This window comes from Streptomyces caeruleatus (genome assembly GCF_001514235.1).
Classification (GTDB): domain Bacteria; phylum Actinomycetota; class Actinomycetes; order Streptomycetales; family Streptomycetaceae; genus Streptomyces; species Streptomyces caeruleatus.
Window position 1 is genome coordinate 573565 of sequence record NZ_KQ948928.1, and the last position, 57472, is coordinate 631036.

The window sequence follows — 57472 nt, forward strand, 5'->3', positions numbered from 1 at the left end:
GTGTCCTCGTCGTGTACGCGTCGCGATGATGATCACCGCAACAGTACGGCCTTCAGGACCTCACCGGCCTTTGGACCTCAGGGCTTCAGGCGAGCGATCTGCAGCGTCGTCGTGGTCGGGGAGGCCCCGGTGAGCGGCGTCGCGTACGACGGCTTCACGGGCACGGACGCCCACGCCAGGGTGCCGTCCTTCTGGACCGCGATGTCGCCGGTGATCCGGGTGCCGACGACCTTCGTGGCGCTCTTGAACCCGCCGTTCCAGTCGATGAGCCGGAAGCTCGTCCCCGTGAACGTGCCGGTGCAGGTGCCGGCCTTGCACTTGGCGTTCTTCAGCGACTCCCAGGACAGCAGGAGACGGTCCTTGCCGTACGGGGCGAGGCGGACGTTGACGTGTTCCGTGCCCTTGGTGTGGGAGAGGCGGATCGCCTTGCCGGGACCGGAGTTGCGGTCCTTGAGGAAGGCGACCGCCACCTGGTGAGTGCTGCTCTGCGGGGTGACCGTCCAGCCGCGGCCCGACGAGTCGGCGGGGTTCTTCTTCGCGGAGGCGGCGCCACGCGAGGCGAAGGCGGTGGCGTAACGTCCGCCGGAGGACTTCACGAGATCACCGGTCCGGCCGGGATACGTGCCGCCGCAGTAACCCGCCCAGCACTGCTCGCGCTGCACGACCGGGGCGACATCCGGCGCGCCGATCCCCGTCGACACGAACAGCCCCGAACGCCAGTCGTCGAAGCACAGGGACGTGAAGGCCCCGGTCTTCTCGGCGTGCAGCGCGATGCCCTCGTTGTGGCTGCACCCCCAGCTCCAGCCACCGCCGAGCTTGGCACCCTTGGCGCTGACGTACGACAACTTGTCCCCGAAGTGCCCGTCGGCGAAGCCGCCCGCGCCGTGCACGACGAAGTAGGCGCCGTACTTGGTGCCGTTCCAGGTGAGCTGGCCGTCCAGGGTCGGTGACGTGTCGTTCGTGGCGGTGCCGGTCAGCTTGGTGCGGAAGGTCTGCCTGCCGTTGGTGTAGCGCACGATCGCGGCGGCCGTCTCCTTCCACTTGTTGGTGTCGGCGACCCGGGTGAGCAGCGCGAAGCCGTCGTTGTGCGCGACGAGTCCGCCGACCTCCTTGGTGCCCTTGACGACCGTGTCCGTGCCCGACCGCTTGCCGGCCGCGGTCAGCGGGGTGACATGGACGCCGTCCGCCGCGGGCCATGCCACGCGCAGGGTGCCGTTCGGTGCCACCGCGGTCGCCGTGCGCGTCCACTCCCGGGTGTTGTTGTAGCCGGCCGACAGATACGGGAACTTGGCCGACAGGCTCACCGCGGTGGTCGTCGGCGTGAGCTTGGGGGAGGTGCTCGGGGCGGCGCCGGCGGTGGCGTACCAGGCCCCCACCAGGGCGGCCGTGGCGGCGAGACCCGCGATGAGGGGCTTGCGGGCCGCGTGGGACCGGCGATGTCCGGCCGCGGGCGTCGAGCGTCGTGCGGAAGTCATGCCCTGCGGTCGCCGCCGACCGCGGATCAGGTTGCTGAAGATTCAAGAGTGTGGTCCGGATCACTTCGGCCGGCACCGAAACGACGAGCGCCTAGCGTTACGGAACCGGCGCACCCCCACACACCCGCACCCGCGTACGGCGGGAAGGGGACGTGTCGGGGGGTGTCCGCCCGCAGCGGTCGGCGTCCGACACCGCGCACTCTCGACGGGCCGCCGCAGGCGCCAGGGGCGCGGGGAACTGCGCAAAAACGCCCGCCCCCACCGAACCCGCACAGGCATCCCCGCCCGACCCCACAGGAACCCGGTCATGACCACCTTCGCCGCACTCCACCACACGGACACCCCCCTCCTCCTCCCCAACGCCTGGGACCACGCCTCGGCAAGAGCCCTGGCCGACCAGGGCTTCCCTGCGATCGGCACGACGAGCCTGGGAGTCGCCGCGGCAGCCGGCCTGCCCGACGGAACGTCGGACACCCGCGACGAGACCCTCCGGCTGGCCCTGGCCCTCGGCTCCGCCCCCTACCTCCTCTCCGTAGACGCGGAGGACGGCTACAGCGACGACCCGGAGAACGTGGGCGAGTTCGCCCGCGAGCTGGCAACCGTCGGCGCCGTCGGCATCAACCTGGAGGACCGCCTCGGCCCGCCGGCCCTGCACGCCGCGAAGATCGAGGCCGTCAAGGCAGCCGCACCAGGCCTCTTCGTCAACGCCCGCACCGACACGTACTGGCTGGGCGACGGAGCGGGCACACTCGACCGGCTCGACGCCTACCAACAGGCCGGCGCCGACGGCGTGTTCGTACCCGGAGTCACCTGCCCCCAGGAGATCGGCGCGCTGGTGAAGCATCTCGCCGTCCCTCTGAACATCCTCCACACCCCGACCGGCCCCACCCTCCCTCAACTCGCCGACCTCGGTGTGCGCCGGATCAGCCTCGGCTCGCTGCTCTACCGGCGAGCGCTGGGTGCGGCACTGGAGGCGGTCGCGGAGATCCGGGCGGGCCGGACCCCGTCGGGCACCATCCCGTCGTACGACGAGGTGGACGCGTTCAGCCGCCGTTCCTGTTAACGTTGACCGTTTCCCGGGTATCAGACCCTTTGGACTCATCACCGGCGAGGGACCGAGGAACCATGACCATGGACATCCCCGGCGACAAGCGACTGGCGGCCGCCGTCGTGATGGACGACAAGCAGCGCGTGCTCCTGGTGCGCCGCAGCGAGAGAGAACGGTTCCTGCCGCGGGTGTGGGGTGTCCCCTGCGGAAAGCTGGAGCCGGGGGAGAGCCCCGAGGACGGCGCCCTGCGTGAGCTGAAGGAAGAGACCGGACTGCTCGGCGAGATCGTCCGCAAGGTCGGCGAGTCGTCCTTCCTCAGCGACTACCGGGGACACGAGATCAAGAACTGGCAGGAGAACTTCCTGGTCAGGCCGTTGACCGCGGTGATCACCCTGCCCGAGCCCGACCAGGACGCCGCCTGGCTCACCCGGACCGAGCTGACGACGGTCGACATCGACGAGTACAACCTCGACATCGTGCGGCAGGCGTTCACCAGGCCCTGAGCCGCTCCGCCAGGTCCCGCAACGCGTCCAGATAGTCCCCCGCCGCCAGCGGCACCTTCGCCACCGCGCCCGGATGCGGGCCCGCCGCCGTGAACACATCGGTGTGCCGACGCCGTTCGGCACCCGTCTCCAGGAACAGCGTCACCGTCGGCTCGTCCGTGTCGCACCACGCCCGGTGCAGGGTGTGCGCGGGCAGCGCGTACGAACTGCCCGCCGCGTACTGCCCCAGATGCGTCAGCCGCAGCCGCGCCGGACCGGCCGGCCTCAGCGTCCAGTCCGCCGACCGCTCCGCCAGCGACTCCTCGTAACGGGCCGCCGCGAGACCACCCGCCCGGTCGTCGACCTCGTACAGCTCCATGGCCAGCCGCCCCCGCACGACGTAGGACGCCAGCGGGGAACGGTGGTTGTGGATGTCCTCCTTGCCGATCGTGCCCGCGCCCGGATGCCACACATGGGCGCGCAGCATCCGGCGCGGCCCGCCGTCGATCAGCAGCAGCTTGTCGAAGCCCAGGACATGGCGGTACGACAGCCGTGCGCAGCCCTCCGGGTCGCCCTCGCCGGAGACGAGGTCGTCGATCAGCTCCAGCAGACGGTCGGGGGCGCCGAGTTCGCAGACGACGCGGCGGGCCTCGGCCGCGAGTCGGTGCTCGGGCAGTTCACCGTCCAGCGCCCCGGCCAGCAGCCCTCGCGCCGCCAGGACGTGCCGACCGCCCATGCACCCACCCTCCAACGCCCGTTCGTCACCACCGGGTTCAACCACCCGGCTGATACATCCATACGGCATGCCCGCGCAGCGCCGAAAGACCTTGATAGGTCATCCACATGGGCCGCCGCAGCTCGGTGCCGTCGCCCAGCCCCCAGGACCAGATGCCCTCCGTCTGCCCCGCCCACACCGCGGCGACGGCCCCCTCCAGCCGGACCCGCCACTCGTCCTCCAGCCCGTCCGCGCGGGCGATCTCCAGGGCGCCCGGCGCCAGGAGGGCGCGGGCCAGCCAGGAGGCGGTGAAGTGCCGTACGTTCAGCACCTCGTGGCGCGAGGGGTCGTCCGTGCGCGGACGGCGTACCTCCTCGTGCAGGTTGTCCAGGTCCGGGCAGGTGTCGTGGGGTGCGTCCGGGCAGGACAGCAGCCAGCGGACGCCGTCCTCGCGGGCGGTCCGCGCCCGTGCGGCCCGTGCGTCGGAGTCCTCGCCCAGGACCCGGGCGGCCCGGTCGAGGGCGACGACGGCCTGCGCGGTGTGCAGCGGTGACGGTCTGCCGTACGGCGGCTGGAGCCGGTAGCCCCAGCAGCGCAGGTGCTCTCGGCGCGGGTCGCTGATGGCGCCGTCCGCGAGGGCCTCGCGCAGCGCCGGCAGGAGCTCGGAGCGGGGTGCGGCGCGCAGCAGCCCGCGCAGCACGGTCGTCACGACATGCGTCGACTCCAGTCCGGCGCGGTCGAGTTGCCGGGTGAAGCCGCTCGTGCACCGGTCCACCTCCGCCGTCAGCCGCTCGGCCGACGTGCCCGCCCGGGCCAGTGCGCCCAGCACCAGCGCGGTGACCTCCGGCCGGGCCTCGGACCCCTGAGAGCGCGCCGACCAGCCGCCGCCCGGCAGCCGCAGCCGCCACAGCGTGTCCACCAGGTCGCCGGTGCTCAGCCGGCCGTCGGGCACGCCCAGGTCGAGCATGATGTGCAGGCCGTACGCGGTGCCGACGGGGGTGGGCCGGGAGGGCGTGTGCTCGCCGAGGGAGTGCGGCCAGCCGGTGAGCCGCCCGCGCTCCGGGTCCGCCACGACGGACACCTGGTCGACCAGGGCGTCGTAGGCGGAGGCGAACACCCGCGGGAGCGGGCCGGGCGCGCCCGGTGCCATCGCGGCCGGCCCGACGGCGGGGGCCTGCGCGCGCTCCGCGGACGCCGCGGTACGGGCCCGCAGCAGCGCGGCCGCCAGCCACGCCGCGACGAAGGTGCCGAGCCCGCTGATCCCGGAGATCAGATACCGGGCCGCCGCCCCGTCGATCGAGTCGGGCAGCACACTGAACAGGAACTGGAACACGCCGTACCCGGCGGCCGCGGCCCCGAGCCCGCCGAGCCAGCCGACGAAGCGGGCGGGAGGCGAGCCGTCCGAGGGTTCCTCGTCGGGGGCGGGCGGGGTGGTAGCAGGCTGTCGGGGCTGACGGGACCTCAAGGGGCCGCGTCCGAGCTGCTGTTGGGACATGACCCGCTCCCTCCCCCGTTGCGGAGTGTGACCTCCGCGAAGCTTCCAGTCTAAGTGGTCAGCGTGGCACCTGGGGCGGCTGCCGGCCCTGCCCGCCGCGCGGCCAGTTCACGAGCGCCACATGCAGGGCGTCGACAGCGCGCTCCCAGGACTCCTGCACGGCCCGGGGAGCGCCGAAGGCGCCCGTCGACTCCAGCGCGCAGTAGCCGTGGAAGGTGCTGCGCAACAGGCGCACGGCGTCGGTGAGATCGGGTTCGTCCAGGCCGTACGCGCGGAGCACGCCGTACGTGATCTCGGCGGTACGGCGCATGGCGGGGGAGTCGGCGACGAGGGACTGGTCGATCCGGATCTGGGTCGCCGCGTAGCGGCCCGGGTGCCGCAAGGCGTACTCCCGGTAGGCGTCGGCGAATGCCTTCAGCGCGTCCTTGCCCGCCCGTCCCGCGACCGCCATGGCGATCCGGTCGATCATCTCCCCGCCCGCGAGCAACGCCATCCGCGTCCTGAGGTCCTGAAGGTTCCTGACATGCGAGTACAGACTCGCGTCCTTCACGCCGAACTGCCGGGCCAGAGCCGACAGACTGACCTTCTCGAACCCGACCTCGTCGGCCAGGTCCGCGGCGGCCGAGGTGATGCGGTCGGCGGTGAGACCCGCTCGGGGCATGGGGTGACCTCCGTTCCTCTGGTCACTAGCCTATTGCCTAAGCAGCCTAGGAAGCCGGGTGCGGCCCCGGCTTCACCAGGCCCGTCTCGTACGCCAGCACCACCGCCTGGGCCCGGTCGCGCAGGGTCAGCTTCGAGAAGATGCGGGCCACATGGGACTTCACGGTCGCCTCGCTGAGGGTGAGGTGCTCGGCCAGCTCCGTGTTGGACAGGCCCCGGCCCAGCAGGGTCAGGACCTCCAGCTCCCTCGGCGTGAGCGCGGACAGGGAGGTGGGTGGCGGTGGTGCGGGGGCGGCGGCAGCGAAGCGTTCCACCAGGCGGCGGGTGATGGAGGGGGCGAGGAGTGCGTCGCCGGTGGTGACCAGGCGTACCGATGCCGCCAGGTGTTCCGGGGTGACGTCCTTGAGCAGGAAGCCGCTCGCTCCGATCGACAGGGCCGTGTACACGTACTGGTCCAGGTCGAAGGTGGTGAGCATCAGCACCCGGCAGTCGGGGGACTGCCGCAGGATGCGGCGGGTCGCCTCCAGGCCGTCCATCGTCGGCATCCGGATGTCCATCAGCACCACGTCCGGCGCCAGCTCGCGGGCCAGCGACACCGCCTCCGCGCCGTCCGCGGCCTCCCCCACCACGTCGATGCCGCGCGAGGTGAGGATCAGCCGGAAACCGGTCCGGATCAGCGTCTGGTCGTCGACGACCAGTACCCGGGGCGCCGTCACGGGCGGTCCATCGGGATGCGCGCCCGGACCCGGTACCCGCCGCCGAGGCGCCGACGGGCGTCCAGATCACCGCCGTACACCGCGACCCGCTCCCGCAGCCCCAGCAGCCCGCGCCCCGTCCCCTGCCGCGCCACCGGCGGCGGGGCGTCCCCGGTCAGAACGCTCGGCCCGGTGCTGAGGACCTCCACGCGCAGCGCGTGGTCGGCGTAGCGCACGGTGACCTCGGCCCTGCCGCCGTCGCCGTGTCTGAGGGCGTTCGTGAGTGCTTCCTGGACGATGCGGTACGCCGTGACGGCGATGCCCTGCGGCAGCGGGCGGGGTTCGCCGGAGACGCGGACCTCGACGGGCAGGCCCGCGAACGAGACCCGGTCGACGAGTTGGCCGAGCCGGTCGAGGCCGGGCTGCGGCGTCAGGTCGACAGCGGTGTCGTCGTCGCGCGGGCCGTCGTCCACGTCGTCGTACTCACCGCTCGGCGACGGTGCCAGCAGCCCCAGCAGATGCCGCAGGTCCGTCATCGCGCCCCGCCCCGCGTCCTCCACCGCCCGCAGCGCCGCCGCGGCCTCGTCCGGCATCGTGCCGAGCACCTCGCGGGCGGCACTGGCCTGGACGACCATGAGGCTGACGTTGTGGCTGACGATGTCGTGCAACTCGCGGGCGATCCGGTCCCGTTCGGCCGCGACCGCGGCCCGGGACGCGCGCTCCCGCTCCCGTTCCAGCAGCCAGCCGCGCTCCCCGACGGCGTCCCGCCACCGGCGGCGCGTCCGCGACAGCGCGACACCCAGCACGAGTACGGCGGCACACGCCAGCGCGAGCGCCACCGCGAGGCCGTTCGTCTTCCAGTCCTCCCCCATGGGGTTCACCCTGGCAGACGATCACCGGGTCCGCATCGGCCCGGGGATGCACTCCCTGCATCCCCGGGATGAGACGAGCGGCCGGATGCCATCCGGGGAGGGATGCCCGGGCCCCACCCGGCCTCGTAGCGTCCTGTCCATGGTCACTGAGGACAGCAGGGGAGAGGTCGTCGTACGGCTCGACGGCGTGCGCAAGGAGTACGGCGAGACGGCGGCGTTGGCCGGGGTCTCGCTGGAGATCCGGGCCGGGGAGGCGGTCGCGGTGATGGGGCCGTCGGGGTGCGGGAAGTCCACGCTCCTGAACATGATCGCCGGACTGGACCGGCCCACGGGCGGCGAGGTCGTCGTGCACGGCGAGAACGTGGGGGAGTTGAGCGAGAAGGGACTCGCCCTGTACCGGCGCCGCCGGATCGGCATGATCTTCCAGTTCTTCAACCTCATCGACGACCTGTCGGCCCTCGACAACGTCGCCCTGGCCGCGCAGCTCACCGGCACGCCCGCACGGCAGGCCCGGCGACGCGCCCTGGAGCTGTTCGACGAGCTCGGCATCGCCGACCGCCGGGGCGCCTACCCCGCGGTCCTCAGTGGCGGTGAACGCCAACGCGTCGCCGTGGCACGGGCGTTGATGAACCGCCCCGCCCTGCTGCTCGCCGACGAGCCGACCGGCGCCCTGGACAGCCGCTCCGGGGAACAGGTCATGGACCTGCTGCTCGACCTCAACCAGATCGGCCAGACCCTGGTCCTGGTCACCCACGACGAGCATCTCGCCCGCCGCTGCGCCAGCCGCCTGATCGAGTTCGCCGACGGCCGGGTCACCGGCGAACACACCCTGGAGCCGTCCGCATGAGGGCCGTGTGGCGCGCCGCCCGCGCGGCGGTACGGCGGCGCAGACTCCAGACCCTTGTCATCGCGCTGGTCACCCTGACCTCGACGGCGGCCATGGTGGTCGCCCTCGGCCTGGTCGACGCGGCCTCCGCCCCCTTCGACAAGGCCTTCGACCGGCAGCGCGGCCCGCACGTCGTGGCCTCCTTCGACCCCGCCGAGGTCTCCGACGCACAGCTGAGGGAGGCCGCGCGCGAACCCGGCGTGGAGGCCGCCGCCGGTCCCTACGCCCAGGCCACGGTCGAACTCCCGGACGGCAGCATGAGTTTCGGCCTCGGCACCGAGATCACGGTCGTCGGCCGCGCCGACCCCGCAGGACCCGTGGACCGGCTGGACCTGTGGGCGGGCCGCTGGGCCACCCGGCCCGGCGAGGTCGTCCTGAACCGGCAGTCCGACTGGACCCCGGACGACCTCGGCAAACGGCTCCCGATGCCCCCGGGCGGCCCCGCCCTCACCGTCGTCGGGTTCGCCTTCGACCTGAGCCGGACCGCGGACGCCTGGGTCGCGCCCGGGCAGATCGACGCGCTGCACCCGACGGCCACCCAGATGCTGTTCCGCTTCCCCGACGCCCAGACGGACGACCGGCTGCGCGACCGGCTCGCCACGGTGACCGACGCCCTCCCGGCGGACGCGCTCACCGCCTCACGGTCGTATCTCGCCCTGAAGCACCAGGTGAGCAGCTCGGCACGGGCGTACACGCCCTATCTGATGGCCTTCGGCATCCTCGGCGTCGCGGTCGCGGTCCTCATCATCGCCAACGTGGTCAGCGGCGCCGTGATCTCCGGCTTCCGGCACATCGGTGTGCTCAAGGCGCTCGGCTTCACGCCGGGGCAGGTGGTCGCCGTCTACCTCACGATGATCTCCGTGCCCGCCGTGGCCGGCTGTGCGCTCGGCACCGCCGCGGGCAACCTGCTCGCCCGGCCCTTCTTCGGGTTCGTGTTCACGGGCCCCGACGCCGGGGTCCTTCACGACACCGTCTCCCTCGCGCCCTGGATCAACGCCGTCACGCTGCTCGGCATGCCCGCCGTGTGCCTCCTCGCCGCGCTCGCGCCCGCGCTGCGCGCCCACCGGATGTCGGCGGCGCGGGCGATCAGCGCGGGCAGCGCCCCGCGTGCCGGACGCGCCCTGGGCGTCCAGCGCCGGCTGGCCGGCAGCCGGCTGCCCCGCTCGGTGAGCCTGGGCATGGGCCTGCCGTTCGCCCGGCCCGGGCGCAGCGCCCTCACGCTCGCCGCCGTCGTCCTCGGCGTGACCACCGTGACCTTCGCGACCGGGCTCGCCACGACGATGACCCGGTTCGGCGAGGCCGGCCGGGACGCCTACCAGGTCACCGTGTACGCCTCGAACTTCAAGAACGGCAAGGAGATCACGCCGAAGCACGGCGACCGTGAACTCGCCTCGCTGCTGGGCGGGTTGCCCGGGGCGGCCGAGATCACCGCACGGGCCGCCGTCGACGTACGCCTCGTGGGCTCGGCGCACCCGGTGATCCTCGAAGGGCGGCGCGGCGACCGTCCCCGGCTGGACAGCGTGCTCACGGACGGCCGGTGGACGCGGGGCGGCGGCGAGATCGTGGCCGGCTCGGCCTTCCTGCGGCAGAACGGCGTACGGGTCGGTGACCGGGTCGGTCTGGAGAAGGGCGGCCGGGGCGAACGGGTGCTGGTCGTCGGGGAGTTCATGGAGAGCAACGCCCGGGTCGTGGTCGCCGACTGGCCGACGCTGACGGCCCTGGCCCCGGACGAGAAGCCCATCGGCTACCACGTCCGACTCCGCGACGGCACCGACCCGGCCGCCTACGCCCGCGCCGCCCGGGCCGCCGACCCCGGGATCGCCCCGGACGTGCGGGACGCAAACGCGATCACCCAGACCGTCATCGGCTCCGCCACCGCCCTCACCCTGATGCTCGCCGTCGTCGCCGCACTGGGCGTCTTCAACACGGTCGTCCTCAACACCCGTGACCGCCGGCGGGACCTGGGCATGCTGAAGTCGATCGGCATGACGCCCCGACAGGTCACGGTGATGACGGTGACGTCGATGGCGGTCCTCGGCGCGATGGGCTCCCTGCTCGGCATCCCGCTGGGCATGGCCGGCCACCACCTGGTGGTCCCGCGCATGGCGGGCGCCGTCGACCTCACCCTGCCCGCCTACATGACCGACGTCTGGCAGGCCCCGGCCCTGGCCGGACTCGCCCTCGCGGGGTTGGTGATCGCCGTGCTGGGCGCGCTGGTCCCGGCACGGCGGGCGGGGCGGCTGACCGTGGCCGAGGTGCTGCGCAGCGAGTGAGTCGACGGCTCCCGAGTACGGCGGGGATCAGCCGATCGGCGCGTACAGCACCCCCAGCTTGTCGACCTCGTCGCCGGCCCGCCCGGTGAACCCGACGATCTGCCAGCCGGAGGGCGCCGTGAAGGTCCTGGCGTCCGAGGCCGCCGTACCGGAGGACAGCGTGCGGCCCTTGTCGGTCGTGAAGGCGGCCGAGAAGATCCGGGTACGGCCGTCCTTCTGGCCCTGCGTCAGCCGGGCGGAGGCGAGGTGCTCGCCGGAGGCCAGGGTCAGGGACGTGGCCGTGCCGCCCGTACCGCCGTGGGCGAGGGTCGTGCCGCCGTCGTGCGTGAGGGACACCGCGTCCAGGCGGGAGGCGCCGCGCAGCGTGAGGGTGCGGGGCGAGGGGGTGGCCGGCAGGTCGTCGGCGTCGTTGAAGGCCGTGCCGTGCGGGCCGCCGAAGAAGTCGCTCGCCCTCAGGGACGGGTCGAGGGTGTAGGAGAAGTCGACGGTGTGCGGGAAGTGGTCGGACAGGTTGCCGCCCGCGGAGTCCAGGAACGACGCCCACTCGTTGTTGTACCGGGTGGCGTTCAGCGTCAGGAGCTCGCTGCCGCGGTACAGGACCTTGTCGACGACCTCGCAGGCGTTCGGCGGCGCCGACGTCGGGCACAGCAGCGCGTCCGCGCCCTGCGTCGGCCGGACGCCTCCCTTGGCCAGCCGCACCCACGCGTCGGTCAGGCCGTTCTCGTCGGCGAGGGTGCGGATGTTGTCACCGCTGCGGGTGTACCGGGTGTTGGTGTCGCCCATGACGATCACCGCGTTGCCGGACGAGTTCGCCTGGATGAAGTCCGACAGCTGCTCGACGTTGGCGCGGCGGGCGGCGAGCGCGTCGTCCGTGTCGTCGGCGTTGGTGTGGACGTTGTAGAGGTCCACGAAGACGCCCTCGGCGAGACGGACCCGGGCGAGCGAGAAGCCCTTCGGGGTCAGGCAGTTGGTGCCGGTGCACTTGTTCCACTTCACCCGCTCGAAGTCCTCGAACGGATGGTCCGACAGGGTGTTGAGGCCGTCGCCGAAGGGCACGCCGCCGCTGGTCGCGGTGCGGTACGGGTGGTTGTCGCCCGCGTACAGGGCCGCGTGGTAGTTGAAGTCCTCCTGGACGTTCACGATGTCGTACGCCGCCAGCCGCGGCGCGATCAACGGGGTGTTCGCCTCCGGATTGCCGGAACTCAGGCCTTCCGGCAGTCCCGCGACGTTGTACGTCAGGACGTTGAAGGTTCCGCCGGTGGCGGCCGCCGCGGGCGCCGACCCGGTGGCGGCGAGGCCGGTGAGGGCCAGTGCGGTGGCGGCGAGGGTGCCGATCAGTCTTCTCATGGTGGGGGCGTCTCCGATGGGTGACGAAGAAGATGAGCGCTGTTCAGGTTCGACGTCCACCAGAGTGACGTACAAGGGCTGTGGGGGAAACAGTGAGCGCCCCCGCCGTGGCGCGCTGGGTGGCGCGCGGGTGGCGTGCGCTTCAGTGCTTCCGGGAGGGGGAACTTCCGGCTGCTGCGAGGGCCTCCGTCCACGTTCCCCGAGGTGAGTGCGTGTGCGCTCGCCGAGGGACGTGGAGGGGGAACATGGCGCGAAGCTCGCAGCATCTGAGGATCAAGGTGCTGTTGTTCATGGGGTCCGTGGCGATCGGGGTGGTCATCGGGGTCGCCGTGTACATCGGCTTCTCCATGGGAGGCGGGCAGGACCGGAGTCCGGTGGAGGAGCAGGGCGGCGGACGGGGCAATTCGACGTTGGTGAACGTCCTGCCGCTCCTCGCGGCCGTCATCAGCTCGATCATCACGCCCCTCCTCACCCGGCTCCTCGGCACCCCCTCGGAGAACCCGGCGGACCGGGTCCCCCTGGCGGCGGAAGCCCTCGCCCGGAAGGTGCGCGGCGAGCGCAAGGCGGAGGCCAGGCTGCGCCGGCTCCAGGACCCGGCCCCGATGGACATCCGCTGGACGCGCGGCGACGCCTGTCTCTCGGACCACCGGCACAACGTGCCCGACGACGCGACCCTGGCCGGGGCGCCGGAGGGGCACGGCGGCGTCGCGGAACTGGCGGCCGCCTTCGCCGCCCATCCGCACCGCCGCGTGGTCGTCCTCGGACCGGCCGGCTCCGGCAAGAGCGTCCTCGCCAACCGCGTGACGCTCGCCTACCTGGAACGAAGGGAGAGAGGCCGGGCCGTGCCGGTGGTCCTCCCGATCGCCTCGTGGGACGTACGGCGTGACGGTCTGACGGACTGGATCGTGCGCTGCCTGGCCGCCCAGTACGAGGTGCTGGGCACGACCGCCCCCGCCGAGGACGTGGCACGCGAACTGCTGGACCGTGAGCTGATCCTCCCGGTCCTGGACGGCTTCGACCAACTTCCAGAATCAGTACGGCCGTTGGCGATGCGACGGCTGAACGCCGAGTTGGACGCGAGTGTGCCGCTGCTGCTCACCAGCCGACCGGACGCCTACGCGGCCACGGTCGCGTCGACGGACGTACTGACCGCCGCCACCGTGCTCGAACTCCTCCCCGTCCCGCTGGAGACCGCCTGCGCGTATCTGGCGTCCGGCGCGCCTCCGCTGCGCAACGCCGACGGACAGCTGGAGACCACCTGGGCGCCGGTGCTCCACCGGCTGCGGCACGACCCCGAACGGACACCCGCCGCCGCGCTGCGCACCGTCCTGGGCTCCCCGCTCATGATCGCCATGGCCCGGCAGGTCTGCGACGGCTCGCGCGAGGACCCCGACCGGAACCCGGCCGTACTGCTGGAGGATCGCTTCAGCACCCCGGAACGCATCGAGCGCCACCTCCTCGACGCATACGTACCGGCCGTCTACGGCCCCTCCTCGGGCGCCCCCTGGACGGCCCGGAAGGCGCGGCGCCAGCTCTGGTTGCTGGCCCGGCACGCCCAGGACCACGGCGGCGGCACCATCGCCTGGTGGCGGCTGGAGGCCGAACTCCCGTGGCCAGTACGGTGGTTCGCTCCTCCGCTGCTCGCCTCGGTCTGCTCCGGGACGCTGCTGGCCCTGCTGGCGCTGGCCCTGCCCGGGCACGCCTTCAAGACGTACTTCGGCCTCACGCCGGCGGCACTGCTCTTCCCGCCGGCCGTGGCCGCCTGGACCGTCGGGTTCGGCCTGACCCTCGCGATCCTCTCCTACGACCGTCCGAGCTGGACGGAGAGCGAGCGGCGACGCCGGTCCGCGAGCCGCCGGGCGCTGCTGGTGACGGCCCTCGTCGCGCTCGAACTCCTCCACACGTGGCTGTCCGCCGAGCAGGTGTCGGAGCGGGTGTGCCAGGAGACCCGGCAGCTGAGCCTGGGTGTGACCGCGGCACTGCTCGTCGCCTTCTTCGACGCCCGCCGCACCGCGCAGCCCCTCGCACTGCCCGGACGCGACAACGTCACGGTGATCGTGCAATGGCTCGGCCGGGGGCTGCTGTTGGGCACGGTGCTGGGGGCACCGACCGGAGCGCTGACCTGTTTCCTCAACACCTGCCTGGACCAGGGCCGGGACCCGGGGTGGTCCGCCGGGCTGGCACTCGGCTCGGGCGCGCTCATCGGCGGCTTCGTCGGCTGCGTGGCGGTGCTCGCGATGTCCGTCTTCCACGCCGGCGCACGCGCGGTCGACGTCCAGGCGGTGCCCTCCCCGGAGCGGAGCCTGACCCAGGACCGCAGGACGGCCCTCGTACGGGCCGCCCTGGTCGCCCTCCTCTCCTCACTGCTCCTGCTCGCCGCCCGTCTGCCGAGGGCCGGCGAGGCGGGCGGCATCGAGCAGATCTGCGGCTGTCTGTGGCTGTCCCTGGCCCCGGCCACCCTGGTCCTGAGCGCCTGGGGCCGGTTCCTCACCGCACGGGTGTGGTTCGGGCTCACCGGACGCCTGCCCTGGCGACTGCTGGCCTTCCTCAAGGACGCGCACGCCCGCGGTGTGCTGCGTCAGACGGGCGCGCTGTACCAGTTCCGCCATCTGCGGCTCCAGGAGCGCCTGTCCGCACGGCCTCCGGGGCGGGGGTGAGCACATGGCGTCATCCGTTCACCCCCGAGTAGTGCCCCAACCCCCACCGCCACAGCCACCGCGCCCCCAGGTACGCCACCAGCCCCAGCAGGGGCGAGGACGCCGCCAGCCAGTACGGGACGGAGGTGTCGTGGCCCGTGAGGACCGCGGCCGGGAAGTACGCGACGAACGCGAGGGGGAGGGCGAAGGTGAGGAATCCGCCGACCGCCTTCGGAAGGACGTTCAGCGGGTAGCTGCCGAAGGTGCCGAGGAGCTCCTCCAGCCAGCGGCCCCAGTAGTCGGCGGCGGGGAAGCGCAGACAGGCCGAGGCGACCACCGTGAACAGGGCCGCCTCCAGGAGCATCCCGCCGATCACCGCGGCGATCAGATAGGAGACCCGGCCCGCCGACCAGTCCAGGGTGCTGCGGCTGAGCGCGCCCGCCATCAGGCCCGCCGCGACCGTCAGGTCGCCGATCGCGTTGGTCGGGAAGTAGGCGAGCTGGACCTGGCGGTGCACCGGCATCGGACGCAGGAGGTAGATGTCGATCAGCCCCTCCTGCACCTGGCGGCCGATGAAGTGCATCCGGCCCAGCAGCAGCACGAACAGACCGTGCGCGAGCATCCGGATCGCCGGGATGAGCAGCACGTCCGAGCTCTCCCAGCCGCCCATCCCGGTGAACCGGGCCAGCAGCACCGTCGCGAACACGATCACCGACATCTGCCAGATCGCGCCGATCGCGATGTTCAGCAGGAACTCGGTGCGGTACTCCATCGAGGAGCGGATGTTGAGCAGAGAGATGCGCCAGACGAGACGCAGGGACTTCACGGCTTTCGACGACATCTCAGCCTCCCTGCGAGATCACGCGTCGCGCGGCCCGCCGCCACACCCACCGGGTGAACAGCGCCAGCACCACCACCCAGGCGGCCTGGACGGCCAACTGGGCTCCCGCGTCGGACAGTTCGATCCGCCCCACATAGATCGACAGCGGCACGCTCAGCGTCGCCTGGAAGGGGAGGAAGCCGCTCAGCGTGATGAACCAGTCGGGGAAGAACCACAGCGGCGCGTACACGCCCGACAGCAGGTTCTGCGCGAAGATCAGGATCAGCATCGCGGAGTTGTTGCGGATGGTGAAGAAACACATCTGGTCCAGCAGCAGCATGACGTAGTACAGGACCCACTGGCCCAGCAGCATGCTCACGGCGAACATCCCCGCCACGGCCGCCGACCCGGGTGGTTCCACCACCCCCGCGGCCAGGCAGACCACATACCCGAACAGGGCCCACGCCAGCCCGTACAACTGCTCGCCGAGGGCGCGCACGGCGTAGTACCGCTGGGGCGGCAGCGGACGCAGGTACCAGTAGACGATCGTGCCGAAGTGCATGTGCTGCAGCACGGTGTCCCGGCCCGCGTACTGGTCCAGCTCCCGCAGCCGGGAGGCCAGTACGGCCAGGACGGCGTACGTGACCGCCTGGTCCCGGGTCAGTCCGGCGGTGCTGCCGGTGTGGGAGTAGAGGCCGCGCCACAGCGACGCCACCAGGACCACCTGGACGGTCAGCCGGAGCAGGACGGCCGTCATCCGGGGCGGCGTGTGCAGTTCGCCGAGCGGCGTGACGCGGGCGGCGCGCCAGCCGTGCAGTACGGACGCCATCTCAGGCTCCTTCTGCCACGGTCTCGGCATGCACGTACGCGGCCCGCATCACGTCCTCCAGGTCCGCCTCGTCGAGCGCGAGGTCCGTCACCTCGTACCGCTCGATGACCTGCTTCAGCGCCTGGTGCACGGTCGGCGCGTCGGGGCCGTCCGGACCGAAGACGGCCTGCGGGCCGTCGCGGCGCAGCAGTGCGATCCCGGGCAGGGGACCGACCTCGGTGTGCGGGTCGGCGAGCGTCACCCGCACCTGCCAGGTCGAGCCGAACTCGCGGCGGATCTCGTCGAGCGTGCCGTCCAGGACGAGCCGGCCGTGGTTGATCAGCACGACCCGCTCGGCGAGCCGCTCGACCTCCGTCATGTCATGGGTGGTGAGCAGCACCGTACGGCCGCGCTCCTCCACCTGGTGCCGCAGGAACTCCCGCACCTGCTCCTTCACCACCACGTCCATGCCGATGGTGGGTTCGTCGAGGAAGACGACCGGCGGGTCGTGCAGCAGGGCGGCCGCCAGGTCGGAGCGGACGCGCTGGCCGAGCGAGAGGTGGCGGACCCGGGTGTCCCAGAAGGAGGACAGGTCGAGGAGGTCGTCGAACTCCCGCAGCCGTGCCGCGTGTTCGGCCCTCGGCACCTCGTAGATGTCCCGCAGGATCGCGAACGACTCGCGTACCGGGAGGTCCCACCACAGCTGGGTGCGCTGCCCGAACACGGTGCCGATGTTGCGGGCGTTGCGCTCCCGTTCCTCGTACGGCACGACCCCGGCGACCCGGGCCTCGCCCTCGGTCGGGGTGAGGATGCCGGTGAGCATCTTGATGGTGGTGGACTTGCCGGCGCCGTTCGGGCCGAGGAGGGCGAGGAGTTCGCCGGGGGCGACGGAGAAGGTCACGTCACAGACGGCGTGTTCGGCGACGCGCTCAGGGTTGACGAGTGAGCGCAGTGCGCCCGCGAAACCGGGGCGGCGGATCGTGGTGTGGAAGGTTCGGGACAGACCGCGAACCTCGATATTGCCATTCAAGCGACATCAACTCCCTTGTGGTGAACACCAGTTGCGGCCGGTCGGCATTGCTGCCGACCGGCCGCTGGTGGCTCTCCGACCGTGTCGGAAAGTCGATCAATCGGTCAATCGATTTTCGGGTGCTTCACCGAGCCTTTTCGCTGCGCCCGCTCACTCGGCCACGGAGAACACGAACGAGAACTCCGCCGGCTCCGCCTTCAGGAAGTACTGCGGCAGCGGACCCGGACCGCAGGACTGCGAGCCGATGCCGTGCTGGCCGTGGTCGAGGTTGACCCAGACCGTGTCGCCCGGCGTGAGGTCGGTCAGGTGCCGGGCGGCGTCCAGCTGCTCGTTGGTCCAGCGGCGGGCGCTGAACCAGAACTCCGGGGCACCGTCGATCCGCAGCCCGCCGAGCTCCACCCAGCGGACGTCGGCACGTGCGCCGTTCTCCTGCGGGCGGACGTACGGCGTCTGGAGCTCCTCGATGCTCGCGTCCCACTGCAGGTGCCGCGCCGCGGCCCTGGTGTCCGGGTAGGCCTCGCCGCCACTGCCGTACCAGGCCGCGGAGTCGGTGCCCTCGGCCGGCAGCCCGAAGCGGACGCCGAGCCGGGGCAGCGGCACCTTCCAGTCGCCCTCCGGAGTGACCGAGACGGTGAGCCGCACGCGCGTACCGTCGGACGTCCACCGGTACACGGTGCGCAGCCCCACCTCCCGGGCGGCGGGCGCCACCCGGGTCCGGACGACCAGCGCGTCGCCGTCCGACTCCACGCCCTCGATCCGGTGGCGCATGCGGTGCAGGCCCAGCTGCCGCCACAGCACGCCCCACCGGGTGTCGTCCTGCCAGGACGCGCCCTCGTCGTTGTCGGTGGTGGCGCGCCACACGTCCAGGCGCAGCCCGGTGACGTCGACCCCGCCGATGGAGCGCAGGGCACCGCTGCGGGCGTCGAACGTGGCCGGGCCGAGCGTGATCCGGTCGCCGTCGGCCGTGGGCCCGGCACCGGTGGCGGCCGGGAGGGGAGCGCGCGACGCGACCGTCCGCTGCGCCCACGCCACCTCATGGCCCTCGCCCGCCCAGGGGGTGTCCTCGGCGAGCAGCGCGCGGACCGTCCACTGGACCTCGGCGCCGTCCCCGTCGGGCGCTGACGCCGGCAGCTTGACCTCCGCCGACTCACCCGGCGCGAGCGGCGGCACGGCGAGTGTGTGCGCCCCGGTGGGGAATCCGTCCACCTGGTACGAGAACTCGAACCGCAGGTGCGAGAGGTCGCCGAAGTCGTACGCGTTCGTCACGCGCACGGTGCCGTCCGCGCCGTCACCGTCGATCCGGACCGGCTCGATCACCTTCTTGTACTCGACGAGCCCCGGCGACGGCGTCCGGTCCGGGAAGATCAGCCCGTCGCAGACGAAGTTCCCGTCGTGCAGCTCCTCGCCGAAGTCACCGCCGTAGGCGTAGCCCAGCTCGGGGTGGGTCACGCCGTGGTCGATCCACTCCCAGATGAAGCCGCCCTGGAGGCGCTCGTAGCGCTCGAAGAGCTGCTGGTAGTCGGCGATCCCGCCCGGGCCGTTGCCCATCGCGTGCCCGTACTCGCACTGGATGAAGGGAAGCTCGCGCCGCTTGAGCGTGCCGCCGTCCAGGTTCTGCCCGATGCGCTCGACCTCCTGGTGGTCGGCGTACATCCGCGAGTACACGTCGGTGTCCCGGCAGTCCCAGTCGCCCTCGTAGTGCACGAGGCGCTCGGGGTCCCGGCCGTGGATCCACTCGGCCATGGCGGTCAGGCCGCGCCCGGTGCCGGCCTCGTTGCCGAGGGACCAGAACACGATCGACGGGTGGTTCTTGTCCCGCTCGACCATGCGGGCCGCGCGGTCCAGCAGGGCCGGGGTCCAGCGGTCGTCGTCGACGGGGTTGTCCCGCCAGGCCTGCTCGGTGAAGCCGTGGGTCTCCAGGTCGCACTCGTCGATGACCCACAGGCCGTACTCGTCGCACAGGTCCAGGAAGGCCGGCTGCGGCGGGTAGTGCGAGGTGCGCACCGCGTTGAGGTTGTGCCGCTTCATCAGCAGGACGTCCTCGCGCATGGTCTCCAGGTCCAGTGCGCGTCCCTTCTCGGGGTGCCACTCGTGCCGGTTGACGCCCTTGAAGAGGATCGCCCTGCCGTTGACCTTGACCAGGCCGTCCTCCAGGACGACCGTACGGAAGCCGATCCGCAGCGGCACCCGCTCGCCGGCCGTGACCAGCTCGCCGTCGTACAGCTTCGGCGTCTCCGCCGACCACGGCTCGACCGCGACCGTCACCGGCTCACCGGTCGCAACATCGATGTCGAGGGCGGGCACGGACACCCGCCCGTCGACGTCGGAGTCGACGCGCAGGGTGCCCTCGCCCGTGGTGTGGTCGTAGGAGGCGTGCACGAAGAAGTCGCCCACGCTGCCCGTCGGACGGTGCAGCAGGGTGACGTCACGGAAGATGCCCGGCAGCCACCACTGGTCCTGGTCCTCCAGGTAGGAGCCCGCCGACCACTGGTGCACCCGGACGGCGAGCACGTTCCCGGCCGGCTTCAGCAGCTCGGCGACCGCGAACTCGTGCGGCAGCCGGGAGCCCTTGAACTCGCCGAGCTCCGTGCCGTTGAGCCAGACGCGGGCGCAGGACTCGACACCGTCGAAGCGCAGGACGGCACCGCCGTCGGCAGGCCAGTCGGCGGGCAGGTCGAAGACCCGTACGTGGTCGCCGGTCGGGTTCTCGGTCGGCACGTGCGGCGGGTCGACCGGGAAGGGGTAGAGGTGGTTGGTGTAGATGGGCGACCCGAACGCGCCGTCGCCCTGCAGGACCCAGTGGCCGGGGACCGTGACCTCGGCCCAGTCCCCGGCGTCGTACCCCTCCTCGGCGAACGAGTCGTCCTCGGCGTCGGCGGTCGCCGACAGCCGGAACCGCCAGCTGCCGTTCAGGGACAGGGACTGCGCGTCCGAGGTGGCGTACCAGGCGCGGGGCGCGAGGGCCCCGGTGCCGGGCGAGACGTCCTCGACGTAGTCGACGGAGGGGGTGGTGCGGAAAGACATCGGTCTCCAGCTCTTGAGAGGAAGGGCGTCAGCCCTTGATGCCGGTCTGTGCGATCCCCTGCACCAGCCAGCGCTGGAGGAAGAGGAAGACGAACACCAGGGGCAGGATGGAAACGGCCGTCGCCATGAAGATCATGTGGAAGACGACGGTCTGGTTGGTCATGTAACTGGACAGCGCGACCTGCACGGTCCACGAACTGGGATCCTGCCCGATGACCAGCGGCCACAGGAAGGCGTTCCAGCCCGCGATAAAGGTGATGGTCGCCATCGCGGCGAAGAAGTTCAGCGAGTTGGGTACGACGACACGCCAGTACGCACCCCAGTAGCCCAGGCCGTCCATGCGTGCAGCCTCCTCCAGCTCCTTGGGGAAGCCCAGGAAGTACTGCCGAAAGAGGAAGCAGGTGAAACCACTGAACAGGCCCGGGATGATCAGCCCCCGGTAGGTGTCCACCCAGCCGAGCGAGGAGACCAGCACGAAGCTCGGCACGAAGGTGACCGCGGTCGGGACCATCAGGGTGCCCAGGACGGCGTAGAACACCTTGTTGGCGTGCTTGTACGGGATACGGGCCAGGCCGTAGCCGGCGAGGGAGCACACCAGCAGGACGCCGACGGTGTGCAGGGTGGCCACGACCGCCGAGTTCCACAGGGACTGGGCGAAGGGGACCGTCTCGTCGCCGAAGAGCTCGCTGATGTTGCCCCACTGGATGTCCGTGGGGAAGAACTTCCAGGTCTCGCCGGTGATCTCGGCGTCGGTGGAGAGGGCGTTGCGGACGAGGATGTAGAACGGGATCAGGAAGAGGAGGGCGGCGACGCCCGTGGCGATGTAGAGCCCGGTGGAGCTCATCACGCCGTTACCGCGCCTGACGCGGCTGGGCGTGTCCGACGCCGGTGCGGACTTGCGCACCTTGGGGATGGTGGAGGTCACTTGGACTCGTCCCCCCTTCCGAAGCCCATGATCTTGCCCTGGAGCAGGGTCACGGCACAGATCAGCACGGTCAGGATGAGCGCGCCCGCGCTGCCGGCGCCGTAGTCCTGGCTCTCGCCCAGGGCCTTGTAGTACAGCTCCATGAGGGGCGGGCGGCCCCAGGTGGTCTTCGACAGCAGGTTGAAGAACTCGTCGAAGGCCTGGTAGGCGGCGACGAGCAACAGCAGGATCACCGCGGTGGACGTGGCCCGCAGCTGGGGCAGGGTGATGTGCCAGAAGGTCTGCCAGCCCGACTTGGCGCCGTCGATGGCGGCGGCCTCGTACAGCTCCTCCGGGATGTTCTGCAGCGCGGCGATGAACAGGATCATGTAGAAGCCGGACTGCAGCCAGAGCCGGGCGGTCACGATGACCAGCCAGTACCAGGGTGGGTTGGGGTCGATCAGCCAGGCGATGTTCTCGACCCCGAACCAGCCGAGGACCGTGTTCATCAGGCCGAAGCGGACGCCGCTGAAGATGGACATCTTCCAGATGAGCGACGCGGCGACATAGCTGACCGCGGTCGGCAGGAAGAAGACCGAGCGGAAGAACGCCCGCATGAAGCGCATCCGGTTCACCAGCAGGGCGAGGCCCAGCGACAGCGCCCAGGTGGTGGGCACGATGAACGCGGCGAAGACGGTGAAGGTGCCGAGGGAGCCGACGAAGTCGTCGTTCGTCAGCATGTACGTGTAGTTGTCGAACCCGACGAACTTGTCCGGCGTGACGGTGAAGCGGGCCTCGAAGAAGCTCAGCCAGAGGCTCCAGAGGATCGGCGCGTAGACGAAGATCGCCAGACCGATCAGGAACGGCCCGGTGAAGAGCCAGAAGGTGAACGTGGGGCTGCCCCGCAGACCCCGCCGCGGCTTGGCCGAGGAGGCCTTCGCCGTGGCGGGGCTCGCGAGGTCGAGCTTGGTGGTCGTCGACATGTCGTGGTCCGTCCCGCGGCCTATCCGAACAGCTTCTTGAGCTCGCGGTTGACGGCCGTGTCGCACCTGTCGAGGGCCTTCTCCGGGTCCATGTTCTTGCGGACGGAGTTGGCGAAGACGTCCTCGAAGGCGGTGCGCATGGCCTGGGTCCAGCCGATGTTGTCGAAGTGCCCGAACTCGTTGAAGAGGCGGACCCCCTCAGCGGCGTTGCCCGACTTGAGCTTGGTGGCCGTCTCGGCGATCGAGGTGCGCGGCGGGATGTGGAAGCCGTAGGACGTGGCCCAGTCCTCCTGGTACTCCTTCTGATCGATCCACAGCCACTTCACGTACTCCTTGGCCGCGTCCACGTTCTTGCCCTTGGCGTTGACGAACATCGACCAGCCGCCGTTGTAGACCGACGCCTTTCCGGAGTCCGTGACCTTCGGGAAGGGGAAGACTCCCCAGTCGTCGCCGAGCGCGTCCTGGATCGCCGGCATCGCCCACATGCCGCAGAACTGGATGGCGCACAGGCCCTGGTTGAACGAGGAGGGGTCCCACGACTCGGTCGGGGCGCCGAGCAGGAGGTTGCCGCTGGTGAACAGCGTGCGCATCTTCTTCAGGCCCTCGACGACGCCGTCCGTGTGGTAGGCGATCTGGTTCTTCTCGTCGAGGTGCTGGGCGCCCGACGACCAGATCAACGTGTCGTTGACGCTGTGCAGGTCGTTGCCCATGTACAGGCCCTTGACCTTGCCGGTGGTGAGCTTGTCGGCGGCCTCCATCAGCTCGTCGAACGTGGTCGGCACGTCGACCTTGGCCTTCTCCAGCATCGACTTGCGGTAGAAGAAGAACTGCGGGTCGTCGATCATCCGGACGCCGTATATCTTCCCGTCGACCGTGTGCGACTTGATGTCGGCCGGGTTGAAGTCGTCCTTGACCGGGTCGATGATGTCGGTGAGGTCCGCCACCTGGCCGCTCTTGACCATCTGGATCTGCGGGTGGAACTCGAAGAGATCCGGCGCGTTGTCGGTGAGCAGGGCCGAGAAGAGCTTGCTCTCGAAGTCCGCGCTGGTGATCCACTGCGTGGTCACATTGGCTTCCTTGTACGCCTTCGCGTACCGCTTGATGGCCTGCTCGGTGCCCGCCTCGCCGTACGCGTGGAACATCTGCACGAGGTTCGTGCCCGAACCAGATCCGCCGCCGCGGCCGTTGTTGCCGCCGCACGCGGCGAGCCCGCCGGCGGCGGCCAGACCGAGCGCGGCCCTCAGTGCGGTGCGGCGGTCGAAGTTCCTGTTGCTCAATGCCGACATGCTGACGTCCTTGTCTCGAGTACGGCTTGCGGCTCTGCGCCCGTTGCCTGTGGCTGGAGCGGCTCAGCGCCAGTTGGCTCAAAGGGGGTTGCGGTGCGGGACGTTAACCTTCGGCTAAGGCTTCGGCAAGGGGTTGGACGAAGTCTGTACGAAGCGTTGTGCAACGTTCGGCATACCGGACGTGACGGGGGTGCTAGGAAGGCGGTGCGGTACGGCTCCTGGCGGGCGCCGCGGTCCGCTTTGCCTGCCTCTGTCCCACCGATTGCAAGGCGCCCTCAAGCGCGAACGTGGCCGCGCCGAGGCACACCGGGTCGGTGGGAATCGGGGAGAGGACGATCCGCGTGGCGGCCATCGGCCGAGGCAGCGCGTGCCGGGCGACGGCCGCACGCACCTCGGTGACCAGGGGGTCGCCCAGGGCGGCCGCGACCCAGCTGCTGAGCACGACCACCTCCGGGTTGAACAGGTTGACCAGGTCCGCGATGCCCGCGCCGAGGTAGCGGACGGTGTCGCGAAGCGCCTTGAGCGCCACCGGGTCGCGTCCCCGCACTCCCCGGGCGAGCGCGTCGATGGTGGCCGTCTGGTCCTCCGGGTGCAGCAGCGCGCTGTCCGCGCTCAGCTCCCGCAGGGTCAGCATGATCCCGGACGCGCCGACGTACGCCTCCACGCAGCCGTGCCTGCCGCACCGGCACAGCCGGCCGTCCAGCACGATCGTGGTGTGGCCCCACTCGCCGGCGCTGTTGCTGACGCCCCGGTGCAGCCCGCCGCCCAGGACCAGGCCGGCGCCCACACCGGTGCCGAGGTTGACCACCACGGCGTCCCCGCTGCCGCGCGCCGCCCCGAACCACAGCTCGGCCACCGCGCTGGCCCGCAACGGGTTGTCCAGGTACAGCGGGTAGGCGATGTGCTCGGTGAGCAGCTCCAGCAGCGGCACGTCGTGCCAGTCCCAGTTGGGCGCGTACTCGGAGGTGCCGGTGGCCCGGTCCACCTGCCCCGGCACGCTCACGCCGACGCCGAGGACACGCGCGCCCTCGATGCCGGCCTGCGTCACCACCGAGCCGACGGCGGCGGCGACATGCCCCACCACCTGCTCGGGGAGGCTCTCGCCCGGGCGGACGTCCTCCTCGGCGCGGGCCAGCACGTTCAGCCCGAGGTCGAACAGCTCGACATGGACGTACGTCTCCGCGATGTCGACGCCGATCAGGGCGCCGCCGGACGCGTTGACGGCCACGAGTCCCCGGGGGCGGCCGCCGGCCGAGTCCTCGAACCCGACCTCCGTGATCATGCGGAGGTCGAGCAGCTCGCCCACGAGCGTGGCGACCGTGGCGAGACTGAGCCCGGTGGCGGCCGCCAGCTCCTGCCGGGAGGTGGGCGACGCGGCGATGATCTGGCGCAGCACCTCGTAGCGGTTGGCGGTGCGGATGTCGCGTGATGTGCGCTTCACCGGGCGTGTCCCCCGTCCCTTCGCTCAGCCGGGTCGTCGTCGGCACCGGCGCGGCCGCAAGGCTATGGCGTGCGGGACCTTTCGACAAGGGGTTAGGAAAGGGGGTTTACGAAGTCCTCCAAGGCTTCACTCTCCCAGTATGTCCTGCACGAACGCGTTGGCGAATTTCCGACCCGGGTCCAGCTCCCGCGCCAGCGCCCGGAAGTCGTCCAGCCGCGGATACCGCCCGCGCACCACCTCCGACGGCACCGTGAACACCTTCCCCCAGTGCGGCCGCGGCTCGAAGGCGTCCAGCGCCTCCTCCAGCCGTCGCACCACCGGCAGTACGGCAGCGGTGTCCTCGACCCAGGTGAAGTGCAGCGCCACCGTGTCCCGCCCGTAGGAGGGGCTCAGCCACTGGTCGTCGGACGCGACCGTCCGCACCTCGCAGGTCTGGAGCACGGGGGCCACGGTCTCCCGGATCCGGTCGATCGCACCCAGCGCGTCCACGGCGTGCCCGCGCGGCAGCAGATACTCCGACTGCAGCTCCGCCCCGCTGCTCGGCGTGAACTCCGCCCGGAAGTGCGGCAGCCGCTCGTGCCACGGCCCCGGTACACCGAACTGCTCCGTGCAGTTGACCGCGGGCATCCCCGGCACCGGGTGCAGCTTCTCGGTGGCGGGCGCGGCCCACGGGAAGCCGGGCAGCGGCTGGTCGGTGCGCCGCTTGAGCCACACCTGCCGAAAGCCCGGCGCCCGCCAGTCTGTGAACAGGCTCACGCTGTACGCCGACGCCATCACCGTCTCGAACGCGGCCGGGTCCAGCCCGTCCAACGGCAGTTCGGTGAAGACCTGCTGCTCGACGTCGAAGGACGGCTCCAGGTCCAGGGTGAGCGCCGTGACGACGCCGAGGGCCCCCAGCGAGGTGACGGCACCGCCGAACCGCTCGTCGTCCCGCCCGATGACCACCGGACTCCCGTCCCCCGTGACCAGCTCCACCTCCCGCACGGACGAGGCCAGCGCGCCGTTGCCGACCCCCGAGCCGTGCGTACCGGTGGCGACCGAGCCGGCCACCGAGATGTGCGGCAGGGACGCCATGTTGGGCAGCGCGAGCCCGTGCGCGTACACCGCGCGGGCGAGTTCGGCGTACCGTACGCCGCCGGAGACCCGGACCGTACGGGCCGCGCGGTCCACGTCGATCACCGGCGGCAGGCCGGCGATCGACAGCAGGAGACCCTCGGGGCCCGGCTCGGCGATGGGGTTGAACGAGTGCCCGCTGCCCAGCACCCGCACCTTCGCGCTCCCGGCCACCAGCGTGCCGATCGCGTCGAGCGAGTACGGGCGGTGCAGTTCCTTGGCGGTGTACGTGATGTTGCCCGCCCAGTTGGTGATCGTCTCCGTCATCCCTCGCCGTCCTCCAAGGTGAGTGCGTGTGCGTTGACCCTCTCATTCGCGGCTGTCTACGGTGGAGACCGTCGTAGAGAACGCTTTCTCACAGAAGGACACGTCCTTGACCCAGCGGCCGTACGCCATGTTCGCCATGTCCGCCGAGAACGTGCCGCAGGTCTTCCCGCCGGAGGTGCTTCAGCGGCTGCGGCAGTCGGTGGACATCGACCCGGCCCTGGTGGCCGACGACTTCACGGACCCGGAGCCGCGCCTGACGGACGCGCTCGCCCGCACCGAGATCCTCGTCACCGGCTGGGGCTGCCCCCGCCTCGACAAGGCCGTCCTCGACGCCGCGCCCAGGCTGCGGGCGGTGCTGCACTCGGCCGGCTCGGTCAAGGGCCTCGCCACGCCCGAGCTGTGGCGGCGGGGGATCGCGGTGAGCTCGGCCGCGGCGGCCAACGCCGTGCCGGTCGCCGAATACACCCTCGCGATGATCCTGCTCGCCGGGAAGGACCTCTTCGCCGCCCGCGACCGGCTGCGCGCCGAGCGCGCCTTCCCGGGCTGGGGGCTCGTCCCCGGCATCGGCAACTTCGGCCGCCGGGTCGGGGTGATCGGGGCCTCGCGCATCGGCCGCCGGGTGATCGAACTGCTGCGGCCGTTCGACCTCCGGGTGAGCCTTTTCGACCCGTACGTCGACGAGGCCGGGGCCGCCGAGCTGGGCGTCCCCCTGCTCGACCTCCCCGAGTTGCTGCGCACCTCGGACGTCGTGACCATCCACGCCCCCGAGACCCCGGAGACCCACCACCTCATCGGCCCGCGCGAGCTGTCCCTCATGCCCGACGGCGCCGTCCTGATCAACACCGCCCGCGGGGGCCTGCTGGACCACGACGCCCTGACCACCGAACTCCGCGTCGGCCGCCTCTCGGCGATCCTCGACGTCACCGACCCCGAGCCGCTGTCTTTCGACTCACCGCTGTACGACCTGCCGAACGCCTTCATCACCCCGCACCTGGCCGGCTCGCAGGGGAACGAGGTGGCCCGCCTGGGTCTCGCGGTCGCGGAGGAGGCGGAACGGCTGGTGACAGGCGGGGAGTTGGTGTACTCGGTGGACCCGGCGGTGCTGGGGCGGGAGGCGTAGGGGCGCGTGGCTGCCCTCGAAGCGTGGCACGTCGCCGCGCGGGCGGGTGACCGCCGCTTAGACCGTCTCTCGCGCCCACAGTGGCAGCCTACGACTCCTGGACAGGAACGAATAGTCGCAGATCGAATGCGTGACCTCTGCGTGCGGTGCTCGTTGAGTGCGATAAGGAGATGTTCGAACGAGGGGAGGGACAAGTGGGCAGGAAGTACCGGCCGCAGTCCGGTCGCGTGGTGCAGGCCTACAAGTTCGCCCTCGACCCGAACAACAGCCAGGAGCAGGCGCTGCGCTCGCATTGCGGCGCCGCCCGTGCTGCCTACAACTGGGCCGTGTCCTGGGTGACCGCCTCTTGGTGGCAGCGCAAGGCCGAAGCCTCCTACGGCATCGGCGACGACGAGCTGACGCCGTGGCGGCGGTGGTCGCTGCCCGCGCTGCGTAAGGAGTTCAATCGGATCAAGGCCGCCGACCCCAGGTTCGCCGACTGGTGGCAGGAGAACTCCAAGGAGGCCTACAACACCGGACTGGCCAACGCGGCCACCGCATTCGACAACTACTCCAGGTCCAAGCAGGGCAAGTGCAAGGGCCCGAGGGTGGGCATCCCGCGCCGCAAGGCCAAGCGCAAGGCTCGTCTAACCTGCCGATTCACTATTGGCATCATCCGCATCGAGTCGGACGGCCGACATGTCACCTTGCCCCGGCTGGGCACGGTCCGCACCCACGAACCCACGTTCAAGCTCTTGGCCCGCATCCAGGCTGGGACCGCGCGCGTCCTGTCCGCGACCGTCCGGCACGAACGCGGACGCTGGTTCGTCTCCTTCCAGGTGGAGACCGCCCGCGAGATCACCCGAGTCTTGCGGCCCGATGTGGCAGTTGGCGTCGATCTCGGTATCAAGCACCTGGCGGTCCTGGCCGACAGCACCGGTGAGATCCGCTACGAGCCCAATCCTAAGCACCTGGACGGCGCCCTCAAACTGCTTCGATTCCAATCCCGTCGCGTCTCCCGGCGGCAGGGCCCGGACCGCAGGGTCGGCCGGAAGCCGTCCGAGCGGTGGGAGAAGGCCAACCGCGAGCGCAACAAACTCCACTACCGGGTAGCGAACCTGCGCACCGATGCTGTGCACAAGCTCACGACCCGCGTGCGCGTCGAATACGGCACCGTCGTGGTCGAAGACCTCAACGTCGCCGGAATGCTCCGCAACGAACGGCTCGCCCGCCGGGTCGCCGATGCCGGGTTCGGGGAGATCCGGCGCCAGCTCACCTATAAGGGCCAACGGAACGCCTGCCGCACCGTGGTGGCGGACCGCTGGTACCCCTCCTCCAAGACCTGCTCGGGGTGCGGCGCGGTGAAAGCCAAGCTGCCGTTGCGCGTCCGAGTCTTCACCTGCGACGTATGCGGCCTGGTCATGGACCGGGACGAAAACGCGGCCCGCAACCTCGCCGCTCTCGCGGCAACCTGCACGACTGGTACCGGAGCGGCCGGAGACCAGGACATGCCCGGCGTGTCGAAGCCTCGTGGAGCCGACCATAAGACCCGTCACCAACGCCCTGGCCGGAATACCGGCCGGGACGGGCGGGCAGGTGGCGCAACCCTGCCGGGCCAACGGCAGGAAGAAGCGAGAGATCGTCGTCAGGACACCGAAGTCTTTACCCTTTGGTGATACCGGCACGAACCTTTTCGGCAGAAATGCCGGAAATGCTGAGTCCCTCAGCAACGGCTACCTGATCTACCTGACCGGCACCGGCATATCGTGAGGAGTCGTACGTCCGAGTCAGGAGGAGACACGGAATGGATTGCCGTACCGCACTGGTCGAGGATCTGATGGAGCGATTCCCGCACGTACCGCGGGAAGCCGTCTTCAAGGAGGACCTGCTCCGGGGCGGGGTGGCCTTCGACCCATCCGCCCTCAGTGACAACGAGGGGGGCGAGGTCAAGCCGAAGTCGTACTTCATCTTTTCCTTCGACCACGGCACCCTGCCTGAGCTCGGCGAGGCGGCGCTGCGCCGCCCGCCGGAGGAGATCATCCTCACCGGCGGTCCGTACAACCTGCGTCGGACCGTGGTGTCCGTGCGTGTGAACCCGTCCTCGCCGTACCGGGTCGCAGCGAACGAGGACGGCGTGCTCGGGCTGTACCTCGACGGAAAGCGGATCGCCGACGTCGGCGTACCGCCCATGCCTGAGTACTACAGGCACACGCTCGCCAACGGAAAGTCGGTGATGGAGGTGGCCCCGACGATCCAGTGGGGTTACTTGATTTACTTGACCGTCTTCCGGGTCTGCCAGTACTTCGGCGCCAAGGAGGAGTGCCAGTACTGCGACATCAACCACAACTGGCGCCAGCACAAGGCGGCGGGCCGGCCGTACACGGGCGTCAAGGACGTGGAGGAGGTCCTGGAGGCGCTCGAGATCATCGACCGGTACGACACCGCCAAGGCGTCCACCGCCTACACCCTCACCGGCGGCGCGATCACCAAGACCGTCTCCGGCCGGGACGAGGCCGACTTCTACGGCCACTACGCCAAGGCCATCGAGGAGCGCTTCCCGGGCCGCTGGATCGGCAAGGTCGTCGCCCAGGCGCTGCCCCGTGACGACGTGCAGCGGTTCAAGGACTACGGCGTGCAGATCTACCACCCGAACTACGAGGTGTGGGACGAGTACCTCTTCAAGATGTACTGCCCGGGCAAGGAGCGGTACGTCGGCCGGGACGTGTGGCACAAGCGCATCCTGGACTCGGCGGAGATCTTCGGCGCGCGCAACGTCATCCCCAACTTCGTGGCCGGTGTCGAGATGGCCGAGCCCTTCGGGTTCAAGACGGTCGACGAGGCCATCGCGTCCACCACCGAGGGCCTGCGCTTCTTCATGTCGCAGGGCATCACGCCCCGGTTCACCACCTGGTGCCCCGAGCCCACGACCCCGCTCGGCAAGGCCAACCCCCAGGGCGCGCCGCTGGAGTACCACATCCGCCTGCTGGAGGCCTACCGCGCCACCATGGACGACTTCGGCCTGTCCTCGCCCCCGGGCTACGGCCCGCCCGGCCCCGGCCGCGCGGTGTTCTCGGTTAGCTCCTTCATGGACAGCGTCTCTGATTAGCTAAGTGCTCCCATGAAGACGTGTCGTCCGGCATGGGATGTGCCCACCAGGGTGGGGTGGCGTGAGCGTGCAGGTGGAATCCTGCGCCCAGTGCTGCCCCTCTTGGCCGGTGTCGGCCGGTGGTGGGTGTGCTGATCGTCGTCACGCCCTGGTGCCGGTGAGCTGCGCGGGGCAGGCGTCTCCGGCCCGGTGGTGCGTGTCCCTCCGGACGCTTGCCCGCGGGACCCGAGGGTCCGGTGGGGGAGGGTGCCCTGCGTCGCCTGGGCGCGGGGCGTGTGGTTCTGCGCCGGGTGGGTCCGGTCTTGGATCGGTCCCGGCGAGTGGGTGTGGTGGCCGGTTCGACCACGGCTCGGGCTTCGAGCTTGTCGACCACGCTGCGGATGACCATGGCGCCGCTGGCGCGGTCTACCACGGTCTTGGTCTGGTGGGCGAGGCCGCGGGCGGCGATGCGCTGCCACGCCCCGGTGTCGCGGTCGCCCTGCCAGCCGCACTCGGGGTTCGGGCACAGCGCCCATTTCCAGCCGGGTGTGGTGGGCCGGTCGGGGGCCTTGCGGTGGCGCAGCGGGACGAGACAGCAGGGACAGTGCCGGGAGGTGCCCCGGGCTGGGATCGTCACGACGGCGATGCCCGCCTCGGCGGCCAGGTGCCGCATCCGCTCCACGATCTGTCCGCGCACCTGCTGGGACAGGCGGGTGTTCAGGGTGCGGCCCATGCCCCGGGCCTCCATGGAGCGGAGGTCCTCGACGTAGATCACGCTCGCACCGGCGGCGATGGCCTGGTCGACCGTCCACCGTGCGGCGGACCAGGCCAGGGCGTCGTTGAGGTTCGAGCGCCGGTCCGACACGTGCCGGATCTCCTCGGCCAGGACGGCGCGCTTGCCGGTCAGGCAATGACTGTCGGTGTCGCCGATGAGCCGCTGGTAGTGGTCGGTCTTGGCGTGCAGAAATTCGTCTACGCGGCGCAGTCGGTGCTGCTTGGCCAGCACCCCGGCGGCCCGGAACTGGGCACCGCAGCCGAGCGCGGTAATCGTCCCGGTGTCGTGGAGCCGGATGGCGCCCGCGCTGAGCAGGGTGTTCAGTCCCCAGTCAACGCCCAGCGCCACGGTGTGCCCGGTGCGCCGGGCCGCGGGCACGGCATGGGTGTAGGCGACGTCGGCGTGTACCCGGCCGCGGTGGAAGCGCAGGGTGGGCAGGTGCAGCACCGCGCCGGGTGGGACGGTCGGCGGCAGCGTGATCGGGCAGGCCACCCAAGTCCAGTCCCGGTAGGAGCGTGGGTCGGGGCGGGTGGGCAGTTGCAGCCGCAGCAGTGCCCGGCGCGGATCGTCGGCGCGGGCGAGGGTGGCCTGCTGCCCGTCACAGGCCGACAGTGGCAGCATCCGCGCTGTGTGGGGTGCGGCTTCCAGTTCGAACACGTCGGCCGGTAACCGGCCGTGACCGCGTTGGAAGGCGGCGATCTGCCGGGTTCGGGCCCTGATCACACCGGACGGCAGATGTCGGCCGCCGGGGGTGGCCTCGCGGACGGCATCCCATTCGCCAGGGGTTCGCTTCGTGGGTTCGGCCGGCCAGGTCTCGACGACTCCCGTGGTCAGGTCTGCCCGCCACTTCGCCGACCGCAGCAGGCGCCCGGCCTGTTCCTGGGCCATGCGCACGATCCGGTCATTGACCCGCACTCCCTCGGGCGGGGTGACGGTCCATCCCAGGCGCCGCAGCGCCATCCACGCGTTCGACGGCAACGCCCTGCCCTCAGCATCCACGCCCGAGGCCAGTGCATCAACATCGGCGGCACTCCAGTGCGCGGCAAGCAGCCCGACGGCGATGCCGGACACCAGGTCCGCCGCCCAGCCCATGCGCTCTGCCAGAGCGGTGGCCGACAGCACTTCGCCCGTCTCCTCCACCACACCCGTCCGCAGCAGACCACGGGCACATGCGGTGCGGGCCGTCTCTCCCTCGCCGAGCGGCAGCCTCCGGCTCACGGGCACCCCTCCTCTCACCCGTGGTGCTGTCATTCCGATCAACGACACGGCTGCGGAAAGGTCACGCATTCGATCCCCGAACCCATATGCGACTCCGGCAGGCGACCCATCACTACAGATCCCCAAGGAAAGGCGTGGGCCTTCCGGCGGAGGAGTCTGCGACGGTATAGGTGACGGTGTAGGTGAGACAGACGGGGCCCGCGTCCGTACAAGTAACTGGAGTTGTGAGGGCGCGGGGTCCGTCATGACATCTGAACACGGCGCTTGTCAGTTGTGTCGGAAGCGTGAAAGGCTCGTGTCCTGCCGCGAGGTTCCCCCCAACTCCACTGCCAATATGGCGAGTTGACCTCGCATGTGGATGCAGGAGACTCATGCCCGACCTGCCGACCCCCCAGGACGCCACCGAGGCAGCGCTGTTCTCCGAGTGCTGGGACGCCGTGCTGTCGTACTCCGACCTGTGCACGGCCGGCTCCGCCGCGGCCAACCAGCTGGCCACGGAGGCGTTTTCGACCGGCATACGCGAGGCCCGCGACTCCGACGCCGGAACCATACGCGGCGTCGGCCGCCGGCCGCCCCGTCTGCCCCGCATCCCCCTGCTGCTGACCGCCGTACGCACCACGGCGGCCGCCTGGGAGGAGAGCGGACAGGGCCACAAGCTCGACCCCGACCTTCGCCTGTGGCTCAACTCCGAGAAGGCCGCCCGCTACACCGGCCCCCCGCTCCAGCGCCCGCTCGCGCTGCGCGGACTGCGCGACATGCAGGAACCCGACGCCGCCCTGCTGTGGCTGGCCGAAGTGGAGGCGCTGCCGCCGCACGGCGTGGCCCGCCGGCTCGGCCTCGACCCGGCCACCGTGTCCGACGAACTCACCCAGGTCCGCGGCCTGTTCCGGGACCGCTGCCGGCGCAACCACCTCGACACACCGATGGACGCCCGCTGCCGCAGCTACGCCCGCCTCCTCGACGCCGTCACCCGCTCGACCGGCGCCGACGCCCCCGGTGACCTCTCCCGCCACCTCGCCACCTGCGTCCAGTGCGCCGAGGCCGCCGCCTGTCTGCGGCTGAACGGCTCCGGGCTGCCCGCGGCCCTCGCGGGCGGCGTGCTCGGCTGGGGCGGCCTCGCCTACCTGGAGCGCCGCCGCAGGGCCGCCGACGTGCGCCTCGGCGGCCGCCCCGACCCGGCCGACGCCGGCCCGCCGAACCCCGGCGCGCACAAGGCACGCGTCGTCCGCAACGGTCTCCTCGTCGCCGCCGTCCTCGTCTCCGTCCTCGCCCTCGCGGTGTCGGTCATGCCCGCCGGCTCCACCGGCGACGGCGGCACGGCAGCAGGCGACCCCTCCGGCCGCCAGCCCGTCGCCGACCCCGGCTTCACCCTGCCGGTCACCGCCGCCACCCGGCCCTCCGAGGACGCCCCGGGCCCGTCGGACAGCGCCACCGACGCCGAGGACTCGCCCGACCCGAAGAAGCCGGACCCCGGACCGCAGGGCACCACGTCGTCCACGTCCGCCACATCCGGTGCGGACGACGACCCGGACCCGTCCGCGAGCGAACCCGTGACGTGCAGCGTCGACTACGACCTGGTCAACGAATGGCCCGACGGCTTCCAGGCCACCATCACCGTCACCACCGAACGCGCCCTCGACGACTGGCGCGTCGCCTGGTCCTTCCGCGACGGCCAGCAGGTCGGCCAGATGTGGGACGCGAGCTTCGCCCAGAACGGCGACCGGGTCACCGCCACCGCGGCGGACTACAACAAGACGGTCACCGCCGGCGGCGAGCTCGCCTTCGGGTTCCTCGCCTCCCGGGAGGGCAAGAACTCCCCGGCGTACGACTTCACGCTGAACGGGCACGACTGCGCGTAAGGACACGAGCGCGCGTAAAACCGTTTGACGGGCCTTCCAGGGGCCGGGCTAGAGTGACGGAAGATCAGGGCGGTGGCCGGTGGCCGCCGCCGACGAGCGGACGTGAGTGAGGAGGTGTCGACCGATGGCTGTCTTTGCGACGAGCGCTGCCCGCATCCAGTTCATCAAGTCCACCTCCGTGGCCCTCGGCTGATCACACCTCATCCTCTCCGCGTCCTGTGCGCGGCTGCCGGGGCCACCCTTGTGAAGGGTCACCCGTTGACTTCCACCTCTGTTTTCTCCGCGTTGGCTCCCTACGGCTGGGACTCCGCCTGGGCCGACGCGTTCACCCCGTACGACGCCGAAGGGCTGCTGCCCGGGCGGGTCGTACGGGTCGACCGCGGGCAGTGCGACGTCGTCACCGCCGACGGGGTCGTACGGGCCGACACGGCGTTCGTCACGCCGCACGATCCGATGCGGGTCGTGTGCACGGGCGACTGGGTCGCCGTCGAACCGGCCGGGAACCCGCAGTACGTCCGCGTGTATCTGCCGCGCCGGACCGCCTTCGTACGCTCCACCTCCTCCAAGCGGTCCGAGGGGCAGATCCTCGCCGCCAACGTCGACCACGCCGTCGTCGCCGTGTCGCTGGCCGTCGAACTCGACCTCGGTCGTATCGAACGGTTCCTGGCCCTGGCCTGGGAGTCCGGCGCGCAGCCCGTCGTCGTGCTCACCAAGGCCGACCTCGTGCCGGACGCGGTGACCCTCTCGCACCTCGTGCAGGACGTGGAGACCACGGCGCCGGGTGTGCCGGTGCTGACCGTCAGCGCGCTGGACGGGGACGGACTCGACGTCCTCGTCGCGGTCGTCTCCGGCGGTACGTCCGTGCTCCTCGGGCAGTCCGGCGCGGGCAAGTCGACGCTGGCGAACGCGCTGCTCGGCGAGGACGTGATGGAGGTCCAGGCCGCACGCGACGTCGACGGCAAGGGCCGCCATACGACCACCACGCGCAATCTGCTCGCCCTGCCGGGCGGCGGCGTCCTGATCGACACCCCGGGGCTGCGCGGCGTCGGACTCTGGGACGCCGAGGTCGGCGTCGGCCAGGTGTTCTCGGAGATCGAGGCGCTGGCCGAGCGGTGCCGCTTCCACGACTGCGCCCACGACAGCGAGCCGGGATGCGCGGTGCGCTCCGCGATCGACTCGGGTGAACTGCCCGAACGGCGGATGGAGAGCTACCGCAAGCTGATGCGGGAGAACCAGCGGATCGTGGCCAAGACCGACGCCCGGCTGCGGGCCGAGATCAAGCGGGACTGGAAGCGCAAGGGCGCCGAGGGGAGGGCGGCGATGCAGGCGAAGCGCGGCCACTGGGAGTAGCCAAGCGCCGTGTCCGATTTCCGCCAGCCGAACCTGTCCAGGTGGCGGAGACTGGACACCGTGATGGACGAAGACACCAGGTACGAGGCCGTACGGAGCCGTGACGCCCGTTTCGACGGCGAGTTCTTCTTCGCCGTCGAGACGACCGGCATCTACTGCCGCCCCAGCTGCCCGGCGGTCACGCCGAAGCGGTCGAACGTGCGGTTCTTCGCCACGGCCGCCGCCGCGCAGGGCTCGGGTTTCCGGGCCTGCCGGCGGTGCCGGCCGGACGCCGTCCCCGGGTCCGCCGAGTGGAACGTACGGGCCGACGCGGTCGGGCGGGCCATGCGGCTGATCGGCGACGGCGTCGTCGACCGGGAAGGCGTCGCCGGGCTGGCCGGGCGGCTCGGGTACAGCCCCCGGCAGGTGCAGCGGCAGCTGACCGCCGAGCTCGGCGCCGGGCCGGTGGCCCTCGCCCGGGCCCAGCGGGCGCACACCGCGCGGGTGCTGCTCCAGACCACCGAGCTGCCGATCACGGAGATCGCGTTCGCGGCCGGATTCGCCTCCGTGCGGCAGTTCAACGACACGATCCGGGCCGTCTACGCCTCGACCCCGAGTGAACTGCGCGCCGCCGTCCCGAGCGCCGGCCGCCCCTCCCGGCGTACGGCCACCCCATCGGCCGGGATCCCCCTGCGCCTCGCCCACCGGGGCCCCTACCAGGCCGGCGCCGTCTTCGACCTGCTGGCCCGCGAGGCCGTCCCCGGCATCGAGGACGTCTGCGGCCCACCCGGCCGCCGCGTGCACCGCCGTACCCTCCGGCTGCCCCACGGCACCGCCGTCGTCGCGGTGCAGGAGCGGCCGGGCGGCGCCGGACGCCGGGCGCGCGCCGCTCACCCGGGCGGCTGGCTCGACGCCCGTCTGCATCTCACCGACCCCCGTGACCTGACCACCGCCGTCCACCGGCTGCGGCGGCTGTTCGACCTGGACGCCGACCCGTACGCCGTCGACGAGCGGCTCGGCGCCGACCCCCGGCTCGCCCCGCTGGTCGCCGCGCGGCCGGGGCTGCGGTCACCCGGGGCGGCCGACGCCGAGGAACTGGCCGTACGCACGTTCGTGGGACCCGAGCGGGCCGAGGAACTGGTCCGGCGGTACGGGAAGGCGCTCGACGCGCCCTGCGGCGGCCTCACCCATCTGTTCCCCGAGGCGGCCGTCCTCGCCGAGGCCGAGCCGCACGGCCCGCTGGGCGCGCTCACCGCCGCCCTCGCCGACGGCGCCGTACGGCTGGACCCCGGCGCCGACCGGGACGAGGCGGAGCGGGCACTGCTCGCGCTGCCCGGTCTGGACGCCCGTACCGTCGCCGTCATCCGGACCCGTGCCCTCGGCGACCCGGACGTCGCACCGCCCGGCGTCGACGCCCCCGACAGCTGGCGCCCCTGGCGCTCCTACGCATCGCAACACCTGCGCGCAGCAGGGGAGTTGGAGTAACCATGACTGTCCCGACCACGCACTGGACCGAGGTCGACAGCCCCGTCGGCCCGCTCCTGCTCACCGCCGACCCCGGCACCGGCGCCCTGACCTCCCTCTCCGTGCCGGGCCAGAAGGGCGGGCGAACCGTCCAGGAGGGCTGGCGGCACGACCCCGCGCTCTTCCGGGCCGCCGAGGAACAGCTCGCCGCCTACTTCGCCGGTGAACTCAAGGAGTTCCAGCTGGAGTTGAGCACCGGTGGCAGTGAGTTCCGGGAGCGGGTCTGGGCCGCCCTCGACACCGTTCCCTACGGGGCGACCACGACGTACGGCGAGATCGCCGCGCGGATCGGCGCCTCCCGTGCCGCCGTACGGGCCGTCGGCGGCGCGATCGGCGCCAACCCGCTGCTGATCGTCCGCCCCTGCCACCGTGTGATCGGCGCCGACGGCTCCATGACCGGGTACGCGGGCGGCCTCGAACGCAAGATGCGGCTGCTCACGCTGGAGGGCCGGCTCCCGGGGTCTTCCCTTTTCTAGCCCGCCACCTGGTCCGCCATCTGATCCGCCTCCCGGTCCGCCGGGAGGCCCCAGCGCGGAGCCTCCTCGTTCGGCCGGACCGGCGCGATCGTCAGGTCAGGGCGGTCGCCCCGGGCCGTGATCAGCGCCGAGTTGCCCCCGAGTGCTCGCCCGCGGCGCCGCATGCGCGGGCCGAACGCGGTGTCGCGCCGTCAATACGACGGGAGAGACCCGATGTATCAGCCCCAGATCACCGCGCCCACCCACGCCCCCGCGATCAGCTGGCAGGTGAACAGCTCCGCCAGCACGCTCGACCCGCCCGACCGCATCGCCGTCCGCAGCGCGGCCCTCGCCTCGCCGTGGCGGCCGAGCCGGAGCCGTTCCGCGAGATAGACGCCCCCCATGAAGCCGGGGATCGAGCCGAGCACGGGGATCAGGAAGAAGCCGAGGAAGGATCCCGTCGCGGCGTACACGACCACGCGCCGGCCCGCCCAGCTCGGGCGCAGCCGACGCGGCGGCAGCGCCCAGCGCACCACCTGGGAGAGGAACAGCGCGACGGTGGCCCCGACCAGCACCCACCAGGCGACCGGCTGGGGGTCCTGTACGGCCCACCACATGACCGCGGCCCACACCAGCCACGACCCCGGCACGCCGGGTACCAGCACTCCGCAGAGGCCGAGCAGGAGGACCAGGCCGACCAGCACGAGGTCCCACACTCCCATCCCACCAGAGTGCCGGAGCTCACGAGTACGCGCAGATCAGCGTCGTCGCCGCAGATGCGACGCCCGGTCACACCGCCGGTCCCACGCCCGTCGCCCCCGGCCGCTCCCGCACCCCGTCACCCCTGCCGCCCCGGGCCACCCACCCCCGCTCGTACGCGTGCCACCCCAGCTGCAGCCGTGTCGTCACCCCGGTCAGCTCCATCAGCCGCTTCACCCGGCGCTGCACGGTCCGCAGCCCCAGGTCCAGCTGTTTGGCCACGCTCGCGTCGGTCAGGCCCGCCAGCAGCAGGGAGAGCACCTCCAGGTCGGTGTCGTCGGGTCCGTCCGGCTGCTGCTCGGCGACGCCGGTCGTGCCGAGGCGTATCGGGAGCGCCTCGCGCCACACCGACTCGAACAGCCCGAAGAGCAGCTCCAGCAGCCCGCTCGCGTGGACGACGAGCGCGGCCGGCTCCGCGGTGTGCGAGGTGAGCGGCACCAGGGCGAGCGTACGGTCGGCGATCACCAGCCTGGCCGGGACCCGGTCCACGACCCGGACCTGCTCCTCGCGGCCGAGCGCGGCGGACAGCTCGGTGATGCCGTCCGGCTGGTCCAGGACCGAGCGCTCCAGGACCACCCGGGAGCGCACCCCGCGGTCGGCGGCCCGCTCCTCGGCGCCGTCCTCGATGCCGGTGACGGCGACCGGGTGGCCGGTGACCAGCGCGCACACCTCCTCGCGCGCCCCGAGCTGGAGCTGCAGGAAGCGCTGCGAAACCGCGGCCGCGCCGATCACCACCTCGACGAGATCGTGCACGGCGGGCTCGGCGACCCCCGCCCGGTACTCGTCGGCGAGCATCGCGGCCACCAGCTCCGCCTTCTCCAGCTCGTGCCGCTGCTGGGTGAGCAGCGCGCCCAGTGCCACGCCGGGCGGGGCGGCGACCCAGCGGCCGGGCCGGGCCGAGGACTGCGCCGCGAGGCCGTGCCGCTCCAGCCGGCGCAGGGCGCGCTCCGTGTCGTGCTCGCCGAGCGTCAGCCGCCGGGCGAGATCGGGCACGTCGGCGGCCCCCACGGACACCAGGGCCCGGTACGCCGACTCATGCGTCTCGTCGAGACCAATCACTCCCAGCATCGGGCCGCGCCCCTCCCAGAGAACACCGGTGTTCGGTCCGTGGCGGGAAACGGCCCGCGCAACCGGCCTGCGCACATCATCGCCGTACCACCTGTGACTCTGCCAAGGTGCCGCCACCCGTTGTCTCGCAAGGGTGTTCAACACCTCACCCGACCACGCCACTTGAGGTGGTTCGACGGGTCGGATTTTCCTGATGCCCCGTTTTCATCCGGCCCGCGCGGTGGACAATTGGGGGCATGAGCCAGCAGGGGGGAAGGCCCACCGGTCACGAGGACGACTGGTGGGGGCAGCTGTACGGTGACTTCACCGAGGACACGGGCCCCACGGTGGCGCCCGACTCGCTGGACGACCGGTTCGCCTCGGCGGCGGGCGCGGTGAACCAGCCTGCGGCGGCCGGGGTTTCCGGCGCCGGGGCCCCGGGGACGGGCGCGGCCGTTCCGTCGCCGCGAGCCGACACGGATGCCGCGCCGGGCCGGTCGACGTTCCCGCCCGGTCTGCCGAAACCGCCGGGGTTCACCGTGGAGCCACCGCCCGAACCCGCGCCGCCCCCTCGCCCCCTCGACTACGTGGGCGACGGCCCGCCCACCTACGCCGCCGAACCCACCACCCTCCCGCCCGCGGACCCCGACGACCTCGACGACCTGGTCGCCGACACCGTCCTCGACGGCGCCCGCTACGGCGCCTGCACCCTGCGCGCCGTGTCCCTGCGCGGCGACTCCGCCCGCTACCGGGGCGAACCCCGCCGCGACTGTCTCCTCACCGCCCGCTTCGGCACCGGCGACCAAGCCCTGGTCCTGGTCGCGATGGCCACCGGCGCCCGGGCCACCCCGGGCGCCCACCGCGCCGCGGCCGAGGCCTGCCACTGGATCGGCCGGGCCGTCGGCCGCAGTCAACCGAAGCTCGCGCAGGACATCAGGGCCGCCCGGCGCGGCGACCTCAAGTCCGGCCTGCACCGCCTCACCGACCGCAGCCTCGGCAAACTCCGCGCCAGCGCCGCCGAACAGGGCATCGAACCCGAGGAGTACGCGGCGACCCTGCGCTGCCTCCTGCTGCCCGCCGACCCCGAGTGCCGTACTCGTGTGTTCTTCGGCGTCGGCCCGGGCGGACTGTTCCGGCTGCGCGACGGCGAGTGGCAGGACATCGAACCCCGCGTCACCGACGCCACCGGCGAACCGGTCGTCGGCTTCGGCTCCCTGCCCGCCGAGACCCCCGAGGGCGACCGCCTCACCATGGACCTCGGCATCACCACACCCCCGAGCCCCTACGACCCCGCCCCCGAGCCGCCCCGCGAACCCTTCCGCTTCCGCGCCTCCGTGGCCCGCCCCGGCGACGCCCTGCTGATGTGCACCGGCGGCCTCGCCGACCCTCTGCGCGGCGAACCCGAACTCGCCGCCCACCTGACCGGGCGCTGGTCCGCGGCCGAGCCGCCCGGGCTCGCCGAGTTCCTCGCCGACACCCAGGTCCGGGTCAAGGGGTACGCGGACGACCGTACGGCCGCCGCCGTGTGGGAGGCGTGACCGGCTCCCTCAGCTGCTGTACGGCACCCACTGACGCGCCGAGGTGTCGTACTCGTAGCGCGGCAGCCCCTCGATGCCCGTCGTGCGGAACGGACGGCCGTGGTCGTCGACGCGGACCGTGCCGGTGCGGCCCTGCGAGGACCAGTCCAGTTCGAGGTACCAGCTGCAGGCGCAGTTCTTGGTCCGCGCGTCGATCAGCAGCACCTCGGGGTCCTCGGCGGACACCCGGTACGGAAGCCGCATCGCCGGGATCGTGACACCCGAGTCGTTGCCGTCGGCGGGGCGGGCGACGGGCCGGTCCTTGTCCAGGTCGACGTCGAAGTAGCGGGGCGTCAGCGCTCCGCCGCAGCCGTTGTCCATGGCGTACGAGCTGCCCCCGCCGGGCGCCGCGCGGCCGACCACGCGCACCCGCAGCGCCTCCAGGACGACGGCCGTGGACGTCCGGCCCTGTACGGACACCTTCACCAGGGTCTGCCGCCCGTGCACGGCGTCGTGCGAGCCCGCCCAGGTCTCGGCGTCCTGCGGGGCGGGCGGCGGGGCGACCTGCTGCGGGGACCTGCCGATGACGTAGTCGTGCCCGCAACCCGCCTGCCAGACATGGGAGTCGGCGCTCCAGGTCAGGGGCACCCCGGCCGGGGGCCGCTGCTGCCCGGGATCCTTCGAGGGCTCCTCGGCGGTCCCGGTGGGCTTCGCCGAGGGCTTCTTCGACCCGCCGGCCTTGGGGGAGGGCGTCGTGGCGGACGGGCTCGGGGACTTGGACGTCTTCGGGCGCGGGGTGCCCGGCGGTGTCGTACGGGGCGGATCTGCGGCGTCGACGGAGTCGCTCGCGCCGGGACGGCGGTCGTCGTCCGGGAGGGCGGAGAGACTGCCGAGCGTGGCGAGGAGGGCGGTCGCCACGGCCGCGGAGACCAGCAGGCGCCGACGGCGGTACCAGGGGTGGCGGGGCGGGTCGTTCGGTGCCGGTTCCCCGACCGGAATACCGACCGGAATACCGACCGGAATACCGACCGGAGTACCGGGCGGACCGCCGGCCGGGTCCGCGGCCGGGGAATCCGCCGGCGTGGTCGCGGGCGTCGTACGCGACCGCTGCCGTGCCGCCACCGCCAGGATCCACAGCCGGTGCAGCTCCATCCGCTCCTCCGGCGTCGCCCCGCACAGGGCGGCGAACCGTTCCACGGGGGCGAAGTCGAGGGGGACCGCGTCGCCGGCGCAGTAGCGGTGCAGCGTCGAGGTGTTCATGTTCAGGCGGCGGGCCAGCTGACCGTAGCTGCGGTCGGTGCGGTCCTTCAGCCGCCTCAGTGCCGTCGCGAACTCCTGGACGTCGTCGTCCTGTGCTTCAGACACCGTTCCCCCGGGTCCTCACCGTCCCGGGACGGCATCCCAGGCACTCCATATACCTGCACGTCAGATGGGCTGGGATGGTTCCACCGTCGCGGATCGGGCGGCGGAGCTTGCGGCCGTGCGCTGTGACGGCTGATGCTCTTGGTGTCGCACCGACCAGGGGCCGGACGGACCAGCCGCCCTCGGTGACGACCACTTTCACACGTTCACGCTCTCATCGCACTCATCTCGTTCACGGGGGACAGCCATGACCGACCGCACTCGAACCGGAGCGCTCGCCGCACTCGCCGTCGCGACGCTCGCCGTCGGCGCCGCACTCACCGCCGCACCGGCCGGCGCCGCCACGAAGGCGCCGGCGCCGAAGTTCCTTTCGGCGTCCCAGCTCCCGCCGCACCCCACCTCCGCCTGGACCGCCGACAAGATCACCGACGGCGTCCCGGAGGAGATGCAGTACTGCTTCGGCGAGGCGCTGCTCGCCTACGACTCCAGCTACCGCGCCTTCCGCACCGACCTGGACACCAACGCCCAGCAGCTCAACGTCGTCGTCGGCGACAGCGCCAAGGCCAAGGCGCTCGCCACCCGCCTCGACAAGGAGGTCAAGCGCTGCATCGCCCGCATGGACACCGCCGAGGACATCGAGGCCGACTACAAGAGCTACGGCAGCCTGCCGGTCGAGGAGGGCGCCCGCGTCCACGGCTTCGCGACCCGTGCCTCGTGGGGTGCCATGGACATCAACCTCGTCTCCGTCGGCCGGGACGGCGGCACCGTCACCGTCGTGCTGTGGGGACAGATGGGCGACTTCTCGGACGCGCCGGTGAAGGCATTCAAGAAGACGACCACCACGGCGGTCAACAAGCTCTACTGACCACCACACCAGCGGGGCCGCCCTCCCGGACGGGGGTCGGGCGGGCGGCCCCGCACTCACCCGCTCACCTCACCGGCTCGCATCACGGGCTGAACCACGGCCGGACAAGCGAATTCCGGCCAGTTTCGCCGACGGCGGGCCCGACGCTGGGCGTTCACGTCGACGACGTCTCGCCGCCGCGCTTTCAACTGCCCCATGCCCGCGTCACATACGGCCGGATCGACAGCCTGGCATCGGCGGCCGGGCCGATCCCGTCCGGTCCCGGCGCCCGGGAGCGGGTCGTCGCGCGGCCGTGCGGGACTGCCCAGGTCGGCCGCCCGCGCCGCCGGCGGATGAACCGCCTCGCCTCCGCTCCCCGGACGCCCGCCTCCGGCCCGCGGGCCGTGCCGTGGCCGGTGACCGACTCGCTCCGGTCGTCGCGTACGGCGGCCTCCGGGCGGCCGGTGGGTGACGTTCCGGGTTTCATGCACCCGGCGTGCGCCGCGCCAACCTTGGCCGAACACCTGGTCGTTGACGATTCGACATGACTGGCGCCCGTCCCGATGGGAAATGGATCCCGTGAACGTGTTCGAGCCAGGAGGGGAACCGACATCGGCACGCGGGCGGGGGTCATGAAGAGGCAGGCACGAGGGGGCGGTCCCATAGCGTACGGGGCCTTCTCGGTGGAGACGGTGGAGGACCAGGCCGCGATCGAGGGGGATCGGGCGCAGCCACCTCAACTCAGGCGCAGACTCGGGCGGGCGGATCTACGGGCCGTACCGGAGGCCCGCAGGGCCCTGCGCGACCTGTTGCGGCACTGGGGGAGGCCCGGGCGGTCGGACATAGCCGAACTGCTCACCAGCGAACTCGTCACCAACGCGATCGTCCACACCGACCGCGAGGCGGTCCTGACGGCGACGGTCGGACCGGACGGACTCAGAGTGGAGGTACGGGACTTCGTGGCCCGCCGGCCCAGACTGCGCGTACCGGTCGCCGACGACGGTACGAACGGCAGGGGCCTGGTCCTGGTCGAGTCCCTCGCCGACGCCTGGGGCGTACAGCCGCACGGGGTGGGCAAGGCCGTGTGGTTCGAACTCGACGCGGATGCCGCGTGAGGCCCGACCACGGGACGGGTCGCGACCCGAGCCCGGGTCGCGCCCCATCCCGTCGATGAGCGGTGTGCTCAGCCGAACTGCTGCTCAAGATCCTTGAGCTTGCGCTCCAGCGAGTCGAGTCGCGGCAGCGCCATGGTGTCGTCCTCAGCTGTGAGGTCGACGGGGACCGGGTCAGAACCGGTGCGAACGGGCTGAAGTGAGGGACGCGACCGTACGGGCAGTTGCTCCGGCGTGGATATGGCAGGCTCCGCGGTGACTTGGGCCGAGGCACGCTCCAGCGCCTGCGTCTCGACCTGCCGTCCGTTGCCGCGGCCGATGAAGCCCCGGTGGCCCCGGCTGATGGCCTTCAGCTGGGCCCGCTCCATGCGCTGCTGGTCGCGCCGGCGCAGTCGGCTCTCGTCCTTCTGCCGCTTGTCCTCGCGGACCTCGTCGACCGCCTCGTCCAGGCTGCGCACGCCCTCCAGGAGCATCAGCGACCAGGCCTTGTAGGTCTCGCGGGGGGCCCGCAGCCAGCGGACGATCCGGATCTGCGGAAGGGGCCTGGGCACCAGACCCTGCTCGCGCAGGGCGGCCCGGCGGGTCTGCTTCAGCGCCCGGTCGAACAGCACGGCCGCGGAGAGGGACATGCCGGCGAAGAAGTGCGGGGCGCCGTCGTGGCCGATGCCCCGGGGCGCGTGCACCCAGTTGAACCAGGCGGCGGCGGCCGCGAACGTCCACACGAGTATCCGGGAACCGAGGGCCGCGTCACCGTGGCTGGCCTCGCGCACCGCGAGGACGGAACAGAACATCGCGGCGCCGTCCAGACCGAACGGCACGAGGTACTGCCAGCCGTTGTGCAGGCCGAGGTTCTGCTCACCGAAGCCGACCAGGCCGTGGAAGGAGAGGGCGGCGGCCACGGCCGCGCAGCAGAACAGCAGCACGTAGGAGGCGGTGCCGTATAGGGCCTCCTTGCGCCTACGGCGCTCTTCGCTGCGCTCCCACGAGTCGTCCGCGCCGGCGTCCTTCCCCGCGGTCTTCCCGCGCCGCAGCACCGCTATCGCCACCAGCAGGCCCAGGAGCAGTACGGCGCCCGGAAGCAGCCAGTTCAGCGATATGTCGGTCAATCTCATCTGGGGTCCCTTGCATTGGGATAGGGCGTAACGCCCGCCATAGTGGCCCAATCCCACTGGCCCTCAGGGGGTTTCGGGGCAAGAGGCCGCCAAGGAGGTGCAAGGGAATGCCCAGGGCGGCGTTCTGCTCGAACTGCCGCTTGAGGGGCGGGAGTTGAGTTCGAACAACACTACCCGTGCGGGTGGTTCCACGGAAAGTTCCTGCGCGAAGTGAGGAATTTGTGAAACGCCTGTAACCGGAACGAGTGTCCTGCTCGCGGGTGATCTTACGACACGGTGGCTTACGCCTGTGTCTGAGGGTGCCTCAACTGGCGGTGGCCAGAAGCTTGCTGACCCGGTCGGCGTCGCAGGTGCGCGGGCAGGTGGGGCAGGTGTCCTCGGGGCGCAGTGTGTAGAACATGCAGCAGCTCGCCCGGTCCCGGGTGGGCAGCGACTCGCCGTTCGGGCCGGTGAGCTCGCGGAACGCGGCCGAGCCGACGTACGGCTTCGTCGCGCCCGGCAGCAGCAGCTCCAGTTCGCGCCGCGCCCGGTTCTGCTCCCCGTCGCCGAACAGGTGGGCGACGTACCACAGGCCCTCGACGACCTCGTCGGTCGCCATGCCCCAGAGCGCTCGCCCGCGGCGCCGCATGCGCGGGCCGAACCCCGCGAGGACGGGTTCGAGGTGCTCGGCGACGGCGGTCCGCACCTCGGTGCGCAGCGCCTCCTCGTCGGGGACGACCCGCGCGCCGGGCAGGGCGGCGGCCGGGTCGTCCGGGAGGCAGGCGAAGGTGGTGGGGCGGGCCGCAAGGCGGCCCAGGGGGAGGCCGGGGGCCGTGCGGTCGTACGAGACATGCGTCACGGGGAAGCGGGGGACGCGGCGGTGCAGGAACCAGGGCACCGTGATCAGCAGGCAGACGGGCCAGGCGTAGCGGTGCAGGCCGAAACTGGCGACGACGTCCGGGCGTGCGGGCTGTCCGTAGTCGCGCCGTATCTGTGTGTCGTCCCAGGCCAGGAAGGCGTCGAGGCCGGCTGCGCCTTCGGCGAGCGCGGTGGCGGTGATCCAGCCGTCGTGTCGGGGGAGCTGTGCGTCCGGGGTGAGCTGGGTGATGCCCAGCCCCGGGAAGACCTCGGTGAGACGGGTGTACGCGTCCGTGAGGGCCGAGGGGGGCACAGGCATACTGGACCGCCGATCCGCGAGGCTTTGAAGGTAAGGCTTACCTTACCCAAGATCGCTGAGATTTGAACTGTCGCGTTCTGCGCCTAAGGTGCTTGACGGGCGAGTAACAAGACGCCGTAATGACCCCAAGTACCGACACGTCCGGAGGAGGACCCGTGAAGCAGGGCGCGCAGGGCTCCGCGGCGACGGGGATTCCGCAGGTGTCGGGGGAGGACGGGGCCGCGCGGGTGCCGTCGCAGGGGCGGGTCGGGGGTGTGGAGCGGGGCCGGGACGTCTCGGTGCCGACGGCTCGGGGTGAGCACATCCACAGCGAACCGCCGATGCCGGCGTCGGTGGCGGTGCCGGTGCCGCGTGCTGTGGTGCAGCGGGCCTCCGTGCGGGGGCAGATCCTCGACGCGCTGCGCACCGCGCTGGTCACCGGGGAGCTGACGCCCGGGGTGGTCTACTCGGCGCCCGCGCTCGGGGAGCGTTTCGGCGTCTCCGCGACGCCTGTGCGGGAGGCGATGCAGCAGCTCGCCCAGGAAGGGGCCGTCGAGGTCGTTCCCAACCGGGGGTTCCGGGTGGTCGAGCGGGGTGCTCGGGAGCTGGCGGAGCTCGCCGAGGTGCGGGCGTTGATCGAGGTTCCGGTGATGCTGCGGCTGGCGCGTACGGTCTCCGCCGAACGCTGGGCGGAACTAAGGCCGTTGGCCGAGGCGACCGTCCGGGCCGCGTCCACTGGATGCCGGGCGACGTACGCGGAGGCCGACCGGACCTTCCATCGCGCTGTGCTGTCCCTGTGCGGCAACGAACAACTCGTCCAGATCGCCGACGACCTCCACCGGCGGGCCCAGTGGCCCCTGGAGATCTCCACCCGCAGCCGCATCGACCTCCTCGCGGACGCGACGGAACACTCGGCGCTGCTGGACGCGTTGATCGCCGGGGATGTGGATGTGGTGCGGGTGCTCGTGGGGGAGCACTTCGCGGGGTGACGATGCCTGCGGCGGCCCGTTGCGGCTGGGTGGGGTTCGCGTAGCGCGGTGCGTCCGTCGGTGGGTCGGGCCGCGCCGGGGGTGTCCGTCCCTCCGTCCGGTGCTTGGACTTGCGCGAGAGGTGCCGCTTCTTGACACCGGACTCTGCGGGCGGACACCCCCCGACACGTCCCCTTCCCGCCGTCGGCGACCGCGGCCCGGTGGGGGTACGCCGCCCCCCCCAGGCACTTCCAGCCCGTCCGGCGTCCGAGAGCAAAACCGTCCCCAACTTGCCGGTCCGGATCTTTCAGCCCGTCCGGCGTTTGAGGGCGAGGTCGTCCCTAGCCCCCATCCACCCGCTGGGGGCGAGGCTGGTCCGGGCACTTTCAGCCCGTCCGGCGTCCGAGGGCAAAACCGTCCCCAATTTGCCGGTCCGGATCTTTCAGCCCGTCCGGCGTTTGAGGACAAGACCGTCCCCAGCCCCCACCCACCCGCAGGGGACTACGCGGCCCCGGGCCCCCCTTCAGCCCGTCCGGCGTTTGAGGACGAGGCCGTTCAGGCCGATGGGGGTCCAGGGGGCGGAGCCCCCTGGTGGGGTGGAAGGGGCGGAGCCCCTGGGGATGGGATGGGTAGGGGCGGCGGGGGCGAGGAAGGGGGGGGTTAGGCGGCGGCGGGTGGCGTTGGGGCGAGTTGGCGGGCCAGCCAGGTGGGGACGCCGCCGAGGAGGTGGAAGAGGCGGCGGGCCTCGTTGCGCAGTCGGGCCGCCTCGGGTTCGGTCTCCGCGTCGGCCAGGGACGCCAACGCGGGCGCCGTGCCCACCAGGTAGCCCAGTTCCTCCCGGATGCGGAGGGACTCGGCGAATCCGTGCCGCGCCTCCGCCAACTCGCCGTCGCGCAGGGCGAGTCCGGCGAGGTGACGCCAGGTGAAGGAGAGGAGAAGGGGGTCGGCATGGGCCGTCGCACCCGCGTGGGCCCGGCGGTATGCCGCACGGGCCGCCTGCGGGGAGCGCGCCAGGTTCTCCGCCAGGAGCCCGCGGCGGAAGTCCAGCAGAGCCCTGCCCGCAGCCCCCGGAGGGATCAGCGCCGCCGCCCGCCCCAACGCGGCCCGCGCCTCGTCGGCCCGATCGCGCACCGAGTGCAGCGTGGCGGCGTAGGCAAGTTGCCCGCGTTCACAAGCGGCCGCGCCCCGCTCGTCGTCACTGTGGGCGAGCGCCTCGGCCGTACGGAGCGCGTCCTCGGCCTCCTCCCAGCCCTGCTCGGTGTAGAGGCAGCGCTCCACCAGCAGCGAGGCCCGCTGGAGCGCGGCCTGCGCGGTCACCGGCTGTAGCAGGGCCGCCGCGTCCGCCCAGCACGCGCGTGAGCGCAGCCGCCATACCGCGGTCTGGAGTGGATCGTCACCGGCGGTCGTTCCGTAACCAGACATGGCGGTATGCGCCACCTGCCCTCCCCGAGCACGCCATCGAGCTGTTGAGTGGTGGCGGCATCTCAGCACGGATCGCCGGGTTCGGCCAAGAGGGTGGGTGAAGGATTTCACAAAGTCGTGGGACGAGGGCGGCACTTGGTGCCATGCGGCGGGGGAGCCCGGTGAGGTCAACTCATGCGCAATGCCAAGAAGAAATCGAGTTTGTCCTCCAGCCGGGAGAGGTCCCGGCTCGTCAACTGCTCGATTCTGCCCACTCGGTAGCGCAGTGTGTTGACGTGCAGGTGGAGACGGGTCGCGCAGCGGGTCCAGGAGCCGTCGCAGTCCAGGAAGGCCTCCAGGGTCGGGATCAGTTCGGCGCGGTGGCGGCGGTCGTAGTCGCGCAGCGGGTCGAGGAGGCGGGCCGTGAAGGCCCGGCGTACGTCGTCCGGGACGAAGGGCAGCAGGAGGACGTGCGAGGCCAGTTCCTGGTGGCCCGCCGCGCAGACCCTGCCCGGGCGTGCGGCCGCCACGCGGCGGGCGTGCCGGGCCTCCTCCAGGGCGCCGCGCAGGCCCTCCGCGGAGTGCACCGCCGCGCTCACGCCGAGCGTGACCCGGCCGTCGCCGTCCAGGCCCGCCGACAGGGCGTCACGGACCGAGTCGAGGAGCGCGTCGGCGAGGATGCCGGTCTCCGAGCCGTCGTGCTCCGAGGAGACCGCCGGGAGGGGGACCAGGGCGATGGCCTCGTCGCCGGTGTGGGCCACGGCGATACGGTCGGACGGTTCGGGGCCGGTGGCCAGCGGGTCGACCAGGATCTCCTCCAGGAGGGACTGGGCGATCGGGCCCTCCTCGATGTCGCCCCCGTCCTCCCACTCGACTCGGGCCACGACCACCTGCCAGTGGGGGGCCGCGCCGAGGCCGGGCAGCAGGACCGGGGCCGCCACCCGCAGGCGGGCGGCGATCTCGGCGGGTGCCGCGCCCGTCTGGACCAGTTCCAGGACCTCCTGGGCGAGGCGGCGGCGGACCGTGCGGGCGGCGTCGCGCCGGTCGCGTTCCACCGCGATCAGCTGGGTGACGCCCTGGAGGAGGTCGAGGCGCTCCTCGGGCCAGTCGCTCGCGTCCGCCTCCACGGCCAGCAGCCACTCCGACAGCACCGTCTCGCGCACGTCCCGCGCGGCCTGCGCCGAGCGGCCCGTGCTGCGGATCGGGAAGAGCGAGTACTGCGTGCTGCCCAGCGGCAGGCGGTGGGGGCCGCGCCGGCCCGTACGGGCGGCCGTCAGATGCTCCGCAGCCAGCCTCGCGCACACCTCGGGGGCCAGCGCCGGGCCGCCGACCTCCGAGCCCGCGATGAGCCGGCCCGTCGGTGACAGCACCCAGGCCCGCAGGTCCAGGTCCGAGCCCAGGAGGTCGAGGACCACGTCCGGGCCGCCGCCCGCAGGGCCCGAGGTCATCATCCGGCGGTGCCGGTCGACCACGGCCGCCAGGTCACCGGCCCGCTCGCCGCTGACCTGCCGTACGACATGCTCGGTGATCGTCGCGAACGCCACCGACTCGTGCACCGCGAACAGGGGGAGGCGGTGGCGGGCGCAGGCCAGGACCAGGTCGTCGGGGATGTCGCCGAGCTCGGCCTCACCGGCCCCCAGCGCCGCCACGCCGGCCTGGGCCAGGAGGCGGACGAAAGGCTCGGAGTCCGCGGAGTCGCGGCGCCAGGCCAGCCCCGTGAGGACCAGCTCGCCGCCGGAGAGGTAGCGGCTGGGGTCCCTGAGGTCGGTGGTCATCACACCGCGCACGGTGCGGTCCAGCTCGTCCTCGCCGCCGAGCAGCTTGAGGCCCAGCGCGTCGGTGTCCAGCAGTGCGCGCAGCCGCATTCTCGTCGCCGCCGTTCTTTGTCTCGAAATCTACGATGAATCTTGATGAGCTTGAGGGGTCTGTGAGTGAGGCCCGGTCGGCGGTCCGATGAGCGGCGCCGGGGGCGGTGCTCGTCGTCTTTCGGACGGTGTCCCAGGTCACAGCCTCGTGCCGGATGTTTCCAGAGGGCTCTATCGGATGTTTCCAGAGGAAAACGTGGGGGTTACTGGTGACCCCCGTTCATACGAATCTACAAGATGACCGCGCTGGCCAGCCAACTCCTTCATGGTTTCCGTGACTGACCCCGGTGGAGCAGCGCGCTGTGTACTGACGTCAATCCGCGTTAACAGCACATGAACGAGCCGGGCCCGCCGCACCTGATCTGGCTCAAACCGTACGACCCACGAGACGAAGAAGAAGAGAGCCGGTCATGGACTTCCTTCGCCCCGCCAGCTGGGAGGAGGCGCTCGCCGCTAAGGCAGAGCACCCCACCGCTGTGCCGATTGCGGGTGGCACCGATGTGATGGTCGAGATCAACTTCGACCACCGCCGGCCCGAGTACCTCCTCGACCTGAACCGCATCGGCGACCTCTACGAGTGGGAGGTCGGCGAGGACAGCGTGCGGCTCGGGGCCTCCGTCCCGTACACCCGCATCATGGAGCACCTGCGTGCCGAGCTGCCGGGCCTCGCCCTGGCCTCGCACACGGTCGCCTCCCCGCAGATCCGCAACCGCGGCGGCGTCGGCGGCAACCTCGGCACCGCCTCCCCGGCCGGTGACGCCCACCCCGCCCTCCTCGCGGCGGGCGCCGAGGTCGAGGTCGAGTCGGTGCGCGGCAGCCGCCGTATCCCGATCGACGAGTTCTACACCGGCGTCAAGCGCAACGCGCTGGCAGCGGATGAGCTCATCCGGGCCGTGCACATCAAGAAGGCCGACGGGCCGCAGCAGTACTCCAAGGTGGGGACCAGGAACGCCATGGTCATCGCCGTGTGCGCCTTCGGGCTCGCGCTGCATCCCGAGACGCGGACCGTGCGTACGGGGATCGGCTCGGCCGCCCCTACGCCGGTGCGGGCCAAGGCCGCCGAGGAGTTCCTGAACGCGGCGCTCGAAGAGGGCGGCTTCTGGGACAACGGCAAGATCATCACCCCGTCGGTCGCCAAGCAGTTCGCGGAGCTGTGCTCCGGCGCCTGCAACCCGATCGACGACGTCCGGGGCACGGCGAGTTACCGCCGCCACGCGGTCGGCGTCATGGCGCGCCGCACGCTGACCTGGACCTGGGAGTCGTACCGCGGCACTGACGGCCGTGCCAATCAGAAGGGGAGTGTCGCCTGATGCGCGTCAACTTCACTGTCAACGGACGTCCGCAGGAAGCCGACGACGTGTGGGAGGGCGAGTCCCTGCTGTACGTGCTGCGCGAGCGGCTCGGTCTGCCGGGTTCGAAGAACGCCTGTGAGCAGGGCGAGTGCGGGTCCTGCACGGTCCGGCTCGACGGGGAGCCCGTCTGCGCGTGTCTCGTCGCCGCCGGACAGGTCGAGGGCCGCGAGGTCGTGACCGTCGAGGGGCTCGCCGACTTCGCCAAGCAGCGCGCCGAGCGCGGTGGTTGCGCGACCGGGGCCTGCGGTACGGACGGGAAGGCGGGGACCTCGCTCCAGGACGCTCAGCACTGGGCGGCCAAGGGGCAGGACTCGCAGACCGGCGAGGGCACCGAACTGTCCCCGGTCCAGCAGGCGTTCATCGACGCCGGCGCCGTCCAGTGCGGTTTCTGCACGCCCGGACTGCTGGTCGCCGCCGACGAGATGCTGGAGCGCAACCCCAACCCGACCGACGCGGACATCCGCGAGGCGCTGTCGGGCAACCTGTGCCGCTGCACCGGTTACGAGAAGATCATGGACGCGGTCCGCCTCGCGGCCGCCCGGCAGGGAGAGGCGGTCTGAGCATGCCCGCGAACGGCGCTCCTACGAAGATCACCCAGGGGACCCGGACCAAGGGCGGCATCGGTGAGTCGACCCTCCGCCCGGACGGCACCCTCAAGGTCACCGGCGAGTTCGCCTACTCGTCCGACATGTGGCACGAGGACATGCTCTGGGGGCAGATCCTCCGCTCGACCGTCGCGCACGCCGAGATCGTGTCCATCGACACGAGCGAGGCCCTCGCCATGGCCGGTGTCTACGCCGTCATGACGTACGACGACCTGCCGACCGACGTGCGGAACTACGGCCTGGAGATCCAGGACACCCCGGTCCTCGCCCACGGCAAGGTACGCCACCACGGTGAGCCGGTTGCGATCGTCGCCGCCGACCACCCGGAGACGGCGCGCCGCGCCGCCGCCAAGATCAAGGTCGACTACCGCGAGCTGCCCGTCATCACCGACGAGGCCTCCGCGACCGCCCCGGACGCGATCCTCGTCCACGAGGGCCGCGACGACCACCACAGCGGCCACGTCCCGCACCCCAACATCGTCCACCGCCAGCCGATCCTCCGCGGCGACGCGGCGGCGGCCGCCGAGCGGGCCGACTTCGTCGTCAAGGGCGAGTACACCTTCGGCATGCAGGACCAGGCCTTCCTCGGCCCCGAGTCGGGTCTCGCCGTGCCGGACGAGGACGGTGGCGTCCACCTCTACATCGCCACCCAGTGGCTGCACTCCGACCTGAAGCAGATCGCGCCGGTCCTCGGCCTGCCCGAGCGCAAGGTCCGCATGACGCTCTCCGGCGTCGGCGGTGCCTTCGGCGGCCGCGAGGACCTGTCGATGCAGATCCACGCCTGTCTGCTGGCGATGCGCACCGGCAAACCGGTCAAGATCGTCTACAACCGCTTCGAGTCCTTCTTCGGGCACGTCCACCGCCACCCCGCCAAGCTCTACTACGAGCACGGCGCCACGAAGGACGGCAAGCTCACCCACGTGAAGTGCCGGATCGTGCTGGACGGCGGCGCGTACGCCTCCGCCTCCCCGGCCGTCGTCGGCAACGCCTCCTCGCTGTCGATCGGCCCGTACGTGGTCGACGACGTCGACATCGAGGCCATCGCCCTCTACACCAACAACCCGCCCTGCGGCGCCATGCGCGGCTTCGGCGCGGTCCAGGCGTGCTTCGCCTACGAGGCGCAGATGGACAAGCTCGCCGACGCCGTCGGTATGGACCGGGTGGCGTTCCGGCAGCTCAACGCGATGGAGCAGGGCACGATCATGCCGACGGGCCAGCCCGTCGACTCGCCGGCCCCGGTCGCCGAACTGCTGCGCCGCGTCAAGGCGATGCCGCTGCCTCCCGAGCGCCAGTGGGAGTCCAGCGAGGGCTCGGACGTACGGCAGCTGCCGGGCGGTCTGTCCAACACCACGCACGGTGAAGGCGTCGTCCGGGGTGTCGGCTACGCGGTCGGCATCAAGAACGTCGGTTTCTCCGAGGGCTTCGACGACTACTCCACCGCCAAGGTGCGCATGGAGGTCATCGCCGGCCAGCCCGTCGCCACCGTGCACACCGCGATGGCCGAGGTCGGCCAGGGCGGCGTCACCGTCCACGCGCAGATCGCCCGCACCGAGCTGGGCGTCACCCAGGTCACCATCCACCCCGCGGACACCCAGGTCGGCTCGGCCGGTTCGACGTCCGCCTCCCGGCAGACGTACGTCACCGGCGGCGCCGTCAAGAACTCCTGCGAGCTGGTCCGCGAGAAGGTCCTGGAGATCGGGCGCCGCAAGTTCGGCTCCTACCACCCCGCCTGGGCCACCGCCGAGCTGCTCCTGGAGGGCGGCAAGGTCGTCACCGACGGCGGCGAAGTGCTCGCCGACCTCGTCGACGTACTCGAAGGCGAGAGCGTCGAGGTTGAGGCCGAGTGGCGGCACCGCCCCACCGAGGCCTTCGACCTGCGCACCGGCCAGGGCAACGGCCACGTCCAGTACTCCTTCGCCGCGCACCGCGCCGTCGTCGAGGTCGACACCGAACTCGGCCTGGTCAAGGTGATCGAGCTGGCCTGCGCCCAGGACGTCGGCAAGGCGCTCAACCCGCTGTCCGTCATCGGCCAGATCCAGGGCGGCACGCTCCAGGGCATGGGCGTCGCGGTGATGGAGGAGATCATCGTCGACCCCAAGACCGCGAAGGTCAGGAACCCGTCCTTCACGGACTACCTGCTCCCCACGATCCTCGACACGCCGATCATCCCCGTCGACGTGCTCGAACTCGCCGACGACCACGCCCCGTACGGGCTGCGGGGCATCGGCGAGGCCCCCACCCTGTCGTCGACCCCGGCCGTCCTCGCGGCGATCCGGAACGCGACCGGGCTGGAGCTCAACCGCACGCCGGTACGTCCGGAGCACCTCACCGGAACGGCGTAGCAAAGCTCTCCGGGCGGCGCCGGGAACGTCACACTTCGCCGCGCCGCCCGGAGGAACCAAGTACCGCACCGCTCGCGGCACTTGACTCCCCAGCAAGTACCAGCACCACGGATGCCGTTCACCGGATCCTGAATCGTTCGTCTCGGGCCGTCCCCCGGGTCGTGCGGCCGAAGCACCTTCCCAAATCCCGCTGCCGTCAGGGCGGCCGCGCGGGTGCCCCTTTGAACCTTGGGAGTAGGCCCCACATGACCCAGCAGTCACTGGAGCCGACGACGTCGGCCGAAGACGCGGGAGAAGGAACCCGCGTCCCGGCCGGCAGGTCGTGGCTCGACCGGTACTTCCACATATCCCACCGAGGATCCACGGTCGCGCGTGAGGTGCGCGGCGGCGTCACCACCTTCATGGCGATGGCGTACATCCTCCTGCTCAACCCGTTGATCCTGTCCGGCAAGGACGTCGCCGGGGACATGCTCGCCCAGAAGGCCCTCATCACCGCGACCGCGTTCGCGGCGGCCTTCACCACGCTCCTGATGGGCTTCTTCGGCAAGGTGCCGCTGGCCCTCGCCGCGGGCCTGTCCGTCTCCGGCGTCCTCGCCTCGCAGGTCGCCCCGCAGATGACGTGGCCGCAGGCCATGGGCATGTGTGTGATGTACGGCGTGGTCATCATGCTGCTGGTCGTCACCGGCCTGCGCGAGATGATCATGAACGCGATCCCGCTGGCGCTGAAGCACGCGATCACCATGGGCATCGGCCTGTTCGTGGCGCTGATCGGCTTCGCCAAGGCCGGTTTCGTGCACCAGGGCGAGTCCACCCTGGTCACCCTCGGCCCGGCCGGTGAACTGGCCGGCTGGCCGGTGCTGCTCTTCGCCGTCACGCTGCTCGCGATCTTCATGCTCCAGGCGCGCGGCGTCCCCGGCGCCATCCTGATCGGCATCGTCGGCGGCACCGTCCTCGCCGTCGCCCTCAACGCCTTCGACGTCATCGACCCCAAGCAGTGGGCGGGCGGCGCCGCACCCGAACTGCACGGCAGCGCGGTGTCCATGCCCGACTTCTCGATCTTCGGCAACGTCGAGTTCGGCGGCTGGGGCGAGGTCGGCGCGATGACGGTCGGCATGATCGTGTTCACGCTCGTGCTCGCCGGGTTCTTCGACGCGATGGCGACGATCATCGGCGTCGGCACCGAGGCCAAGCTCGCCGACGACAAGGGCCGGATGCCGGGCCTGTCCAAGGCGCTGTTCATCGACGGCGCGGGCGGTGCGATCGGAGGCGTGGCGGGCGCGTCGGGCCAGACGGTGTTCGTCGAGTCGGCGACCGGCGTGGGCGAGGGCGCCCGCACGGGTCTCTCCTCGGTCGTCACCGGCCTGTTCTTCGCGGCCTGTCTGTTCTTCACCCCGCTCACGGCGATCGTGCCGGGCGAGGTCGCGGCCGCCGCCCTGGTGGTGATCGGCGCCATGATGATGATGAACGCGCGGCACGTGGACTGGGCCGACCGGGCCACCGCGATCCCGGTGTTCCTCACCGTCGTGCTCATGCCGTTCACCTACTCGATCACGGCCGGTGTCGCGGCCGGCGTCATCTCCTACGTCGCCATCAAGATCGCGCAGGGCAAGGCGCGGGAGATCGGGGCCTTCATGTGGGCCCTGACAGGCATCTTCATCGTCTATTTCGCCCTCAATCCCATTGAGAGCTGGATGGGCGTGCACTAGGCGCCTCCCGGCAACCGGGAATCGCCCTCCACACAACCGCCTTAAGGAGACCGACAGATGCTGGACATCGCCGAAGAGCTGCACCGGTGGGTCGAGCAGGGACGTGACTTCGCCGTGGCCACCGTGGTGGCGGTCGGCGGCAGCGCACCCCGGCAACCCGGTGCCGCGCTCGCGGTGGACGCCGACGGCACGGCCATCGGCTCGGTCTCCGGCGGCTGTGTGGAGGGCGCGGTGTACGAGCTGTGCCAACAGGCGCTGCGGGACGGCGAGACGGTCCTGGAGCGCTTCGGCTACAGCGACGACGACGCCTTCGCGGTCGGACTGACCTGCGGCGGCATCATCGACATCCTCGTCACGCCGGTACGGGCCGCCGACCCGTACCGCCCGGTTCTCGCGGCCGCGCTGCGGGCGGCCGCGAGCGGGGAGACGGCGGCCGTGGCCCGGATCGTGTCCGGGCCGGCCGAACTGATGGGCCACGCTCTGCTCGTCGACCCCGACGGCGGTTACGACGGCGGCTTCGGCGCCCACCCCGAACTGGACCGTACGGTCGCGGCGGAGGCCGGCGCCCTCCTGGACGCGGGCCGCACCGGCACCCTGGAGATCGGCGAACAGGGCTCGCGCTGCGGCGCCCCGCTCACGGTCCTCGTCGAGTCCTCGGTCCCGGCGCCCCGGATGATCGTCTTCGGCGCCATCGACTTCGCGTCGGCGCTGGTGCGCGTCGGCAAGTTCCTGAACTACCAC

47 protein-coding genes (1 of these 47 cut by a window edge) are annotated in these 57472 nt (G+C 71.6%); 21 read left to right on the plus strand and 26 right to left on the minus strand.

Features of this window, described 5'->3' with window-relative positions; translation table 11 throughout:
- Positions 1–77 precede the first annotated feature (77 nt).
- Entirely contained in the window at positions 78–1475 is a 1398-nt protein-coding gene (locus AQJ67_RS17990; RefSeq protein WP_062719892.1) for a hypothetical protein, read from the minus strand.
- A 307-nt stretch (positions 1476–1782) separates the two neighbouring features.
- Between AQJ67_RS17990 and AQJ67_RS17995 the strand changes: the two genes are divergently transcribed.
- The gene (locus AQJ67_RS17995) at positions 1783–2538 is read left to right on the plus strand and encodes an isocitrate lyase/PEP mutase family protein (protein ID WP_062719893.1); all 756 of its coding nucleotides are present in this window, start codon (positions 1783–1785) and stop codon (positions 2536–2538) included.
- Positions 2539–2600: 62 nt separating this feature from the next.
- On the plus strand, positions 2601–3026 hold the full coding sequence (locus AQJ67_RS18000; RefSeq protein ID WP_062719895.1) for an NUDIX hydrolase: 426 nt from the start codon (positions 2601–2603) through the stop codon (positions 3024–3026).
- On the opposite strand, the gene AQJ67_RS18005 is transcribed toward AQJ67_RS18000, so the two are convergent.
- From AQJ67_RS18005 to AQJ67_RS18025, 5 genes are read right to left on the minus strand one after another with little or no spacing between them, the layout of a single operon-like run.
- A complete protein-coding gene (locus AQJ67_RS18005) occupies positions 3013–3741 on the minus strand; it encodes a hypothetical protein (RefSeq protein ID WP_062719898.1) in 729 nt (242 codons plus the stop codon). The genes AQJ67_RS18000 and AQJ67_RS18005 overlap by 14 nt on opposite strands.
- Before the next feature lie 37 nt (positions 3742–3778).
- Entirely contained in the window at positions 3779–5215 is a 1437-nt protein-coding gene (locus AQJ67_RS18010; protein ID WP_062719899.1) for a hypothetical protein, read from the minus strand.
- Between the two features lie 58 nt (positions 5216–5273).
- Positions 5274–5876 carry a TetR/AcrR family transcriptional regulator gene (locus AQJ67_RS18015; protein ID WP_062719901.1) on the minus strand — a complete coding sequence of 201 codons (603 nt, stop codon included), beginning with the start codon at positions 5874–5876 and terminating at the stop codon, positions 5274–5276.
- Between the two features lie 46 nt (positions 5877–5922).
- Positions 5923–6591: a response regulator gene (locus AQJ67_RS18020; RefSeq protein WP_062719902.1), complete on the minus strand. Its 669-nt coding sequence runs from the start codon at positions 6589–6591 to the stop codon at positions 5923–5925.
- Complete coding sequence (locus tag AQJ67_RS18025) at positions 6588–7442, minus strand: sensor histidine kinase (protein ID WP_062719904.1); 855 nt, start codon at positions 7440–7442, stop codon at positions 6588–6590. The genes AQJ67_RS18020 and AQJ67_RS18025 overlap by 4 nt, the downstream gene beginning before the upstream one ends.
- Before the next feature lie 139 nt (positions 7443–7581).
- Here AQJ67_RS18025 and AQJ67_RS18030 point away from each other — a divergent pair, with 139 nt between their 5' ends.
- A complete protein-coding gene (locus AQJ67_RS18030; protein WP_062719906.1) occupies positions 7582–8289 on the plus strand; it encodes an ABC transporter ATP-binding protein in 708 nt (235 codons plus the stop codon).
- Positions 8286–10601 carry an ABC transporter permease gene (locus tag AQJ67_RS18035; protein ID WP_062719908.1) on the plus strand — a complete coding sequence of 772 codons (2316 nt, stop codon included), beginning with the start codon at positions 8286–8288 and terminating at the stop codon, positions 10599–10601. The genes AQJ67_RS18030 and AQJ67_RS18035 overlap by 4 nt, the downstream gene beginning before the upstream one ends.
- 27 nt (positions 10602–10628) lie before the next feature.
- Here the strand turns inward: AQJ67_RS18035 and AQJ67_RS18040 are convergent, their stop codons facing one another.
- On the minus strand, positions 10629–11948 hold the full coding sequence (locus AQJ67_RS18040; protein WP_062719910.1) for a jacalin-like lectin: 1320 nt from the start codon (positions 11946–11948) through the stop codon (positions 10629–10631).
- 245 nt (positions 11949–12193) lie between these two features.
- On the opposite strand from AQJ67_RS18040, the gene AQJ67_RS18045 reads away from it, so the two are divergent.
- Positions 12194–14605, plus strand: coding sequence for an NACHT domain-containing protein (locus AQJ67_RS18045; RefSeq protein ID WP_062719911.1), 2412 nt, complete (start codon positions 12194–12196; stop codon positions 14603–14605).
- Between the two features lie 10 nt (positions 14606–14615).
- Here AQJ67_RS18045 and AQJ67_RS18050 read toward each other — a convergent pair whose 3' ends face one another.
- The 9 genes from AQJ67_RS18050 to AQJ67_RS18090 form a co-directional block, all read right to left on the minus strand.
- Complete coding sequence (locus tag AQJ67_RS18050; protein ID WP_062719913.1) at positions 14616–15425, minus strand: ABC transporter permease; 810 nt, start codon at positions 15423–15425, stop codon at positions 14616–14618.
- 1 nt (position 15426) lies between these two features.
- Entirely contained in the window at positions 15427–16233 is an 807-nt protein-coding gene (locus tag AQJ67_RS18055; RefSeq protein ID WP_062719915.1) for an ABC-2 family transporter protein, read from the minus strand.
- 1 nt (position 16234) lies between these two features.
- Positions 16235–17242, minus strand: coding sequence for an ABC transporter ATP-binding protein (locus AQJ67_RS18060; protein ID WP_062719917.1), 1008 nt, complete (start codon positions 17240–17242; stop codon positions 16235–16237).
- Positions 17243–17392: 150 nt separating this feature from the next.
- The gene (locus tag AQJ67_RS18065) at positions 17393–20266 is read right to left on the minus strand and encodes a glycoside hydrolase family 2 TIM barrel-domain containing protein (protein ID WP_062719919.1); all 2874 of its coding nucleotides are present in this window, start codon (positions 20264–20266) and stop codon (positions 17393–17395) included.
- Positions 20267–20294: 28 nt separating this feature from the next.
- On the minus strand, positions 20295–21191 hold the full coding sequence (locus AQJ67_RS18070; protein WP_062719923.1) for a carbohydrate ABC transporter permease: 897 nt from the start codon (positions 21189–21191) through the stop codon (positions 20295–20297).
- Positions 21188–22153 (minus strand): carbohydrate ABC transporter permease, encoded by a 966-nt coding sequence (locus tag AQJ67_RS18075; protein ID WP_062719924.1) that lies wholly within the window; start codon positions 22151–22153, stop codon positions 21188–21190. Before AQJ67_RS18075 ends, AQJ67_RS18070 begins: the two co-directional genes overlap by 4 nt.
- Positions 22154–22173: 20 nt before the next feature.
- Complete coding sequence (locus AQJ67_RS18080) at positions 22174–23439, minus strand: ABC transporter substrate-binding protein (RefSeq protein WP_062719925.1); 1266 nt, start codon at positions 23437–23439, stop codon at positions 22174–22176.
- 193 nt (positions 23440–23632) lie between these two features.
- Positions 23633–24880 carry an ROK family transcriptional regulator gene (locus AQJ67_RS18085; protein ID WP_062719927.1) on the minus strand — a complete coding sequence of 416 codons (1248 nt, stop codon included), beginning with the start codon at positions 24878–24880 and terminating at the stop codon, positions 23633–23635.
- A gap of 126 nt (positions 24881–25006) precedes the next feature.
- Entirely contained in the window at positions 25007–26260 is a 1254-nt protein-coding gene (locus tag AQJ67_RS18090; RefSeq protein ID WP_062719929.1) for a D-arabinono-1,4-lactone oxidase, read from the minus strand.
- A 106-nt stretch (positions 26261–26366) separates the two neighbouring features.
- On the opposite strand from AQJ67_RS18090, the gene AQJ67_RS18095 reads away from it, so the two are divergent.
- The 3 genes from AQJ67_RS18095 to AQJ67_RS18105 all read left to right on the plus strand — a co-directional run bounded on the left by AQJ67_RS18095 (position 26367) and on the right by AQJ67_RS18105 (position 30465).
- Positions 26367–27380, plus strand: coding sequence for a hydroxyacid dehydrogenase (locus AQJ67_RS18095; protein ID WP_062720093.1), 1014 nt, complete (start codon positions 26367–26369; stop codon positions 27378–27380).
- A gap of 194 nt (positions 27381–27574) precedes the next feature.
- Positions 27575–29035, plus strand: a complete 1461-nt coding sequence (gene tnpB, locus AQJ67_RS18100) for an IS607 family element RNA-guided endonuclease TnpB (protein ID WP_244190485.1) — start codon at positions 27575–27577, stop codon at positions 29033–29035.
- Between the two features lie 128 nt (positions 29036–29163).
- Entirely contained in the window at positions 29164–30465 is a 1302-nt protein-coding gene (locus AQJ67_RS18105; RefSeq protein ID WP_062719933.1) for a radical SAM protein, read from the plus strand.
- On the opposite strand, the gene AQJ67_RS18110 is transcribed toward AQJ67_RS18105, so the two are convergent.
- Entirely contained in the window at positions 30443–32437 is a 1995-nt protein-coding gene (locus tag AQJ67_RS18110) for a zinc ribbon domain-containing protein (protein ID WP_062719935.1), read from the minus strand. The genes AQJ67_RS18105 and AQJ67_RS18110 overlap by 23 nt on opposite strands.
- Before the next feature lie 371 nt (positions 32438–32808).
- Here AQJ67_RS18110 and AQJ67_RS18115 point away from each other — a divergent pair, with 371 nt between their 5' ends.
- From AQJ67_RS18115 to AQJ67_RS18130, 4 genes are all read left to right on the plus strand, one after another.
- Positions 32809–34296 carry a cellulose-binding domain-containing protein gene (locus tag AQJ67_RS18115; protein WP_062719937.1) on the plus strand — a complete coding sequence of 496 codons (1488 nt, stop codon included), beginning with the start codon at positions 32809–32811 and terminating at the stop codon, positions 34294–34296.
- Positions 34297–34554: 258 nt separating this feature from the next.
- A complete protein-coding gene (gene rsgA, locus AQJ67_RS18120) occupies positions 34555–35646 on the plus strand; it encodes a ribosome small subunit-dependent GTPase A (RefSeq protein ID WP_062719939.1) in 1092 nt (363 codons plus the stop codon).
- A 63-nt stretch (positions 35647–35709) separates the two neighbouring features.
- Positions 35710–37110, plus strand: a complete 1401-nt coding sequence (locus AQJ67_RS18125) for a bifunctional transcriptional activator/DNA repair enzyme AdaA (protein ID WP_062719942.1) — start codon at positions 35710–35712, stop codon at positions 37108–37110.
- 2 nt (positions 37111–37112) lie between these two features.
- A complete protein-coding gene (locus AQJ67_RS18130; protein ID WP_062719944.1) occupies positions 37113–37625 on the plus strand; it encodes a methylated-DNA--[protein]-cysteine S-methyltransferase in 513 nt (170 codons plus the stop codon).
- On the opposite strand, the gene AQJ67_RS47685 is transcribed toward AQJ67_RS18130, so the two are convergent.
- The 3 genes from AQJ67_RS47685 to AQJ67_RS18140 form a co-directional block, all read right to left on the minus strand.
- A complete protein-coding gene (locus AQJ67_RS47685; protein WP_159058782.1) occupies positions 37622–37789 on the minus strand; it encodes a hypothetical protein in 168 nt (55 codons plus the stop codon). The two genes, AQJ67_RS18130 and AQJ67_RS47685, sit on opposite strands and share 4 nt — an antisense overlap.
- Before the next feature lie 54 nt (positions 37790–37843).
- Positions 37844–38326 carry a DUF456 domain-containing protein gene (locus tag AQJ67_RS18135; protein ID WP_062719946.1) on the minus strand — a complete coding sequence of 161 codons (483 nt, stop codon included), beginning with the start codon at positions 38324–38326 and terminating at the stop codon, positions 37844–37846.
- 67 nt (positions 38327–38393) lie between these two features.
- Complete coding sequence (locus tag AQJ67_RS18140; protein ID WP_107122907.1) at positions 38394–39431, minus strand: helix-turn-helix transcriptional regulator; 1038 nt, start codon at positions 39429–39431, stop codon at positions 38394–38396.
- Positions 39432–39667: 236 nt separating this feature from the next.
- On the opposite strand from AQJ67_RS18140, the gene AQJ67_RS18145 reads away from it, so the two are divergent.
- Positions 39668–40948 (plus strand): PP2C family serine/threonine-protein phosphatase, encoded by a 1281-nt coding sequence (locus AQJ67_RS18145; RefSeq protein WP_062719947.1) that lies wholly within the window; start codon positions 39668–39670, stop codon positions 40946–40948.
- A 9-nt stretch (positions 40949–40957) separates the two neighbouring features.
- Here the strand turns inward: AQJ67_RS18145 and AQJ67_RS18150 are convergent, their stop codons facing one another.
- Positions 40958–42292 (minus strand): transcriptional regulator, encoded by a 1335-nt coding sequence (locus tag AQJ67_RS18150; RefSeq protein ID WP_062719949.1) that lies wholly within the window; start codon positions 42290–42292, stop codon positions 40958–40960.
- A 244-nt stretch (positions 42293–42536) separates the two neighbouring features.
- Between AQJ67_RS18150 and AQJ67_RS18155 the strand changes: the two genes are divergently transcribed.
- Complete coding sequence (locus AQJ67_RS18155; RefSeq protein ID WP_062719951.1) at positions 42537–43154, plus strand: hypothetical protein; 618 nt, start codon at positions 42537–42539, stop codon at positions 43152–43154.
- A gap of 184 nt (positions 43155–43338) precedes the next feature.
- Here AQJ67_RS18155 and AQJ67_RS18160 read toward each other — a convergent pair whose 3' ends face one another.
- Positions 43339–43620 (minus strand): hypothetical protein, encoded by a 282-nt coding sequence (locus tag AQJ67_RS18160; RefSeq protein ID WP_062719953.1) that lies wholly within the window; start codon positions 43618–43620, stop codon positions 43339–43341.
- Between the two features lie 145 nt (positions 43621–43765).
- On the opposite strand from AQJ67_RS18160, the gene AQJ67_RS18165 reads away from it, so the two are divergent.
- The gene (locus tag AQJ67_RS18165) at positions 43766–44248 is read left to right on the plus strand and encodes an ATP-binding protein (protein WP_079056009.1); all 483 of its coding nucleotides are present in this window, start codon (positions 43766–43768) and stop codon (positions 44246–44248) included.
- 68 nt (positions 44249–44316) lie between these two features.
- On the opposite strand, the gene AQJ67_RS18170 is transcribed toward AQJ67_RS18165, so the two are convergent.
- Both AQJ67_RS18170 and AQJ67_RS18175 read right to left on the minus strand, forming a co-directional pair.
- Positions 44317–45357, minus strand: a complete 1041-nt coding sequence (locus tag AQJ67_RS18170) for a DUF2637 domain-containing protein (protein ID WP_062719955.1) — start codon at positions 45355–45357, stop codon at positions 44317–44319.
- Positions 45358–45661: 304 nt separating this feature from the next.
- Positions 45662–46513 (minus strand): (2Fe-2S)-binding protein, encoded by an 852-nt coding sequence (locus AQJ67_RS18175; RefSeq protein ID WP_062719957.1) that lies wholly within the window; start codon positions 46511–46513, stop codon positions 45662–45664.
- Between the two features lie 155 nt (positions 46514–46668).
- Between AQJ67_RS18175 and AQJ67_RS18180 the strand changes: the two genes are divergently transcribed.
- Complete coding sequence (locus AQJ67_RS18180) at positions 46669–47481, plus strand: GntR family transcriptional regulator (protein ID WP_062719959.1); 813 nt, start codon at positions 46669–46671, stop codon at positions 47479–47481.
- A 639-nt stretch (positions 47482–48120) separates the two neighbouring features.
- On the opposite strand, the gene AQJ67_RS18185 is transcribed toward AQJ67_RS18180, so the two are convergent.
- Together AQJ67_RS18185 and AQJ67_RS18190 are read right to left on the minus strand one after the other, a co-directional pair.
- The gene (locus AQJ67_RS18185) at positions 48121–48897 is read right to left on the minus strand and encodes a hypothetical protein (RefSeq protein WP_062719961.1); all 777 of its coding nucleotides are present in this window, start codon (positions 48895–48897) and stop codon (positions 48121–48123) included.
- Between the two features lie 152 nt (positions 48898–49049).
- Positions 49050–50726, minus strand: a complete 1677-nt coding sequence (locus AQJ67_RS18190; RefSeq protein ID WP_062719963.1) for a PucR family transcriptional regulator — start codon at positions 50724–50726, stop codon at positions 49050–49052.
- Between the two features lie 410 nt (positions 50727–51136).
- Here AQJ67_RS18190 and AQJ67_RS18195 point away from each other — a divergent pair, with 410 nt between their 5' ends.
- The 5 genes from AQJ67_RS18195 to AQJ67_RS18215 all read left to right on the plus strand — a co-directional run.
- Positions 51137–52036, plus strand: coding sequence for an FAD binding domain-containing protein (locus AQJ67_RS18195; RefSeq protein WP_062719965.1), 900 nt, complete (start codon positions 51137–51139; stop codon positions 52034–52036).
- Complete coding sequence (locus AQJ67_RS18200) at positions 52036–52638, plus strand: (2Fe-2S)-binding protein (RefSeq protein ID WP_062719967.1); 603 nt, start codon at positions 52036–52038, stop codon at positions 52636–52638. Before AQJ67_RS18195 ends, AQJ67_RS18200 begins: the two co-directional genes overlap by 1 nt.
- Positions 52639–52640: 2 nt before the next feature.
- Positions 52641–55025: a xanthine dehydrogenase family protein molybdopterin-binding subunit gene (locus tag AQJ67_RS18205; protein ID WP_062719969.1), complete on the plus strand. Its 2385-nt coding sequence runs from the start codon at positions 52641–52643 to the stop codon at positions 55023–55025.
- A 245-nt stretch (positions 55026–55270) separates the two neighbouring features.
- On the plus strand, positions 55271–56731 hold the full coding sequence (locus tag AQJ67_RS18210) for an NCS2 family permease (RefSeq protein WP_062719972.1): 1461 nt from the start codon (positions 55271–55273) through the stop codon (positions 56729–56731).
- 57 nt (positions 56732–56788) lie between these two features.
- Positions 56789–57472: the 5' portion of an XdhC family protein gene (locus AQJ67_RS18215; protein ID WP_062719974.1), read on the plus strand. The gene runs 468 nt beyond the window's last position; the window shows 684 of its 1152 coding nt (coding positions 1–684); the start codon lies at positions 56789–56791; its stop codon lies off the right edge, out of view.

Coding starts and splice junctions, on each gene's coding strand:
- AQJ67_RS17990 (WP_062719892.1), bottom strand. CDS start 1,475: ATGACTTCCGCACGACGCTCGACGCCCGCGGCCGGACATCGCCGGTCC.
- AQJ67_RS17995 (WP_062719893.1), top strand. CDS start 1,783: ATGACCACCTTCGCCGCACTCCACCACACGGACACCCCCCTCCTCCTC.
- AQJ67_RS18000 (WP_062719895.1), top strand. CDS start 2,601: ATGACCATGGACATCCCCGGCGACAAGCGACTGGCGGCCGCCGTCGTG.
- AQJ67_RS18005 (WP_062719898.1), bottom strand. CDS start 3,741: ATGGGCGGTCGGCACGTCCTGGCGGCGCGAGGGCTGCTGGCCGGGGCG.
- AQJ67_RS18010 (WP_062719899.1), bottom strand. CDS start 5,215: ATGTCCCAACAGCAGCTCGGACGCGGCCCCTTGAGGTCCCGTCAGCCC.
- AQJ67_RS18015 (WP_062719901.1), bottom strand. CDS start 5,876: ATGCCCCGAGCGGGTCTCACCGCCGACCGCATCACCTCGGCCGCCGCG.
- AQJ67_RS18025 (WP_062719904.1), bottom strand. CDS start 7,442: ATGGGGGAGGACTGGAAGACGAACGGCCTCGCGGTGGCGCTCGCGCTG.
- AQJ67_RS18030 (WP_062719906.1), top strand. CDS start 7,582: ATGGTCACTGAGGACAGCAGGGGAGAGGTCGTCGTACGGCTCGACGGC.
- AQJ67_RS18035 (WP_062719908.1), top strand. CDS start 8,286: ATGAGGGCCGTGTGGCGCGCCGCCCGCGCGGCGGTACGGCGGCGCAGA.
- AQJ67_RS18040 (WP_062719910.1), bottom strand. CDS start 11,948: ATGAGAAGACTGATCGGCACCCTCGCCGCCACCGCACTGGCCCTCACC.
- AQJ67_RS18045 (WP_062719911.1), top strand. CDS start 12,194: ATGGCGCGAAGCTCGCAGCATCTGAGGATCAAGGTGCTGTTGTTCATG.
- AQJ67_RS18050 (WP_062719913.1), bottom strand. CDS start 15,425: ATGTCGTCGAAAGCCGTGAAGTCCCTGCGTCTCGTCTGGCGCATCTCT.
- AQJ67_RS18055 (WP_062719915.1), bottom strand. CDS start 16,233: ATGGCGTCCGTACTGCACGGCTGGCGCGCCGCCCGCGTCACGCCGCTC.
- AQJ67_RS18065 (WP_062719919.1), bottom strand. CDS start 20,266: ATGTCTTTCCGCACCACCCCCTCCGTCGACTACGTCGAGGACGTCTCG.
- AQJ67_RS18075 (WP_062719924.1), bottom strand. CDS start 22,153: ATGTCGACGACCACCAAGCTCGACCTCGCGAGCCCCGCCACGGCGAAG.
- AQJ67_RS18080 (WP_062719925.1), bottom strand. CDS start 23,439: ATGTCGGCATTGAGCAACAGGAACTTCGACCGCCGCACCGCACTGAGG.
- AQJ67_RS18090 (WP_062719929.1), bottom strand. CDS start 26,260: ATGACGGAGACGATCACCAACTGGGCGGGCAACATCACGTACACCGCC.
- AQJ67_RS18105 (WP_062719933.1), top strand. CDS start 29,164: ATGGATTGCCGTACCGCACTGGTCGAGGATCTGATGGAGCGATTCCCG.
- AQJ67_RS18115 (WP_062719937.1), top strand. CDS start 32,809: ATGCCCGACCTGCCGACCCCCCAGGACGCCACCGAGGCAGCGCTGTTC.
- AQJ67_RS18125 (WP_062719942.1), top strand. CDS start 35,710: ATGGACGAAGACACCAGGTACGAGGCCGTACGGAGCCGTGACGCCCGT.
- AQJ67_RS18130 (WP_062719944.1), top strand. CDS start 37,113: ATGACTGTCCCGACCACGCACTGGACCGAGGTCGACAGCCCCGTCGGC.
- AQJ67_RS47685 (WP_159058782.1), bottom strand. CDS start 37,789: ATGCGGCGCCGCGGGCGAGCACTCGGGGGCAACTCGGCGCTGATCACG.
- AQJ67_RS18135 (WP_062719946.1), bottom strand. CDS start 38,326: ATGGGAGTGTGGGACCTCGTGCTGGTCGGCCTGGTCCTCCTGCTCGGC.
- AQJ67_RS18140 (WP_107122907.1), bottom strand. CDS start 39,431: ATGCTGGGAGTGATTGGTCTCGACGAGACGCATGAGTCGGCGTACCGG.
- AQJ67_RS18145 (WP_062719947.1), top strand. CDS start 39,668: ATGAGCCAGCAGGGGGGAAGGCCCACCGGTCACGAGGACGACTGGTGG.
- AQJ67_RS18155 (WP_062719951.1), top strand. CDS start 42,537: ATGACCGACCGCACTCGAACCGGAGCGCTCGCCGCACTCGCCGTCGCG.
- AQJ67_RS18160 (WP_062719953.1), bottom strand. CDS start 43,620: ATGAAACCCGGAACGTCACCCACCGGCCGCCCGGAGGCCGCCGTACGC.
- AQJ67_RS18165 (WP_079056009.1), top strand. CDS start 43,766: ATGAAGAGGCAGGCACGAGGGGGCGGTCCCATAGCGTACGGGGCCTTC.
- AQJ67_RS18170 (WP_062719955.1), bottom strand. CDS start 45,357: ATGAGATTGACCGACATATCGCTGAACTGGCTGCTTCCGGGCGCCGTA.
- AQJ67_RS18175 (WP_062719957.1), bottom strand. CDS start 46,513: ATGCCTGTGCCCCCCTCGGCCCTCACGGACGCGTACACCCGTCTCACC.
- AQJ67_RS18190 (WP_062719963.1), bottom strand. CDS start 50,726: ATGCGGCTGCGCGCACTGCTGGACACCGACGCGCTGGGCCTCAAGCTG.
- AQJ67_RS18195 (WP_062719965.1), top strand. CDS start 51,137: ATGGACTTCCTTCGCCCCGCCAGCTGGGAGGAGGCGCTCGCCGCTAAG.
- AQJ67_RS18200 (WP_062719967.1), top strand. CDS start 52,036: ATGCGCGTCAACTTCACTGTCAACGGACGTCCGCAGGAAGCCGACGAC.
- AQJ67_RS18205 (WP_062719969.1), top strand. CDS start 52,641: ATGCCCGCGAACGGCGCTCCTACGAAGATCACCCAGGGGACCCGGACC.
- AQJ67_RS18210 (WP_062719972.1), top strand. CDS start 55,271: ATGACCCAGCAGTCACTGGAGCCGACGACGTCGGCCGAAGACGCGGGA.